Source organism: Niallia oryzisoli, from assembly GCF_036670025.1.
Lineage (GTDB): Bacteria > Bacillota > Bacilli > Bacillales > Cytobacillaceae > Bacillus_BD > Bacillus_BD oryzisoli.
The window spans coordinates 5445344-5503014 of sequence record NZ_CP137640.1; the positions used below are offsets into that span (position 1 = coordinate 5445344).

Here is a 57671-nt window from a genome sequence, read left to right on the forward strand (position 1 = left end):
TTATAATAGCCATTTGAGCGGAATCACGCGGATTGACTAGTATACAGGCAAACCCGAAAACCGCCATGCCAATATGGCCAATTTCTGCACGGTACGTTTCGAGGATAAATCGCTCAACATATTCTAAACTTAGTTCTTGTTTCAAATGATTCTTTTCAAAATTCCACACCTTCCCCCATTCAGGCAGCTTATCCTTCCATTTGGCAAGATAAATCAGGCGATAGAATCTTTTTTCAAACGAACGCTCCTTGAAAAACCAACCCATTTTTCCATATACCGAACTTGGCAGCAGCTTATGAACCACCCAAGCTGAGCCAAAGCAGCAAACTAACCAGAAGGTTGTATTAATTATGATCATCCATACCGTGAACCATGACATGCCATTCCCCCTGACCGGAAACCTATAATTCTTCTGTAACTTTTCTACGAATCTTCAAGTTTCCCCTTCCCATTCTATATGAATTCTTATGAATTCCTAGTTCAGCTTAGGATTAAGTAAGCACAGTACGGTTCAAAAAAAGATGCAGGGGAACCCCTGCTTATACGGGGAACCTCCTGCTTCAGCTTAGACCCCCATACTTTTGCTTAGTTTTTGTTTTACAAGCCAGGCTGCTCCGATGACTCCTGCTTGGTTACCGAGTGTGGCAGGGACGATTTCTACTCCTTGGGCCACTCTTGGGAAGGCAAATGGTGTAAAGGCTGCTTTTAAAGGCTCTAACAAAGTGTCTCCTGCTTTTGATACACCGCCGCCGATGACGATTTTTTCGGGATTTAGGCCATTTGCTAAATTGGCTAAGGCCAATCCTAAGTGGAAAACGACCTGTTCAATAACCCGTTTAGCTAGCTCATCACCCTCCTTAGCCGCATCAAAAACTAGTTTAGCCGTGATCTCCTTATTATCTCTTAATCTGCTGTTATTTATTGAATTGGAGAGCTCTTCCAGTGCTAGACGGACAATGCCGGTCGCAGATGCTATCGTTTCTAAGCATCCCTTTTTCCCGCAATTACAAGGTGCACCGCCAACCGGAACCGATGTAATATGGCCAATTTCTCCGCCGGCTCCATTTGTTCCATGCACGATCTCCCCATTAACAATGATCCCGCCGCCGACACCTGTTCCTAATGTGACACATAGCAGGTTCTTTGCTCCAGCTCCGGCACCTTTCCACATTTCACCGAGGGCAGCCACATTTGCGTCATTTTCTACAACAACCGGCAAGGAGGTTTCACGCTTGAGAATTTCCTGTAACGGGAAGTTTTCCCACCCTAAATTGACAGCCACCTCAAGAGAACCGTCTTCACCATTTACCGGCCCCGGGGCACCGATTCCAATCCCCAGTAACCGATTTTTTGTTTGCTTACATTCTAATAGTTGTTGCTCTATTGATCTCGCGATGGATGCAGGAATATGCCGTCCTTTTTCTCTTTTATCCGTGGCAATTTCCCAGCTGTGAAGAATGTCGCCATCCTTGCTGATAAAAGCCATTTTAATTGTGGTTCCACCTAAATCAACACCAACCAGCCATTTTTCTTCCATGATCTATTCCTCTTTTTCATATGTATTCTCTATTTACTTTCTTTTAAACAAGGTACCTGTCCCCGCGACCCTCTCTTTTTGCATAATGAAAGCCGCCATTTACAGGGGCGGCAATTGTTTTTTTATATTTTTTTACATGAACTCCGCTCTGTCATGCGATAGGGTACAATGATTCTTTTTGCAGGTTCATCCGGGTTATTAATGATTTCGATTAAGCTTTTCGCTGCGTGAAAGCCCAAATCAAAGATATTAATATCGACAGTCGTTAATGGAGGCTGTGAAATTTCAGATAATAATAGATTATTAAAGCTGACGATGGAAATATCGTCTGGGACGCGAAGCCCCATTTTTTCTAATGTATGGATAATTCCGAAGGCCATCAGATCGTCCGCCACCACTAAGGCTGTTGGCGTTTCTTTCCGTAACAATAATTCTGAAATCGCCTGTTTCCCGCCTTCGATTAAAAAATCCTCGTGCACGATATAATCCTGGCAGATGGGAATCCCGGCCTCCTTTAGCGCTGTCTCATATCCCCGCTCCCGGTCCAATGTCACCATTAAGGAGTTGCTTCCGCCGACAAAAGCAATTCTTTTATGACCAAGCTGCAGCAGATAATCCGTTACTTCCTTTGCGGCACTATAATTATCATTGTCCACATGAGAAATTTTTTCCACGTCATAAGAGGGTTTTCCGATCATCGTATAAGGAAAGTTTTTTTCCTCTAAGAAGGCCATGACTTTATCATTGATGCGGGAGTAGAGCAAAATCACACCATCCACCCGGCCGCTTTGAACCATCCGGACAACCCCGTCATAAATCTCATCTTCCATTTCGCCCGTTGAGAACTGGATCGCATATTCCTTCATATGTGCCATTTTACTAATCCCGCGGATGACTTCAGGAAAAAATGGATTTTGAAACACTTTATCGGTTGAGTTCGGCATCACAAGCCCGATCGTTTGTGTCATACGGCTTGCCAAATTGCGCGCCTTATAATTGGGCTGGTAACCAAGCTCCTCCATCACCTGACGGACCTTCTTTTTCGTTTTATTACTGATTCTTGGATTATCTGCAATAACCCTTGATACCGTGGATGGCGTGACATTGGCTGCCTTCGCCACATCCTTAATCGTAATCGCCAACCTCTTCACCCCCTTTATGGAACAAGGGGACAGGCACCTTGACCCAATTATCATAAAAAGGGACGAGGTGCCTGTCCCTCTGACCCAGATTGTTATAACTGGGACGAGGTGCCTGTCCCCCCGTCCCAGTTATGCTTTTGTTATTTCCATTATAATATCTTTACCGCCCGTCGTGGACTGGTGAGTGTGTTTATTTTCAAGCTTGAATTGCTCTCCATTTAAAAGAATGATCGGAGTAATCACTTCTTTGCCAAGACTTGAAACTTTTTCAAAATCAAATTCTGCAATTGGATCACCCTTTGAAACCTTGGTACCATCTTGAACCAAAATGTTAAACCCTTCACCCTTTAATTCAACGGTTTCTAACCCCATATGGATCAGGAGCTCTGCCCCTGCTTTCGTACGCAGACTGATCGCGTGTTTCGTCGGGAATACATTGACAACTTCACCATCAACCGGTGAATAGACCTGCTTGTCACTAGGAATAATGGCGACTCCGTCTCCCATCATTTTTTGCGAAAAAACAGGATCCGGCACTTCTTCCAGTGCAACTACTTTTCCTGTTAATGGAGCCTGAACTTGTTCCGGTTCCATTTTTTTCTTAAATAATGATTTAAACATACCGTATAACCCCATTTCTTATTTAATCGTCAGCTCTACACCGAAATGATCGGAGATAACCGGTTTATTTTTTTCGTTAAAAATAACTGAAGACTCCTGAACTTCAAGCGGAACACTTGAAAAAATATAATCAATTCGTAAATCCTGTTTATTTTCATCCCAGCCGGCAATCTGTCCTGCCACCGTTATCCCGTCATCCTTCACTTTTGCTAATAGATGCGTATCATAGAGTCCTTTGCTCAGTATATAATCATATCCTTCACTTCTCAAATGAGCGGCATTATTAAAATCCCCCATTAGGAAGAACTTTTCATCTTTGCTAACGAAGCGGCATAACCGGTCGAATTGATCTTTAAACGGCTCCTCTGCATCCTCCCACCAACCAAGATGGCAGGAATAAAAGGAAATCATCTCTTTATGATATCGAATCGTGATGCCTCCGACTTTTCTTGTTTTCCAATTAGCTATGTCCTCGGATTGGGAAACGAAAAAAGACCTCTTTGCTTCAATTGGATGCTTCGTTAAAAGAGCAACTCCCTCTTCATACTCGCCATAACTAATATGGGAGAAATCCCATGCTAATTGATAATCCGTGACCCCCAGCTTTTTTAATTCCTCCAGGAGAACCAAAGCAAAGTTATCCTTTTTGATCAGTCCATCGATCGTTTCCGCATTGATGGACTGGTTCACCTCCTGCAGGGCGACCACGTCATAGGACTTTTCCTGAATCGTTTCCGCTAAAATCTTCATTTTTTCCATTTGATTTTCTTCAATCCAAGAATGGCAGTTTAATGACAATAATCTCATTTCCTACGCCCCAATACGGTCTTGAATATCAGATTTTAATACATCGGCTTTTGGACCATAGATGGCTTGTACACCTTTTCCTTTAATGATTAAGCCCAATGCGCCATGCTGTTTCCATTCCTGCTCAGATGCAACCGCATCCACATCTTTGATCGTGACACGAAGGCGGGTCATACAAGCATCCACTTCTTCGATATTGTCTTTGCCGCCTAGTAAACCGATAATCGCTGTAGCAAGGGAGCCATCCTGGTCGTTTGAAGCAGCTTTTTCAGTTTGGCCGGCCTCATCTTCAACGTAGTTTCCTAATCGTCCTGGTGTCGCATATTTTAATTTTTTAATGATAAAATTAGCGACTGTGAAGTTAAGTACAAAGAACACTAAGCAAGCAAAAACGAAATATACAAGGTCTAACCATAGGCCTGCTTTTATAATCATTGGTGTTCTCGTTAAAAGTTCGATAAAACCGAAGGAGTGAATTCGGATATGAACAAGATCCACAACCGCAAAGGCAAGCCCTGTCATAATCGCATATACAACATATAGTGCTGGTGCGACAAACATAAACATAAATTCAATTGGCTCTGTTACACCTGTTAAGAAAACGGCTAATCCTGCAGAAAAGAACATTGACTTATATTTCGCACGCTTATCTTTATCAACATTTCGGTACATCGCAATCGCAATCCCGATTAAGGACGCACATGAAAGAATCATTTGTCCCACTTTGAAACGAGCTGGCGTTACATCATGCAATAAGGCGTTATAGCCTGCTGTATCACCTGCAGCCAGTAAATTATTTAAGTCAGCAATCCACGCAAGCCATAGCGGATCCTGTCCAGCAACCGTTGTTCCGGCACTTGAACCGGTTAAAATCGTATACGTGCCGCCTAACTCTGTATAGTTCATCGGAACTGTCAGCATATGATGCAAACCAAATGGAAGCAATAAACGCTCTAATGCACCAAAAATAAATGGTGCAACAACCGGAGCAGTGTCACGTGATGAAGCAATCCAGCGGCCAAAATCATTTAACAGTCCTTGAATAAACGGCCAAACTAACGAAAGAATAAGAGCAGTTACAACAGATCCTGCAATCACCACAAACGGAACAAATCTTTTTCCGTTAAAAAAGGCAAGGGATTGCGGAAGTTTATCAAAATTATAGTATTTATTAAATAGATTGGCTCCTAAGAAACCGGAAATGATTCCGACAAACACACCCATATTCAGTGCGGGTGCACCAAGGATCGATACAAAGTAATCGTTAACAACTAACTCGCTGCCAAATAAGGAAGAAACAGTTGCCTCAGGGTCTCCCAGCATAGCACCATTCACGCCAAAAATCGCACCGGTGATTCGGTTAATAAGGATAAAAGCGATTAAGGCTGCAAACGCTCCGCCGGCACGCTCTTTCGCCCACGAACCGCCGATCGCTACAGCGAACAGGACATGGAGATTTCCAATAATACCCCAGCCGATTTCTTCCATTACTAAGGCAATCGTTTTGATGAAAGCAATGTCTACGCCTAACATTCCGACTAGTTTACCAAGGGAAATCATAATTCCCGCTGCCGGCATAACCGCTACGACAACAAGCAATGCCTTCCCAAACTTTTGCCAAAAATCAAAGGATTTCAGTTTCATTTTCTCCAGTCCCTTCTAATTTTAGAACTATTTTAGTGCAATCGTTTGCATTATCTGTTAAAAAAAATTATTGGATTCGATACACTCTTGCTTCAAATGGTTTTAAGCTGCTGTTATGAAAATCTACCTTTGAATCTATAGGATAATTGCTCATCATCAGTTCCGCGTTTTTATCTTTCCATTCCGCTAGTGGAAGCTGATAGTCTGTTTCTTTTGCAAACAGATTGGTGATAATTAGATAGGTTTCATCTTCTAATGTTCTTGTATAGGCAAAAATTTGCTCATGTTCTTTTAAAACAAGCTCAAACTGTCCGTATACGAAAGTTAGATGATTTTTACGTAATTCGATCAATTTCCGGTAGTAATGATAAATGGAATCCGGTTCCTGCAGTGCTTTTTCAACATTAATGTCTGTGTAGTTTGGATTTACCTTCAGCCATGGCTGGCCTGTCGTAAAGCCTGCATTCTCAGCATCTGCCCACTGCATCGGAGTTCTCGAGTTATCACGACCATTTTTCCAAATGATCTCCATCAATTCCTCATGTGTCTGTCCTTCTTTGAGGCCATTATGGTACAGGTTTTTAATCGCTACATCATTATAATCATCAATGGATGGAAACTGCACATTTGTCATGCCGATTTCCTGTCCTTGGTAAATAAATGGTGTACCCTGCATAAGAAAATACATGGTTGCAAGGCATTTCGCAGATGTTTCCCAAAAGTTTTCTACGTCACCCCACGTTGAAACCGAACGAGGCTGATCATGATTTTCTAGGAACAATGCGTTCCAACCGATTCCATCCAGTTCTGTCTGCCAGTTGTGGAATGTTTCTTTTAAAGCGGGAAGATCAATGCCGCCTGTAACACTTTTACCCCAAAGGTCTAAATGCTCGAATTGGAAAATCATATTAAAGACGCCGTTTTCCTCACCGACCCATTCCTCTGCCTGATCAGCTTTGACACCATTCGCTTCACCGACTGTCATGATATCATATTTAGCAAAGGTTTCACGTTTTAGCTCCTGAAGAAAAACCTCAATTCCCTCACGATTCATATGTCCTTCAAAAGACGGGACATACTTCAGGTTGTTTGGATTCGGCAAATCAGGGAATCCAGGAACTTTTTTAATATGAGAAATCGCATCAACGCGGAAACCGTCAATTCCCTTATCGACCCACCAATTTACCATTTCATATAAATCTTTCCGAACGTTTGGATTTTCCCAGTTTAAATCCGGCTGTTTGCGGGAAAATACATGCATGTAGTATTCCTTTGTCTGCGGGTCATATTCCCAAACCGAGCCCCCAAAGATCGATTCCCAGTTATTCGGTTCTTTCCCGTCACGGCCAGGGTGCCAGATATAGTAATCCCTATAGAGGTTATCTTTTGACGAACGAGATTCAATAAACCAAGCATGCTCATCAGAAGTGTGGTTAATAACTAAGTCCATAATGAGTTTCATGCCGCGATTATGTACCTCTTCTAAAAGCTGGTCAAAATCGTCCATTGTACCGAAGTCTTTCATAATTCCTTTATAATCACTAATGTCGTAACCGTTATCATCATTCGGCGAAGAATAAATCGGAGAAATCCAAATGACATCAATTCCTAAGTCCTGTAAATAATCGAGCTTAGAAATGACTCCTTGAATATCGCCAATTCCGTCACCATTTGAATCCATAAAGCTCCGCGGATAAATCTGATATGCAACCGCTTCCTTCCACCATACTCTCTTCATGATGTCGTCCTCCTCTTTACTATGACAATACTATAACAAAATGAAAAATTTTGTGCAATCGTTTGCATAAAATTTTTTCGAAGCAGGGGGACGGTTCTTCTGCTTCCTTTTTTAACATGCCCATGAATGAACAAAAAAAGATAAGCTGAAACTTAAAAGTAAAAAACCTCACCTTACGACTAAAGATGAGGTTTTTAATACCATAAACTATGATACCAGCTTTCTCAATAACGGCACCTTACTCAAAACAAACGACACACATCCGCTTAGAAGAACAAAAATAATTACATTAAATGGAATCGAAAGGACAGGATGGAATAACTCATTTATTACAATGATGATTTGATTCGAAAGAATCGTCATGATTAAGATGTGGACTAAATAGATACCGTAGCTTAAACGGCTTATCTGGTTAAAGACAAAGCCCAATTTTTGTTGGGCAAAAACAATTTTACATAACAGAAATATGCCGACTGTGGAGAAAAATACATTTGGTGCATGATTTTCATACCAAAATTCCTGCAGCGTACCTCCTGCTGCTTTCGTGTCATAGTATGTCAGGACAAAAGTGGCAATGATACCGATACCGCCAAGCGCAATCGCCGCTTTCTCCCATATGCGCTTTAATGGGAAATGGTGCAAGTAATAGCCTAGCACGAAGTAGCCGATGTAATTTGTAACCATATATAACTCAATAGAAAAACTGTAGCCAAATGCAAACTTCATCCATTTTACTAAAACAGATGCATAGATCCAGAGAATCAGAAAATATTCAATATCTCTTCTATTGGCGTGCCGGATAAAAATATTTATGATCGGGACCGTTAAATAGATTCCTATAATCATATACATAAACCAAAAATGGCCACTAACCCCATTTGTAAGAAAAAGAATGATAAACTGTTTAAGCGAAAAAAAGGGATACCAATCAGCGAACACTTGATAGCTATAATAAATAACGCTCCATCCAATTAAAGGAATGAGTAGTTTACTTATTCGTTTCAAGAAAAATGGTTTATACTGATGCTCCCGATGATCACCAAGCAAAACAGCACCGCTAATCATGACAAAAAGAGAAACTGCACTCCTTGAGATCGATTCATAGAAGTTGGCCGCTAACCAATTCGTTGGTCCATCATAATAATTTGTTTGTACGACTCCACCCGAGATATGGATCGTAACGACCATGGTAATTGCAATTACCCGTAACCAATCTAGATAAACTAAACGTTCTTTCATTTGTGTGCTCTCTCCATATCTTGTTGCAGTATATATCATGGTCTCCTAGAATAGTGCTAGAAAAGTAAATTATACCATGATATAAGTCCCAAGTTATACTAGATTTATAATAATATAGTCCTTTTACATGCTTATTGTAGTTTCTATTCTTTTTAAAACTTTTTCTTGCTATGAAACGCGTTTCATATATTAAACTGTATCTATAAATGATTTAATATGAATATTGTAAAAATGCAATTGGCGTTACGTATAAGGCGGCGTAACAATTGTGTTTTGAGGGTGCTCCATTATCTTTGGACACCCTTTTTTATTGCCTTTTTATCTCTTTCGAGGAAGCAAAAGAACCGTCCCTCCGCTTCCAAAAATACTACCTTTTTTTCTATTTTCTCCCCCAAAATGCACTTTTCCTGTACTAAAATGATCATTTTCCTGCTGCAAAATAGCATTTTCTACACACAATCTGTGTTTTTCAAAACTCGAACACTTTCATGTTTCGCGGTATTTTAATGGTACCCGGGAATCCAAGGAATGGTGCACGTTCCGAAAGGCGTCCAACGATGGAGTTTGAATTTGAACAGCTTGCCGCAGAGTATTCGAACATGATTTATTCCATTATCTATTCATTGCAGATCTATAAAAATCAGGATGATTTCTACCAAATTGGCTTAATTGCACTCTGGGATGCAAGCAAAAACTTCGATGAGCAAAAAGGTAAGTTTTCCACCTATGCATACAGTTTTATTAAAGGGAGGATCCAATGCGCTTTAAAAAAAGAGAAAAAGTACGATGATCATTGCATCTATCCAAGCGAAGAATACTGGAAAAGGTTACAAAGCGACACAAACCTGCTGGAAATAGAAACGCTCTTAAGCTACTTCCGTCATCTAACCGACCGTGAAAAGAAATGGGTCATCCAACGCTTCTATAAAGGCCTAAGCAACAGAGAAATAGCTGCCATGGAAAATATGAACCTAGCTACCGTTCGCTCCTGCGAAAGACGAGCAATGGAAAAGGTGCGGAGGGACGGTTCTCTTGCTTCTTTTTAGGGCTTTACGGTTTTGAAGCGGAAGGACGGTTCTCCCGCTTCCGCTTAAGGCCTCTAGGGAATAAGACCATTTCGCAAACGAAACATTGGAAGCAGAAGAACCGTCCCCCTGCTTCCAAAATTCATGGGACACTTTTTGCCTCTTTCTCTATATAAAGAGCATGAAAGGAGAGGATGATGAAGATGGCACAGACATTGATAAAGTCGATGAAGCTGCGTTTGACTTATGAGACAGGGATTGATGAAGGTGGTAAACCAATTTTTAAGACGAAGACGTATAGCGGTGTGGTGGAATCGGCTACGGCTGATCAACTTTACCAGATTGGGCAGGCACTGGCTTCCCTTTCGATCCATCCGCTTGCCACAGTTGAAAAGAATGGCATGTATGAAGTAATGGCCTAAGAAAGAACAACTTTATTAGGAGAGGATGAGGAATATGGCAAAAACACTCGAATTGCACTTTACAACTGGTTTGGGTAAAACTTCAAAGCTGACGATCGATTACCCAAAGGAACCGGTCGATAAGGCAGCTGTGAAGCAGGTAATGGATTTGATTATTGCAGCCAACATTTTCGGGGGTGGCAATCAAAGTTTTGTCAGCGTGAAAGAAGCACGTCTTGTCGAGCATAACGTAACAGATTACGAGATTGTGTAAAGTAGTTTCGATTCACAATTTTTGAAAATAAAGGGCTGCTTTCCTTCAGGAGGCAGCCTTTTCCTATACTTACGCAGAAACGAGGTGTCTTTCGTGGAACAGTTCATTCCCCTCATTAGTGAGGTCGGCTTTCCGATTGCCGTTACCCTGTTCTTGCTTTATCGAATTGAAGCAAAACTCGATAGCGTTGTTCAATCGATTCAAAGTCTTCCGGAACGATTAAGTGGAAAATAAAATTCCGAGGATTTCTCTTTTGTTCAATAGTTGCTCACTTAATCGAAAATGGAAGCAGAAGAACCGTCCCTCTGCTTCACCTAAACCAAACGAGGAAGCAGATGAACTCTTCTGCTTCCTCGTTTGGGAAAGCTGATCTATATTTTAATAGATTCAGCTAATTCGGTTCTTTGCTTTTCATAGTCTTCGATTGTGATGATGTCCAGGTCGCTTTTTGGTGTCATGCAGCAGGCCAGGGCGTAGCGGTTGTTTAGTTCTTCATCGGAAAGGTATTCATGGGAACGAATCAATTCATGATTATACTCACCATCCAATACTTTTACCTTACACATCCCGCATCCTCCGCGCTGACATCCGGTTGGAAATGGAATGAAGTGGTCCCGGGCCGCACGTAAAGGAGTTTCTTCCGGGGCACACTGATACTCAAATTGTTGATTTCTAGCTTTCAATGATACTTTATACATGGCTTCTCCCCTCTAATCCTTTTATTACCAATTACCCAACAACTCTATTAAGTTAATGCCTTCATAAAGGATTCAGACAGTTCTCTGCGGTGATAGAAAATACCTTGTCCAATTTTATCTTCTGTCCACGTAATGGTCGGCATATCCGGATAGGAAATATAACCGCCGGCGAATGCCTCATTACGGTTCCCTGATGGATCAAAGAAGTAAATCGTTTGTCCACGTGTTATTCCATGACGGGTTGGTGTTACGTCAAATGGTACTTCATACATAGACAAAAGGTCTGCTGCTTTAAAAACATCATGAAGGGAATCAACGGCAAAAGCAGCATGGTGAAGCTTCGCATCAGGCCCTTTAACAAACGCTAGATCATGCGCTTTATTCGTTGAGAACAAGAAGCTGCCTAATAACTCCTCCCCATCTACTGTTGTAATTCTTTCACTTTGCCTAAAATTAAGAACCTCAATAAAAAATCTCGTAACCGTTTTCAAATCGTCACCAGTAAGTAAACAGTGGTCAAGACGATGCGGTGCAATTCCTTTTGCTTCTAATGGCCATGGATGAGGGTTCAGCGCTCCAACGGATGTTCCTAAGAAACCGACTTCATGATAAAGCTCACAATGATGACCCGTTGGCAAAATAAAATGGACGGCTTCCCCTTCTGCTAATCTAGTGTTGCTGGAAATACGCGTTGTCGTGCAGCCAAATTCCTCTATTTTTCTTTCATAATAAGCAAGATCATCAAGAGTCTCTACCTTAAACGCTAAGTGAGCTATACCCGCTCTATTTGTTTTTGTTAAAATTAAACTATGATGATCAAATTCATCCCATGCTTTTAAGTAAACGCTATTTCCCATACGTCCAGTTTCTTCTAACCCAATAACCTTTGTATAGTATTCTACTGATTTTTCTAAATCCAATACATTTAATTCCACTCGGCCTAAACGCATAATTCTTGCCATATTTTATCCCCCTTATATATGTAGCTATTTGAGATGTGGCATCTTAAATACTGCCTTAAGACTTTTGAAAATACTGACCCGCCTTATTTTACTCTTTCTACTAATTGCAGCAGCTCCCGGCTCGGTCCGTAAAAAATGATCATGCGTCCGCCTTCCAGAGTTGGCTTCACTTCATCCGAAGTAAACGTGATCTCTTTTTCTTTTAAAAACTGAATCGTTTCATCAATGTTTTCAACTGTAAAAGCAAGATGGTTTACAATTCCCGTTTCACTGTACTCCTCAGCTGCTGTTTTCTCATGGATAAGCTCAATCTCCATATCCGGCTGTGTTTCTAAAAATAAGAAGGCCATTTCCCGATCCGGTTTGCTGCCGCGAAGACGGACATTGAAGCCAAAAAGCTCTGAATAAAACCGAATCGACTGATCCATATCTCGTACCATGATGGCCACATGCTCCATTTTGCGTATCATATTGTTCTCCTCTAATTCTTTGGATAGTTTGAGGAAGCAGAAGAACCGTCCCCCTGCTTCCAAATTTTGTGGAAGCAAGAGAACCGTCCCTCCGCTTCTGAAAGAATGAGGAGGCTCAAATGCCTCCTAAGCTTCCTATTGCTGAACGTAATTTACATTGTCTTTTAAGGCTTTTACCCATTGCACTGATTTTTCGTAGCAGTCGCCAATTTGAAGCACTCGTTGATCGGTGAATGGTTTTCCAATCAACTGAAGCCCTACTGGTAGGTTTTCTGAGGTAAAACCGCAGGCTACAGATAAAGCAGGAAAACCTAGGATGTTTGCCAATGGAGTTTTTCCAAGGGTGAACATATTGCTGATGGCCATGGATGGAACCATTGTGCCGATTTCAAACGGCGGCTGGACATTTGTTGGACCGACTAAAGCGTCAATCCCATTCATTTGTTTAATGGTTTTTCTGACAAATTGATCTCTTCTTCGCTGAGCTCGGATGTAAGCAGTGGCAGAAATATCACTGCCAAATTCAAAGCGGTATTTCAAATCATCACCGTATAGATGTCCGTATTTTTTCAATAACGGCTCGTGAACAGAGACAACCTCTGATTGAGCTATTGTCTTTAAAGCGTTGAGAGCTTCATCAATTCCCGGTAAATCAATCGGAACAATCTCTGCTCCAAGGAATTCCAGTTGACGGAAGGCTTCTTCAATCACCCGCTTCACATCAGCATCAATACCGGCATACATATATGGCTCATAGAAGCCTAGCTTTACTCCCTTTAAGTCGACTAACGCCCCATCAGATAAGACTGGAACATTTCGTTTTACAGATCCCGGATCCTTTTGATCATGCCCTTTCATAACCTCAAGCATGATGGCCGCATCTTGTACGGTTCTTGTCATTGGACCTGCATGATCCAGTGACCAGCTGAATGGAAGACAGCCCCGTCTGCTGACGATACCATAGGTGGGTTTAAATCCAACTGTACCGCACATCGCAGCAGGCAGCCGGATGGAACCTGCTGTATCAGAGCCAACAGCACCAAAGGCCATCCCTGTTGCCGTTGCCACTGCAGAGCCCCCGCTTGAACCGCCTGGAATTCTAGTGACATTCCAAGGGTTCCTCGAGCTTCCATAGTGAGGGTTTTCTGTTGTCGCACCCATGGCAAATTCATGCAGATTGGCTTTTCCAATAATAATTGCTCCGGCCTCTCTTAGCTTTTGAACGGCTGCTGCATCTTCATTAGGAATCCAGCTATCAAATATCTTCGAGCCGCCTGTGGTTTTAACACCCTTTGTTTGAAAAATGTCCTTCACCGCAATCGGAATTCCGTGCAGCGGTCCTCTTACCTCATCGTTCACTAGCTCTGCTTCCAATTGCTTCGCTTGTGCCAATGCCTCTTCTTCCATTACTGTAATAAACGCATGGACTCTTGGCTCATGCTCACGAATTTGATCTAACGTCATCTGCGTGAGTTCAACCGGTGAAATCTTTTTATCTCGAATTGCCTTTCCCGCAGTTTCAATTGTTTCAAAGAGAAGTTCATTCATGGCCTGTCTCCTCATAATCCTCTAAATTAAAAGTGAAGGCTGGCTCCAGCGTTGCCAATTCGATTTCCTCATCATCTAAGATGGTGCGCAGATATTCTTCTAATGTCATGTGATTCCCTGCCTTCGCAATGAAATTCTTACTCTATTAAAAGCCTGCGGGGCGATTTACTTTTCAGATAAGCAGTACTGTACTCCGTGAAAGACTGCTCTCGAAAGGATTATCCCCCGCTTCATCTATAATTAATTTTGATTATTTAAGACTTTACTTCCTGCCAGTCACCTTTAAACTGATTTTGCATCGGGAAGGCTTCCTGCCATGATTTTTCGTTGCTGTCATAAAGTCCCGCACTGTACAGGTTTTTCAGCGAATCATTCTGTAGTGCAAATGGCTTCTTTCCTTCTTGGAATGCTTTTACCTGCTGAAGCAGTAAGCGTCGCATATGAATGATTGGCAGATCACTTGTTCCAAGATGCTCTTTCGAACGGTCGACAATCGGTCCCATTGTTTCAGTTGCAGCATGATCCTGGTTCGCAATTCCGCGGATACCAGTGAAGTTACCTGTTTTTTGTAATTCACGATCTTGAGCATACTCATTTTCCAGACTGATCTGTTTTTTGAAATGCTCATCCAATTTCAAGCCGCGGCGGTCATGATTGGCCTGTACATCAATCGGGCGGTTATGAGAAAATTGAACATCCCATGACCAAGTGCTGTAATCATCTCGTGGAATGAACGCATGCCACATTCCATCCTCGCCTTCAAATCGCGGCGGGTACGTATAGAATGGGAAGATATAGTGAATTTCCATAAAGGCATTATCTGTTTCATTTCCTATTCCTACTGCGACACAGCGTTTGCCGTAATTTGCATCCTCTACATCCTGCTTAACCGGAGGATTCTTCACAAGCGGGTGGTTCGGATCAATTCCTAAATCAGTACTTAAGATTCCTTCTCCTGTCACCTGTGTCCCATGTGCTTTATGAAGAAATGCCGCATGTACATAATCAAGGTCATTTTCCATTACTTGTGCATAGTTACATTCCTGCCAAACCCGTTCTGACATCATATTCTCATCTGGCAGTCCCATCCAGTAGAACTCTGGGAATTCCGGCTGTTCTTCTTCCGGTCCCATGTATGTCCAAACCATCCCTTTTACTTCCTTAACCGGATAATTTTTGATTTTGATTTTCTTTCTAAACTTTGGATCTCCTTCTTCTGATGGAATTTCCGTACAATCACCGTTTGTATCGAACTTCCAGCCATGATACATACAGCGAAGGCCACATCCGTCATTGATACCATAGTAAAGAGACGTTCCGCGGTGTGGGCAAGCTTCCTCCATCAAGCCAACTTTTCCTTCAGTATCTCGAAAAGCGATTAATTCCTCCCCAAGCAGCTTCACACGCTGCGGTTTCCCATCACTTTGCAACTCATCTGACTTCAGAGCAGGAATCCAATAGCGGCGGAATAGTTCACCCATTGGTGTACCTGGTCCCGTACGTGTTAATAAATGATTATCTTGCTTTGTTAACATATGTCATAACCTCCTAATTTATCGAGAAATTATTTTCTGAAAATTTTAAATTATAACTATATATTAGTGAAATAAATGATTGGATTCAATGTATGAATAGGTTAGAAATTCTATCATTTATTCAACCGAAACATACAGTGTTTCCTCTCTACTCTAGTTTAGAGGACATTTTTGCCTCGGACTTGTCATAACGAGGCTGACTTTTCTGACAGATTATCAACTCTTTTTACCTTACTCTTGTCAAATTGCGAATCTTGTTCACTAATAATCTTCTAAACACAAAAAAGAACACTTCCGCCAGCCAAACGGAAATGTTCCACTTTTTTTAATAATAAAGCATGGAGACGGTTCTATCTTTTCATTATTGAAGCAATATGAAAGTCCCCTTACGCTTGCTTTAATCTAAAATATCCTCTAATACCCTCAACGCATTACCACCAATAATCTTTTGAATATCTTGAAATTTATAGTCATGTTTAATCATCCATTTGATCATATTCTTCGTTGCTTCAGCTGGATTTTCTAACCCTTTTACATAGGAGGACTCTTTAAAATCTTCCCCATGTGATTCACTAAGAGATAACATGTCATCAAATGCATGCTGTAATCCGACATGGTCTCCAAAAAATGTATCTAATCCGAGTCCTACATGATCAATTCCAACAAGATCAATTAAATACTCCAAATGCTCCATAACGGATTCAATCGTATGCTCGTTTGGATTTTTGGATGAAAGAGTGGTATTCGGTGCTGCACAAACCCCAATTATGCCGCCTTTTGCTGCACAAGCCTTTAATACCTCATCCGATTTCATTCTTGGTGAGTTCCAGATTGCACGTGCCCCTGCATGTGTAATAAAAACGGGAACTTCACTTGCCTCAATGACATCTAAACTGGTCTGGTCACCACAATGTGAGATGTCAACAACCATCCCCAGCAGATTCATTCTTTCAACGACTTTGTGGCCGAATTTCGTTAATCCACTGTCCCTTTTTTCTATCAGACCAGATCCTAATGTATTGGCTTCATTATAGGTAATACCCATGCACCGAACCCCTAGACCATATAAAACATCTACACGATCGACTTCATTCTCTAATATACTTGCTGCTTCTAATGAAGGTAAAATAGCCATTCGATTGGTCCGTTTTGCATCTAATAAATCTTGATAAGTTTTAGCGATAAAAACAGTATTTTGTTTCGCCATATCACAATAACGTATACCTAATGTTAAAATTACATCATCCCATTTTAGACCCTTCGAAGAAGTTAAAATAGATATACCATCCATGAAATTTTCAAATAGGATATCTACTCCAGATAAGGCCAGTCCTTCATAGTTAAATGCCGTGTGGAGCTGGCGGCAATAAGGTATAATGTCCTCTTGTTTCTTCGGCACCACAAACCCATGATCCCTAAGAGATACAATAGGGTAGTATTTTATAAAGGTTTCAAAAACTCTTTCCTGATCTTCTTCAAGCTTAATTTCAACTGTCTGCCGATATTTTTCTGACTGCGGCAGCTGAAATGGCTTATAATGCTTTCCCGGAGTTAGGTATTGAAAGGATTGATATCCATCATAATTCTTTACGAACCTACTTTTCACTTCACCTTTTTGCGGCGTCATAACCATTTTTCTACCTCCTAAAAATTTTAAAATAGTCACAAAAGAAAATAGCCGATTGATATGCCAATGGCTCCGAAAAGTAAAGAAAAAGGCAAATTATTCAACGTAATCCTGTATGGGTTTTGCTGGGTTGCCGCAGAAGTCATGGTTACTGTAACCCCATAAGCTCCGACTGTTGCGGTAGCCAATGCACTTGTAATCACCACGATAGCAATACTAAGTGGATTTATCATCCCGTATAAAGGCTGGATTACCTCAAATAAAACACCGATTGTGGCAATGGCATGTACACCAATTAATCCTCCAAGTAAAAAAACAACCTGAATAAATATTAAAATCATAATGGGATTATCACTAAAAGCAAGAAACGGCTGCTTTATAACATCATGAAATGAAGTCTTGCTTAAACTACTGGAAAAGAGCGAAAGAGAAAGAAACAGAACAACAAAATTTTGCAATTTATTGGTACGTTCCTTCCAATTCCTCCAACCTATTACCTTAAAACTTTTCCATCTTTTCAATGATATTGCCCAGCACAGTGAAAATACAGGAATCACAAGTGATACTGATAAAATAAAACTTAGTTGTAGCATGCTCCCGGTCAGCACAACAACGAATAAAAAAATGGCTAAGGCCATTACTAATTTGATAATTTGAATGATCATTTTCTTGACATTTATCTTCTGATTCATACTTTCATCTTGTTCAACGGTTATTGAACGAAAACTTCTTTTCCCGATGATCCAATCAAGAGAGATGACAATAAAGGAACAGAGCAATAGCCATGGCAGTAAGGATAAATAACCGATGCCTGTCGAATCCACTGTTATGGCCACAATAATTTCCGTCGGGCTCCAGATTAAGGCTACAGCTAATGCTCTAAGTGTCGTTTTGCTAATAAAGATTTTCCTTATTTTTTGCGGGATATTTTGTAGACTTGATTGTAATACTTCCTGCGATAACGTTAAGGCAGATATATTAATAAATCCTGTTAATAGATAGGTTGTAATCGAACTCCTGACATATAAATTGCCTAAATCCCCCACTTTTCCTTTCATTAATTCATTGAGTCTTCGGTCAAATCTGCCGGCATGGACAACACTTGTCATCAAAGGAAGAACCGTTAACAAAGAAAGCAGTGACATGTTTGAAAACATATAAAACGGAAGTTGAATAATAGGTAGTCCCGTATACGTATAAAATAGGAGTCCTGAAAAACTAAAAATGAGACATAAAACTTTAAATAGGTTACTTGCTCCCTTAAACGAGATCAGGATGAGCAGAATAGCCATAACGCCGATCAAATACTGGATGTTTTCATTCGGTACAAAAATAGTAAATATGTAAATGGTAAAGGTAAGGGAATACAGAATATACAAATTCCGTTTCACGAAATTAATAACTGAACCCATGAAGTTACACCCCTTTATTTTTCAAACATCAAACATAAACAAAAACTCCCTTTTAACAGTAAAAGAGTTGACTGACCCATCAACTCTTTTACTGAATAGCATTCCAATATTAGTTAGAAAGATTAGAAGTTTTTAGATTGATTGAGTATTCTTCATTATGTTCCCCTAATAATGGCGGTCTTTTGCTAATATCCCAAGGAGTTTCATGGAATTTATACGGTGCTCCTGGATAAGTAAACGATTCATTTAGCTCAGGGTGATGAACGGATGCAAAAACATTTCGGTCCTCACTTAAATGTTTATCATGAATCATATCTTCTGGTGCGCGGACCGGTGCCCATGGAAGGCCGATACTTTGTGCGGTATGATAAATATATTCTGAGTCAAAATGAATGCAGAAACGTTCCAATACATCTGTTACATGTTCCATGCGTTGTGCACGGTACTTATCATCCACATATCTTTCGTCCGCCAAGTCCTCCTCAAGCTGATAGGAGGACAACCATGAAACCAAACTCTTCCAACGCTTTGTGTCTAAATAAGTATTTAAAACGAGAATATACTTGTCGTCCTTACATTTCAGATTCCACCGTACCGAACGGTTTGGCAAAGCATGCCGGCCTGTTTGGCGGATAACATGTTCCCTCTGATAAATCCAATATGGCAGAGACATTTCAGTAGAAACCGTCACACAATCATGTACAGATATATCAATAAATTGTCCTTGATTTTTCAAATCACGATACAACAAGGCACTCACAATTCCCATTGCAGCAAAATATCCTGCTAGATGATAGGATTGTCCGCCAGTCGGGGCAATAGGGGGAGCATCAGGAATATCATCATACCCAGTGACAGCCATTATGCCGCCGAGAGCTAATTGAGCAATGTCAGATGATTGGTATTGACTCCATGGTCCTTCCTGGCCGAAAGGAGTAATAGAACAATAGACGAGTGTTGGAAACTTCTTCGACAAGCTGTCATAATCCAACCCCCATTCCTTCATTAGACCTGGTTTATTTCCCTCAAGAATAACATCAGCATCATTAAGCAGCTGGATGATGTTCTCTTGTCCCTCTTTTGTCTCTATCTGTAAGGTGATTGATTTCTTGGATGTATTGTAATTCCAAAAATATAAGCTTCCATTTTTGTCAGGTGTATCCTTGTAAAATGGGCCTATGCTTCTCGATGGTAGACCTTCCTTCGGTTCCACCTTGATCACTTCGGCACCCATATCTGCCAGCAATTTCCCGGCAAATTGGGTCAATTGATCTCCGATCTCCAATATCTTTATTCCTTTTAAAGCTGCCTTTTCCACCATCCTTCACTCCTTCCCTTTTACCATAATGGCCTGACGGCTTTAAACGACTCTTTTGGCATATCCAATGGCCAGAAAACACCCTGTGTATCTAATAATTCAATTTCTTCATCCGAATAGCCCAGGATTTCTTTTAACACAAAATCATTATCCTCACCCATAAGTGGAGCAGATTTGCGAATTGATGGGGATGATTGAGACATTTTAATCGGAACACCTTCTACTAATCTTTCACCTAATAGCGGATGTTGAACCGTCTCAAACAAACCTCTGAAACTTAATTGAGGGTCAAATTCCACAATATCCTCATTTTGTTGAACTGCTGCGGCCACTAGGTCATATTTCTGCAATGTTTCCATTACTTCATATTTAGTCAACTTGCTTGTAAACTCTTCAATATGCCAATCTAACTCATCCTGATGTTGAATGCGCCCCTGAAGATCAGAAAATTTCGAATCCCTCGCCCACTCCGGCTGGCCGATCGCCTCTTTAAATCTTTCCCATTCATCATCATTGTAAATAGCAATGACACAATAATCATTCGGTCCATCACCCGCACAACGATAGGTATTTTGCGGGCAAGCAATCGCGCCTCTAAAATCTGATATGTTTCCATTTGTTGAAAGGGTCGAACGATTCCCTGTTGGAAAATCCGGCCTATTGGAGGAACGGCCATTAACAAAGAAATCCAATAGATTGGTACCGACCAAAGGCAATGCGGTTTCTACCTGTGAAATATCAATATATTGGCCTTCTCCCGTCCGATTTTTATGGAATAATGCCGTTAACACGGAATAGGCACCAGTATATCCAGCAACAATATCTAAGATGGAATAACCCCAGCCGCTAGGATGCGTTTCCGGTAAGCCGGAAATATAGGTCATGCCGGATAAAGCGGCCGCTGTAGGTCCCCATGTCCCGTAATTTTTTTGTCTTCCTGTATGACCTAATCCGGAAATACTCATATAGATAATTCCTTCATTTATTTCTTTCAAAGATTCATAATCCAATCCCCATTTTTCAAAAACACCGGCACTGAAATTTTCTGTAATAATATCTGACTTTCGGATCAGCTCTTTTATAATATTCATGCCCTCAGCAGATTTAATATTTACGGTAAAGCTTCTTTTTCCAACATTTAAGCTGTTAAAAAAAGCACCATTATCCAAGCCCGGTTCATCATCTTTTGCATACATAGAAAACCGCATCATATCAGGTGTCTTTGGCCATTCCACTTTAATTACCTCTGCCCCCATGGAAGCCAATATTCTTGTTGTCGTTGAACCTGAAACACTCCAGGTAAAATCAAGAACCCGAATTCCTGTTAAGAGGTCATGTTGGATGTTCATATTAATTCCCTCCATTCACAGGCTTCCATTGAACCAATGTCACTTCATCATCGACCTTTTCAAACACCGCTTCCATTTCCATACCTATCTTTACTTTTGTTGGGTCCATTCCAACGGTATTTCCGAGAAATCTTACGCCATCTCCCACATCAACGACAACAAGTGCATATGGGACTTGATCATTAAAATAAGGATAAAAGGATCGATGGACAATATTAAATGTGTAAATTACGCCTCTTGTCCCTACCTCAACCCACTTTACTTCAGAGCCGGGTTCATACGGGGATAAAAATCTTGGCGGCCATATTTTCTTTCCGGTAGCGGTACACTCCTGGACAAATAACTTTCCTTCTCTTGTTCCTTCCCAAAATGGTTTATACAAATTCCAATCACGTGACCAATCAGAATCTCTATTTGGTAAAGGCCGAATCGGCTGCATTTCTACTTGATTCATTTTAACAACCCCTCTTTCAATAAGTTCATCGATTTAATTGTGTAAAATGGCAATGGATCCATCACCCATATCGCCATATCCAGTCACTAATCCTATTTTTGCATCCTCTACCTGTGCAGCTCCTGCCTCGCCTCGTAACTGATGGACCGCTTCTACTACATGATTAATTCCGACAATATGTGCCTGTGATAATAAGCCGCCATGCGTATTAATCGGCAATTGTCCGCCATACGTAATTCGGCCATTTTTGACAAACTCAGGTGCTTCTCCTCTTTCACAAAAGCCCATTTCTTCAATCTGTCGTAAGACGATAAACGTAAAGCAATCATAGATTTCTGCAAAATCAATCTCATCTCTTGAGATGCCGGCCATTTCAAAGGCTCTTGGTGCCGCATATTTAATTCCCATGTCTAAAATGTCCGGACGGGTTGGCATATCATCAGGCTGATTCGCGTGCCCTTCCGCTATGCCGGCAATATAGATCGGCTTTTTGAAACGGTGGGCGTTTCGTTTAGATGTAACAATCACAGCACCGGCTCCATCTACCTCTAACGAGCAATCGAATAATCGAAATGGATTAACCAGCATCGGGGAGTTTTGATAGTCTTCCTCTGTCATCACCCTCCCCTTCATATAGGCTTTACTATTATTGTGAGCATGCTCACGGCACGTCATGGCCACAATTTGCATGCCAATTGGGTCTGGATTATATTCGTAAAACCAGCGGTTCGCATGTAGAGAGAAATACTGCATAGGAACCATTAGCCCATAAGGATATTCCATATTATCGCGATACTCTGGATTTGGCATAATCGTATTATTAAAATCTAATATTCTTGGATCTGTTCCTCCTAATCTCGGCCCTGAAAAACCCTTTTGACCAGTAGTGACAACCACATATTCTGCTACACCATGTTCAACAGCAAGAGCAGCCTGCTGAATCGCTGCAATGGCACTTGCTCCTCCCATTTCGCTTCTGCCGCTGAACTTAAGTTCTTTTATTCCTAAACCAGCCACCAAATCTTCACAGCGGACATTATATCTCCATGGATTAATGACACCATCTATTTCAGAAGGATGAATCCCGGCATCTTGACAAGCGTTCACCGCTGCTTCCGTTAATAATTGTGTTAATGACTTATCAGTACCTCTGACAAAGTCTGTTTCACCTACTCCTACGATGCACACTTGATCACTTAATGAACGTCTCATCTTTCATTCCCCTTTACGTTTAAATGAAAATTTCAATTATTATTGTTGTTATCTAAATCTAGCTACTATTCAGAAAATTAAATCTATATTTATATCTTAGTTATTTAAGGAATCTCAAACAATTTACGATTAGGTAGGAAAATTTCATTTTTACAGCCTAATCGTACAGTTATTAAAGCTAAAATTTGCAGAAAATTCAATCTAGTTGTGATATTATAGTAATCTATCATCTATTCGTTTTGGAGGGTGCAAAATGGCGATAAAAGCAAATACAATTACCTTGAGCGATTTATTGAAAATGAACCCTGAGAATGGCAACTTTCTTCAGTCTCATCGAATGTTTTTATCAAGTGCGGATGCATGGGGAGCGTTAATCAAAGATTTAGTTCTAGCTCTAGGAATTGAAAGAGCCAAACGCTTTCTATTACGCTATGGATATCAATGCGGACGGCATGAAGCCTTGATGCTGAAGGACAAGTTTAATTGGGAGAATAAAAAGGAATGGATTATGGGAGGAGTCACAATGCATGGCCTTTCCGGACGAACAACCTCTGTTCCGATTAAGGTTGATATTGATACTAAAAACCAGAAATTGGACGTGGAAGGATTTTGGAATGATTCTTATGAGGCCCAGCAATATTTGCAGCAATTCTCTATTCATTCTGAACCTGTCTGCTATTTTCTTGAAGGATATGCAAGCGGCTACTGCAGCACCTCATTGGGCAAAAAAGTGGTGTTTAAAGAAGTCGAGTGTATCGGGAAAGGGGATCCACATTGTCATTTCGTCGGAAAAACATTGGATCTTTGGGGAGATGAAATTTCACCTGAATTGGTTGATTATGAACGAGAAGATATTAGGGATGAACTAGATCAAGCACATAAACGAATTGAAAGACAGAGTGAAATTTTAAAAAGAGGGAATTTGTTAAGTAATCAACTAACAGAAATTGTCTTACAGGGGAAAGGGCTCGACTCTATTGCCCAGACACTTGGACGCAGCTTGAAATGTGGCATTGTTATTTCCAATAAGGATTTTGAAACCCTGTCAGAATATGGAGATATACTGGATTATTCCTTAAAAAACATCATCGAGAACAAGGAAAATCTTGACTCATTAGACCAAGCTAAAGTCAATGAAATGTTAAAACAGCAAACCACTACTATACAACTAAATTTTTTAAAGGAACAAGGCTTTTCCCATTATCCGTTAATTACACCGATCATCGTACAAAACCGTGTGTATGGTTACATTTCGATCATTAAAAACTCAAAAGAAATGGAAGAACTAGAGTCTTCTTTTGCCGAACGAGCAGCCAATATTTGTGCACTTCATATTCTAAATGAAAAAACCGCCATTGATACAGAGCAGCGAATGAAAGGAGAGCTATTAGACGAGGTCCTTCAGAAGCCAAATTTAGATTCTAACATCACGAAAAAACTATCTTTTCTAGGTTATAAGATTAACAAACCACATTATGTGTTTATTTTTAACTTACAAAATCAATCCTTTGATTTTCAAAAAGATGAATTTGTAAATGATGAAAAGGAATTGATTATGAACATCCTTCGAAAATATTCCTCCTCTATTGCAGGAGAAAATATATTAATCTCACACTCTTTTGGACAGATTCAAGCACTTATTTCCGTGGATTTATTAAAGGCTTGCAATAAGAGCGAAGAAAAATTCGGAATATCGATATTAAAAGAAGTGAAGAGGAAATTGCCTTCAGCACAGCTGCTCATTGGGATAAGTAATATATGTCCAAGTATTCATCGAACTCACGAAGGTTACAAACAAGCTAAAAAAGCATTAGAAATCGCTCAAATCAATAAGCTGCAACAGCAAGTGTTCTTATTCTCTGCGATTGGACATATCTCTATTTTATTAGATGCCAGAAATCCACAAGAATTAGAGAACTATGCCGATAACATTTTAGGTTCTATCTATGACTATGATATTCAGAAATCCTCAGAACTGTTGAAAACTCTTTATTTTTATTTAAATAATGAATGTAATTTGCATAAAACCGCCCGCATCCTTAATCTATCAATTGGCGGAATGCGATACCGCCTTGCCAATTTAAAAGAACGATTTAACATCGATATGATGGATTCTACTACACGGCGTGAGGTACAAATGGCCTTAGATATATATGTTGCTTTTGGAAAACTGCCTGACATCCTATTGGAACAAGGAGAAGATACAATGGACCATTGAGGTTATTTATAAAAAATGTCCTTCATCGATTGGATGAAGGACATTTTTTAAATAATTCATTTAAGGTCATTTTTATTACTTGAACAACTTTTATGCTTTTACATCTTCCGGAGTCTTTAAAATCATACTGCTTTCGTTACCTGCGCTTAAAGTACTTTCCTGTTCACTTAGATTCTTCAATTTGCTTGTACCGATAAGGCCCAGAACAGACACAATAGCGATATAAATTCCAATTGACCAAATTGTTCCTGTAGCCTGGATTAAATACGTACAAACCATTGGGGCAATACCGCCTGCAAAAATAGCAGGGATTTGCGTCCCTAGTGAAGCACCGCTATAGCGTAAGCGTGCTGGGAACGCTTGTGAAGCTAAAGCAGGAAGAGCGCCCGTTTGCATACAAAACGGAATCATTGAAATCAGCATAGCAGTTACGATAAGAGCATGTACACCTGTACTAACTAAACCTACAAACACAAATCCCCAAACCAGTGTTGCAGCGATACCCATCCTAGATAGACGTTTAATTCCTACTTTATCAGAAAGGTAACCAAATAATGGGATGAAAATACAGAGCATGAAACTTGCTGCGGTGTTAGTATTAACCATATAAGACGAACTGACATTGTAATTATTGATACTGTAATTAATCAAAAATGTAGTATAGATAGCAAACGGAGTATGTTCAGCTAACTTAACTAATGCTGAATAAAGAATCTGCTTTGGATGTTTTTTCATAACATCTAGTACTGGCAATTTTGAAACGGCTTCTCCATCTTGAACCTTGCGGAATGAAGGCGTTTCATCAATTTTTGAACGGATGATAAGTCCTGCGACTAATAGCAATAAACTGGCTAAAAACGGAATTCTCCATCCCCATGTGTAGAAACTATCCCCACCAAGAGTGATACATAATCCTATCACCGCAGAAGATAGTAACATCCCCGCTCCTACTCCTGCATTTGGGATACTTGCCATAAATCCTTGCTGCTTCTTCTTTCCCCATTCCATTGATAAGAGGATGGAGCCTGCCCATTCTCCTCCAACTCCAATTCCTTGTATTAATCTCAATAACACAAGCAGAATTGGGGCCCATATACCAATAGAGTCATAGCTTGGAATTAAGCCCATCGCAGCACTGCTCAAACCCATCATCCATAAGGTAACAATTAATGCGTTTTTCCTTCCAATTCGGTCACCGAAATGTCCGAAAATGATCGCGCCTACCGGCCTTGCTAAGAAACCAGTTGCAAAAGTTGCGAATGACAGGATGGTTGCAATAAACGGGTCTGTATTAGGAAAAAACAGTTTGGGAAAAATTACAGCAGATGCCGTAGCATAAAGTGAAAAATCATACCATTCAATAATCGCTCCAGAGGTTGACCCTACCAGAGCCCTTCTGGCCATTTTCTTGTCTGAAATTTCATTTGTGTTCACGCTAGACATAACATGCACCTCCGTTAGATTCATACATTTGCAGACAAGGCTGCCATTGTTTAACTCCTTTTTCATGACTTTTCGTTTCTATTAAAATCTCCTGTTAATCTTTATGCTCTCTCCCCTTTCTACTATTGCTATGTTGTAAAGTAATTATACAGAAAATTTAGTATATTTGTATCCAACAGATTCTGCAGGAAAATATAAATTATTCTGTATTATTAGGTTAGAATGGGACGAATCCACTATTACATTTATAGATGATAAGCAGAAAACGCTATATTTCCACACAGGACGATCGATGTTTTACTTTTTATTAACTTCCTTTTGTAAGGTCTATCCTTTCAGTAGTCTTTGATTTGTCATTGTATGAATCATATGAAAGAAATGAAAAATTTTAAACCTATTCAGCCCTTTTTTCCTAAAAACCCTTTAACTATAATACATAGGACGAAACGAAATTTCCGAAAATTCTGAACAAAAATATGAATATCCTTATATTTTTTACTTAAATAAAAGGTTTGAAAGATTCTATTCAGTAGATTTTCAGAAATAACGATTCGAAAGATTTTCATATTGAAGGGAGAAGAAATAAATTGCTCAAAAAAAGCCTAACACTATTTTTAACCTTAATTCTGTTACTAGCCTCCATTACCCCTGCACTTGCAGACTCACAGAAAAAAGGTTCTGCCAAGATTGTTCGCGACAATTATGGCGTCCCGCATATTTATGCTAATAATGTCGAGGATTTGTATTTTACCTATGGATATGTGATGGCCCAGGACCGGTTGTTTCAGCTGGAAACGTTCCGTCGGGGGAATAACGGGAGCGTAGCGGAAGTATTCGGGGAGAAGTTTTTAGCAAGAGATCAACAAATGAGAAGAGATGGCTACACGGATAAAGAAGTCGAAGCGATGATTAAGAAAATGGATGGATTTTCAAAAAAGGTCATCCAGAATTTCGCAGATGGTATCTCTTTGTATGTAGAGGAAGCTCTCAAAAATCCAGATGAGAAGCTGTCAAAGGAATTCCACGATTATAAAGTAACACCTAAGGCATGGACGGAAGTCGATGTATTGCGTTTGTTCATGTCCTCCATGGGGGTATTTATGGATTCTGAGCAGGAAATCCAAAATGCAAAGATTTTAGCACAATTAGAAAAACAATATGGTCCTGAAACAGCAAAGAAAATGTTTGATGATATTTTTTGGGAGAAAGACCCTGCTTCGCCTAATACACTTCCAGAAGAAGGAGCTGTCAATCCTGTTAAAAAGGATACAAAAGAGGCAGCCAATCAGCAGTTTCCTGGGATCGAAGGAGTATCTGATACAATATCGGAAAAGCGCAATGACTTCGTTGAAACCTCTGAGAAGTTAGGACTTCCACTTAAAATTGGAAGCAATGCGGTTATCATTGGTCCTGAAAAATCAGCTACCGGCAATGCTTTACTGATGGGAGGACCGCAATACAATTTCTCCGCTCCTGGTTCTGTATATGAAGTAGGCCTGCATGCACCAGGAATTGATATTGAAGGTTCCGGGCTGATCGGGATGCCGATTATTATGTTTGGTACAAAAGAAAACTACGCTTTTACCTCTACTTACGGGGTTGGGAATTTAGTTGATATTTTCGTAGAAACATTGAATCCAGAGAATCCACATCAATACTTATATAAAGGTAAGTGGATGGAGATGGAAAAGAAGGTAGAAACCTTTACGTATCGGAATGATAAAGGGGAACTGAAAGAGGAAACAAAAGAATTTTACAGTACGGTACACGGACCTGTAACGTACATGGATGAAGAAAATAACACTGCCTATAGTAAGGCATGGTCCTTCCGCGGAACGGAAGCACAAAGCTGGTCTGCTTATTTAGAGTCCAATTGGGCCAATAATATGAAAGAATTTCAAAAAGAAGCACAAAAAATGGCAATGAGCATCAACTGGTATTATGCGGACAAGGAAGGAAATATTGGGCACTTCTATACGGGTAAATATCCAATCCGTGATGAACGAGTGGATTTAAGACTTCCAACTCCAGGTACAGGTGAATATGAGTGGAAAGGGTTCATCAATCCGAAAGATCATCCATATGCAATTAATCCAGATACAGGCTACATTGTGAACTGGAATAATAGGCCTGCTTCAAACTGGGGCAATGGCGAATTAAGCTTTATGTGGGGTGAAGATCACCGCGTTCAGCAATTTATTGATTTAGTCAACGCGAAGGAAAAATTAACATTAGAAGATATTGATGACATTAACTATCATGCAAGCTATGTTAACTTAAGAACGAAGTGGTTTAAACCGATGTTGATGGAAGCTTTAAAAGAAACAAATGATCCAAAATATCAGGAAGTCTATGCAGCCCTTCAGGACTGGAACAATTTAAATGAAGATAACAATAAAGACGGCAGCTATGACAGCCCAGGCGTAACGATTTTTGAAGCATGGTGGCCGCTTGTTGTGGAAAACCTATATAAATCACAGCTTGGCGATGCCTATGCACCACTCAAAGGGATCATTGATCATCGTTATGGTTCAAGTCTTACGTTAAGGGTCTTGGGAGGAAGCAACGGCCCGCTGGAAACACAGTATCAATGGTTTAATGGGGACCCTGATCAATTTATGCTTCATTCACTTGATCAAGCACTTGCTCAGTTAGAAAATCAGTATAAATCAGAGGATATAAGCACATGGTTGAAACCGGCACGAATGATTGTATTCACCAATACTTCATTAGTCGGTCTTCCGCAATACGGATCGAAAATAGAATTCCTGGAAGCCAATCGCGGCAGTGAAAATCATTATATTGAACTAACCAAAAATGGCCCTAAGGGATACAATGTAAATCCTCCAGGTCAAATCGGTTTTATATCAAAGGATGGTACATTGCATAAACATTATGAGGATCAAGTTGAGTTGTTTGCCAACTGGAAGTATAAGCCGGTCCTATTTACAGAACAAGATTTAGCAACATACGCTGTGAGTACTGAGGTTTTAGACATTAAAAAGTAATAGTAAATGAAAAACACAGGATCAGATCCTGTGTTTTTTCATTTTGGCCAATCAGCCTTCCTTATTTATTGGATGAATCGATAGCTGATTATCGTATAATCTATTAATGAGACTTTCCATAATAGGGTAAAAAAAGGCGACGATTGGTCCCAGGGAAACAACCATAATCAAGGTACCAACCCCAATTGGCCCGCTGAAGAAAAAGGCAAGCGTGACAACGGTCGCAGAAAACAGTGTCCTTGATGTTTGACGCTTAAGATGCCAAACCTCCTCAAGAAGCAGAATCATCCCGTCCGGTGGCGCAGGTGAAAATTTTGCTTGCAAATAAAGGGATACACCTAGGCCAATGAAGATTAACCCGAAACAAAGGAACATGATTTTACCGGGTAATTGATTGGGAATATAGACTTGTTTTGTTACATAAAGCCACATATCAATTCCCAAGCCTGTAAGAAAGGATGATAAAAAAGCAAGGACATCAGGACGGCTTCGCCGAACGATAGACATAACAGTGATCAAGATAGCTCCAATAATAAACTCCCAGGTACCTACCGTCAATCCAACGGTTTGTTGTAAACCAACTTCAAAAGCTGGCATTGGGGCAGCTCCCAGCTGGGAATTAACAGAACAGCTAATACCAAAGGAAAGCAGGAGAATGCCGACCAAGTAGAAGCAACATCGAATTCGAATCGTTTTGTTCAATATCTAATCACTCTTTCTAACAAAGTTATTTCAAAAGGATCAAAAATAAAAAACTTCTATTTTACTTCAAGATAAAATAGAAGTTTTCAAGCAGGGTGAATTTTAGCCTTATTATAAATTCCAATATTAAGATTTCTTTCTTGGGGTATTTTCATTCTAATCCTATTATAAAAGGTTAAACACCATATAGGTTTGCAAAGAAAGTTGGATTTCAAATTTTGATGATGCCTTTGATAGATCTATATTCATTAATTCTTGGATGCGCTGGATTCGATATCTCATTCCACTGATCGAAACATTCATTTCTCTTGCTGTTTTATGAAGATTACATTCATTTTCAATATAATAATAAAGAGTTCTAACTAGCTCCGAAGAGTTCTTTTCATCGTATGCTTTTAAGTCATAGAGATACTCATGAGCGTATTCTAATAATTCCTCTGGTTTCCTAGCATCTAACAGAATCATGATATGCCCTAATTCATCTGCATGGACGGCCTCATGATGGGAATCATTCATTAACCGATTTTTAGCCTTTGCCACCTCGATTGCCTTTTTCGCCTCTTTAAATCTTTTACTATATTTACCCGCATCCGTACAAAGCTTACTTACTCCGATATAAACGGGAGAGTTTTCATGATTATTTTTTTGGGCTAGTTCATAACAATGCTGAGCAAATTGCTTAATGGTTGTCCTTTTCTTCTCAAGGTACTCAGTTGGAATTAAGATAGCTGCTTTATTAAGCTTTTCCAGCTTAACAAACGTTGTATTATAATGGGTTTCTTCACGATTAAAAAAGTCCATGACTGCCTTCGAATTAAGCTTATTCTTGGTATTTACGGTATTCTCAGTGTCCGTAAATAGACTTTTATTAGGGAACTCAATAATTAATACATATTGCGGCTGATTAATATTGTACCCAAAATAGGAGAATCGTTTCGTGATATTGGAAGGATCTGTATCACCTTTAAATAACTCTTCCAGCAAATCACCTTTCATTCTTTCTTCCGTTTGGATAGCTGTTCGTTCATTTAACATTTTTACGGCACAAATACTTGCAGCCCTTTCTAAAAAGTCCGTTTCAGCATCTCCGAATTTGGCACCTTTTCGATAAATGGATATATAACCATACACATCATTTTGAATAATAATGGGAGAGATTAATAGATTTTGATTCTCTTCCATTTCAAATTGCTCTGTTTGAGTTAATTTACGGTTCGTAAATTGTTTTTCAATAAATTCTTCTATTTTCTCCAAATCATATGGCTGTTCTTCACGATGCTCCGTTTCAGGATGGTAATGGGTCATATAGTCAAAATATTGATTTTGAATAGTAACCGGCAGTTTTAAATCCTCCGATAGTATTTTTGCAAACTCATCCATCCCTTTGCCTTGAAGCAGCGCAGCTGTTAAATGCTTAGTAATGGACGTACCGACATGCAGGATCTCACTTTGTTTTTCGACACGGCGGTAGACAATATCCAATTCATCAGCAATATCCTGTTCCTCGTAATTAATGAGCTCATCATCAATTTCCGAGCCCCATTCTTCTACTGTTTTCGCGACATAACGGCATTGTTTATCGCCTTTTCCAACACAATGTGTTTCCTTGAATATGACTTTTTTCCCGAGACACTCACTGTTGTAACCGCCTCCATATCCAATCAAAAAATAACAGATGGGTTCATGGTACAACGGATAATGCTGTAGATGCTGCATTGCCTCATATGAATCAATCCAATTTCCAGAAACATTAAATTCCCCTTTTTCCATATCAACATGAAATTCTTCAGGGTATGAAAGAACACGTCCGCCAATTTGATGCATTTGTGAACCGGCCACGAGCCAATCCAAATCACTGTCCCATTTCACCATGTCCTTTAACATTCTTGCTTCATTTTTCCCGCAATTCCACCCGTAGCGCAGGAGAAATCTTTTGGCGCGTTGAACACCTAAGGTGTCAATTAAATCTTTACGCAGGACTCCCCACGCATCCGTACTGGAAAGAATCATTCGTTTTTCTTGAAAATAATGGTCTCCCCCATGATTAAAAAAGGAAAAGATGTTTGTTAATGTGTTTTTTCCAGTAGAAGTCAATTCAACCTACCTCTTTCTCCTTCCGACTTTCTGTAAATATTTCCAAGTTATGTTTTACTCCGCCTTTGCCAAACTTATTAATCTTGTGTTTCTGCAGATAATCTAAAAAGTTAAGGATGGTATCCCGTCTTGATTCAATTTCTTGATGGCCATGATGATAGAACCAATGATCAATGACATTATATACGCCTCTATTAATCCCATATAGTTCATTACATAGGTCAAAGAAGGATTTATCAGGAAGTTTTAAAACTAAGGATTCTTTTACCACACTAATGGTTGTGCTCATATTTTTTTCCACCTCGCAATACTTTGAAAAGTATTTACTCTATAGACATTTTAAAATTTTTAGAAAATTACAACTACAGAACATTCGGTCTAAGAATCATTTAACTTTTAGTACTATTAGTATAGTGGTAATTTAATTAATTATTATTCTAATCTACTACCAGAATAATTACCATATTTTTTGAATATTTATAAAATTGATGTCAGGCACCTTTATACTTTTTCTTCTTCTTCATAAAATAATCCATATTGCCCTGATACTGCATCAAACGGAGTATGGATATACGTTTTCCTTTTTTTATTACCATACACATGATAATAAAAATCTAGTGCTACGATACTTAAAACAACGAAATACCCTATGATAATCGCCATCCCTATTCCTTCCTTTCTACTGGAGGGAAACTGCTCCCCCTATATTTTGAAGAACTTTTACTGTACCTATTAATCAAAAACATAATCCTACTGTAGGTTAAGGTGGGACAAAAAAACCTGCAAGCCTTTAGAAGAATTACAGGTTTTAAAATTATAAACTTAGATTCAGAATAGTCGCTTCGGTATTGATTGATAGAATTAGATGAAACCAGGCATCGGCTGCACACCCAGCATGACCGAACCGGCGCCGTCGTAAATGCTTTCGTTAAGGAACGCGTGCTGGGTCACGACCATCGCGTCACGCAAATGGCGCTGAAGCGGGTGCCCATCATAAATCGCCGAGGTCCCGGCCAGCAGGTAAGCAGCCTGTACGGCTTCCGCACCTGCGCGGGTAGCTTGCACAGCTGCCAAGCGAAGCATACTTGTTTGATCAGCAGAAACGCCATCACCCTTCATAATCGATTCCCAAGCGGCATCAGTGGTCTCGTAGAAGAAGGCACGTGCTGATCTTAGCGTGGCTTCTGCCTTTGCAATGGAGATTCGTACATAAGCGCGATCGGCCATTTTCGGTGCACCTGTGATGCTGGAACGTCCAGCCATCTTAGAAACTTCATCAAGAGCAGCGCGGGCTACACCAAGATTAACCACAGCAAGTACCTGTGCTGCATAAGCGATGGATGGATATTGACAGATTGGTTCTACAATAGAAGGTGCCCCACCGCGGACAAAGGTCCATTCATCAGGAACGAAGACGTTTGTTACCTTAAGGTCATGGCTGCCTGTTCCGCGCATTCCAATCACTTCCCAGTTCTCAATGATTTCCACATCCTCAGGCTTAAGTACTGCAGTGAGCGGCTTGCCGCCTTCTCCAGTGCCAATACCGACACCGAGAAGGTCAGCACCCATACAACCGCTTGCAAATTTCCAGAGACCGTTAACAATATAGCCGCCGTCAACCTTCTTAGCAGGTTGGACTGGGAACAATCCGCCCGCAAAGGCCACGTCAGGACCATTTGCGTAAACTTTTGCGAGCGTTTCGCTCGGTAATGCTGCCAGGTAGACTTGTGCAGAGCCAAAGCTTGCCACCCACCCGGCGGACCCGTCAGCCTCAGAGATGGCCTCTATCATCTTAAGAAACTCAGAAGGCGAAAGGCCGTCACCGCCAAAGCAACTCGGCACGTGAGCGCGATAGATGCCCAGTTCCTTTAGTTGCACAATCATGTCCCGCGGCACGTGGCGCTTTGCTTCAAATTCGTCTCGTCTGGCACGGATTTCACTCAATACACGATCGAACAAGTTTTGATTTAGGTTTTCCTTTTTCATTTCAACAGTCATGATTCATTCCCCCTCAATATCTTAAATAGTTTTAATCTTTATCTCATAAGCCTTCCGCCATTAATGTCGAACGTAGCTCCAGTTGTAAATCCGCCGGAATCAGAGGCTAAATAGGATACTAAGTCTGCAACCTCTTTCGGCTCTCCGACACGTTTTAGTGGAATGGTCTCTACCATTTGAGCTAATTTAACTGGATCCATTTTATCCATCTCTGGTGTACGAACAGAAGCTGGGGTAACAGCATTAACCGTAATGCCATATGATGCTAACGATCTAGCAAAAGTTTTGCTTAACGCAATTTGTCCTGCCTTGGAAGCTGAGTAGTGGGCACCTGATGTTAATGGACCTGCCTGCCCGCCAAATGAAGACATATTAATGATGCGTCCCCATCCTCTCTCTTTCATGGCAGGAACAACAGCTTGTGAGAAAAAGAATGTGCTTTTTAAATTAACATCAATCACTTGGTCCCATTCTTCCTCATTAATCTCTTCGATCGGGGTTTCATAACGAATTCCTGCATTATTTACTAGAATGTCGATTCTGCCCCACTCGTTTAACACTTGATCGACAGCACTTTTTATCCCTTTCGTATCAGATACATCCAATTGGATGAACATGACCTGGTTCTGTGCTGCTTCCTTTTGAAACCTCTGCTTTGTTTGTTCAAGATTCGCCTTGTTTCTAATCACGAAAACAACTTTTTTTCCTTCATTCACAAAATTCTCCGCTACAGCTAACCCAAGACCTTTATTTGCTCCAGTAACGATTGCGACTCTTTGATCATTTGTTTGCATCAAAATCCTCACCTTTCAGAAAATTAAAAATTCTATAGATTGTTAGAATCCTATTCATAACAGTTATCATAAAGACAATTTGGTATTCCAAATAATTTTTCTATAATAATAGTAAAATATTTTGAAAATTCCAACTACAGCATGATAGGTCTGAATACGAAAGAAAATTCAGTACGGTTCGTATGATATTGTTTAGTTAAAAAACACCAAAAAAAAAGTGCCTGGCTCCGCCGAAAAACCTTCTGTAACCAATGATGATGATTACCAAGTAGTTTTTAGCGGATCCCAGACACATTGTGTGAGTACCCCTTTGTTCTAATCAACCTTGTTTATTTTTTCATAATCCTACTTCTTTTGAAAAAATAACCCATACTCCCCTTTGTTTATACTTTCTTAATTTGATTGGTATAAATCGTTGTTGGTTTTTCCACCTTTTTCGGACGTATGCCCACCACCCCAAGTCCTCCAGCGATTAGCAAAATAAGGGCACAAAGCTGGAAGGCGTAATGAAATCCTGTTGCTGCACTTGAAGAGTTTTCTACAAGGTAACCTGTAACATATGGACCAACGATACCGCCTAATGATGTAAACGCCATAAACCATCCTTGAACTTTCCCTTGATGTTTCTTGGGAGCCAGTTCGATTAATGTGGCTGGTCCAAGAACCATTGTAATGACTCCAAAGGTTAAACCGAGGGATAATAGTACAATGGCCAACGAGCTAGAAGTTGCCATAGCTCCGAAAAAGTAACAGACCGCCCCGGCTAACAATACAGGGCAAAGGACAAATACACGACCTTTCACAACACTTTTCGTTTTATGAAAAAGACGGTCAGAAATGAATGAAAATGAAAGCAGCGATACCGTGATGAGAATCCATGGAAAAGCGACAACAATTTGCAATTTATCTGCACTTAATTGAAGTACATTCTCCAAATAGTTAGGAATCCAGTTTAACCCCATCGTAAACGCCCAATATGTAGCAAAGCCACATAAAGCAATGAGAATGAAATTTTTCGAAAGCAGGAAAGATAAGAATCCTGATTCAGGCTGGGCTTCCAATTGGTCGTAGTCCTCTTTTGCCAGATCCTCTTTTGCATCCACTTTCCCTTTTGAATCATCCTTCGCTTTTACAACCCATAACCATGCTGCAATCCAGATCACTCCAACAACCCCGGTAGCAACAAACGCTGAACGCCAACCATAATTGGTGATAAGATTCAATAATATAGGAGCTGAGATCGCTACTCCAAGTGGACTGCCAATAGAAACAATTGATAGACCTACTCCACGTTTTTCCTTAGGCAGCCATTTAGATGCTGCCGTCATCGCTAAAGAATAAGAAGGACCTTCTCCCATCCCTAAAAGGATTCGTGTAATAAGCAAAAAGGCAAAGCTTGATACAAATAGAGTAGAGAACTGAATAAGACACCAAAGCACAACCATACCAGCAATGACAATTCTTGTACCATATTTATCAGCGAGTACTCCACCAAAGACAGCTGAAAGCGAATACAATAGAAAGAATACGCTGCCTACCAAACCCCATTGCTCAGGAGTTAATCCTAATTCTTTCATGATTGGAACCGATGCAAATCCAATAACAGCCTTATCAATATTACTAATTGCTGTTAATAAGAACAATAGCGCAATGACAATCCATGTCCTTTTCGATAACTTTGATTCCTTTGTGTTCTTTTTCACCATAAAATAACCTCCATTATATTAGGTACTTTTCATTTTGCATTTTGAATATTCAAAATATTTTAGCCGTGGATTATGCTGGGAAAAAATTAATCAACTCATTTTATCACTCTCAAATATTTCCTATCCTAAGAACCAAATGATTACTCCCATTTAATAGGTTGAGAGTAATCATTATTACTACTACTATTTTTTAGTTTTCAAGTAAGAAAAACGGTCTTCCAAGTACAGCTTCTAAACGAAAATACTTATCCAAGCCTGTTGCCCGGAAGGCATGAGTCATATCGGCAATTGTTTGTAAATCAGGAATATTGTAAAGGAAACAAGCGTGATAGCCGGCACTTCCTGATGGGCCTGCTGTTAAAATATCTCGGTCAATGGTTCCTAGTAACTCAGACCCATTTTCTTTCCAAGAAGCAATGATTTCATTTAATGCAGGTAAAATATCATTTGTTTTTTCCTCGCCAGTTGTGTTAAACCAGCCGCTTGTAGATTCAAAATAAATCATCACGCGAAGTGGTGTTGGTACTTCTGGTGCTCCATGTTTAATTCCAGCCATTATAAATTTCCTCCCTTTTATCCTATCAAAATTTTTCTTCTATAAGATGCTCTCAAGAATTCGCAAAGCATTTTTGCCAATGATTTTCTCAATGTCTTGTACCTTATAATTCTTCTTAATCAGCCACTTGATCATATTACTCATGGCTTCTGTTGGATTTTCTAACCCTTTTACAAAAGGAAAGGCTTCGTACTCTTGATTCCCATGTGAGTCATGAAGCGACAGCATATCATCAAAAGCATTCTGCAGGGCAACGTGATCACCGAAAAACGTATCAGGCCCTAATCCAACATGGTCCATTCCGACTAAATCAATAAGATATTCAGTATGCTCCATCACCGATTCAATCGTATGTTCATTAGGATTTCTAGTAGACAATGTTGTATTTGGAGCGGCACAAACACCAATCACACCGCCTTTTTCAGCACATGCCAGCAGAACTTCATCCGGTTTCATCCGAGGAGAATCCCAAATCCTTCTTGCGCCGGCGTGGGTAATCATAACCGGTACCTCACTTGCCTCAATCACATCGAGGCTTGTCCGGTCACCGCAATGAGAGATATCGATTACCATACCAAGCTGATTCATTCTCTCCACTACTTTTCTGCCAAACTTCGTTAATCCTCCATCGAACGGTTCCGTTAAACCGGAGCCTAACGTATTGGCATCATTATAGGTAATCCCCATACAGCGAATGCCCAATCCATAGAGAACATCCACGCGGTCCACTTCATTTTCTAAAATACTGGCCGCTTCTAATGATGGTAAAATCGCAATTTGTTTCGATTGTTTCGCTTTCAATAAATCCTGATAGGTTCTTGCAATAAAAACGGTATCCTGCTTGGCGATGTCACAGTAGCGTATCCCTAAGGTTAAAATCACATCGTTCCACTTTAGCCCATTTTGTGATGTAATGATGGAGATTCCATCCATAAAGTTCTCAAACATCACATCAATACCTGAGCAGGCTAAGCCTTCATAATCAAACTCCGTATGAAGCTGACGGCAATAGGGAATAATATCATCCGGATTTTTCGGAACGACAAACCCGTGGTCTCTTAGTGAAACAATCGGGTAATATTTCTGTAGTGTGTCAAAAATACGTTCCTCCGATTCGGACAGCTTTAGTTGATAGGTATTTCGGTATCTCTCCGTTTCTGGGAGCTGATATGGTTTATAATGCTTGCCCGGTGTTAGATATTGAAACGAACGATAACCGACATATCGTTTTACAGGTGTATTTATCGGCCGTTTTACAGTCTGCCTTATGGACTGCTTTACAGTCATTATGATCACCTCCAAGTTTCATTTAGTTATCTGATAATAGATTCATATCTTACTATTTCAAATGACGACAGCCGTTTAATTGGAAAATGTCCTCTTTGCACCTTGTCGATATTCCATATTGTAGAATATTCTGAACATTCAAACCACAGCATAACCAGTCTAAATTTATTAAATGATTTAACACTATTAGTACGGTGTTAATGGTATATTTTTTTGAAAAGGAGGATATTCTCCATCTTCCTCTATTATTTCTTTTATATTAATAGAAAATCGAAGGAGTGGTGTCTAACTTATGAATTACGAGGGCCAAACTTCCAAATTTCCCCTTAAAGTCCATTGATTAACATATAGGAGATTTGGTAGAATTGAGCTTGTGAAATAGAATGCATAAAAGAATACATAGATTTGTAATCGTTTCCATCAGTTATTTTATTGTCAACTTTTAGAAAAATTTAAACTTAAGCAAACCATATCTTTAAATAAGAAGGGCCAAACATGTACAATAATTCCGTTTTGTTTTTACTACCAATTTCATATGAATGGAGCATGCTTGTATGAACACAAGGAAGAATTACATTATTAATCACAGAACTTCTGCTCTTATTTCACACTATGAACACACAAACGAATACACTAAAGTCATGCATGGCCATGAGTCATTTACTGTCCTACAGCCTCCTGATGAGATCGTCAGGCAATCGTTCCACTATTTTGGAAATAACCTCGAAGACGCCTTAAAATCTGCGCGGAAAATCCTAAATAAGCATGATCCTATACCGATAGCCTTATCCGCAGCACATAACCTGTTCCTCATCCGCTGTGATGCACCAAATCAGAACGGCGTCGTCTGGCTCATATGCTCTCAGATTGAAGAAATCCAACGATACAGGATTAACCAAACAACTGTGTTATTAGCGAATGGCCCTTCCATTCAGATTGATATAAAGAAAAGCAGCCTTCAAGACCAGCTAAAATCAGCTTCTTACTTAAGATCTTCCCTATTATTTAAACCAGTTCCGCACAAAACCAAGCATTACATTTATGATCAAAGGAAAGGGATTGCCCTCGTACTGGAGGATGGGCGGCTGAATTATATCGAGAGACGAAATAAAGAGGATGATGAGGATAAGGATTTGGTGTTGAAGTAAATAAAAATGAACCTATAAAAAACCAAAAAAGGCGAGGGGAAACCAGGATACTGGGTTCCCCTCGCTTCTTAATAATTTTAGTGCCCCTGCCAAGGAAGTTTATTTTATCATAGGTTTTTTGGGGACTCAATATGTGAGGCTGCTTTCGAGTTTACTGCTTTGCTTTAGCACCTCTGAATTTAGATCTAATCGGAATCAGGGTCATACTTCCCTTGTATAAATTCCCTTACTTCTTCTACAGTTAAACCAAGGTTTTTCGCTTCTAGGATTAGCTGGATCCATTCTTCATCTTCTGCTTTAGCTGACAATTTCTTTTCACCCTTTTCATGCATACCAGATGGCTATTATATTTCATTCGTTATATATAACTTTAAATCTTTAAAGTTTATGAATCACAAAAGTAGGATAGTAAAATATTACCATAAATTTTGTAGAAAATAAACATAATTGCCTGAATTATTTGCTGTTTTTAGAAAATTATATTTATTTTCTATTAGATGTCTGCTAAGCATTTAAAGTCTAGTATGAGTTGGAGAGGAACAGGTAGAAATTTTATCAGCTTTTTTTCATCATTATATCCATGCTAAAAATTAAGGAAAGGCCCGAAAAGCACGGCCTAAAGATTCTTTATAAATTCCTCCATATCCTACAGTTTCCGATGTTTTCTAAGCCCCCACCGTATCCTTCTTCATCTCACTCCCAATAAAGGAAGAGCTATGCAACTTCTGATACAATCCCTTTTGCCGAATCAATTCTTCATGTGTTCCTTCCTGGACGATTTTCCCCTTATCAAGGACGAAGATCCTATCAGCATGTTGAATCGTTGACAATCGATGAGCAATCACAAGCGTAGTTTTATTTTCCATCAATTTATCCAGAGCCGCCTTGACCAGGTATTCCGTTTCCCCGTCGAGCGCGGACGTTGCTTCATCCAGCAGTAAGATCGGCGCATCCTTCAAAATCGCACGGGCAATCGCCATGCGCTGCTTTTGTCCGCCTGAAAGCTTTACTCCCCGCTCCCCAATCTGCGTATCATAACCATCTGGCAGTGATAGGATAAAATCATGAATATAAGCCGACCGGCAGGCTTCGATCATCTCTTCCTCTGTAATCGAAGGCCGGGCAATGACTAAATTATCTCGAAAGGTCCCGCCAAATAAAAAGGTTTCCTGTGGGACATGAGCAATTGCACTTCGCAAATCAGAGAAAGAAAACTCCGCTGTTGGGATACCATTAATCAGAATACCGCCGCTTTTTGGCTGATAAAAGCCTTGCAGCAGGTTGAACAGTGTGCTTTTTCCTGCACCGCTCGGGCCGACAAATGCCGTGACTTTCCCAGCAGGAATTTGCAGGTTAAATTCTTCAAAAATAAGCTTATTCTCTTCATAAGCAAAGGTGAGATCCTTAAACTGAATGGAGTGTATCTCTTTTATTGCCGGAGAAAAAGAAGGCAATTCATCCGAGGCAACTGGTTTTTCTAGTAATTCTATCACTCTTTCAATTGCTGCTATCGCACGTTGGAATCCTGCCCACTGACTCGCCAATCCTGTCAACGGATTGACTAAATAACCAACCAGATTAATGAAGGTTAGTAGATTTCCAACTGTCATTGTTTTTTCCGAAATAAAATAAGCCCCAAGACACAGACTGAAGAGAAAGACAGCTGAATTTAGTAAATACCCAGCGGTGGAATACCAGCCCTGTAGTTTGGCGTTTTTCAATTCAAGATGATAATAGTCTTTATTTTTACGAGAAAAAGTTCGAAAAACGTTTTTCTCCAATGTAAATGAACGAATCACCTGAAGACCCTGAAACGTCTCATTCAATGTATGATTGATATCTGCGATCAGCTCATGTATTTCCCGCCCGCTTTTTTTCAAAATAAAACCAAAAAACGCTCCACCAATAACTGCTACTGGAGCAACTATTACTGTAATCAAGCAAAGCACCCAGTTTATTTGAATTAAATAGATAAGAACGGCAACATATGTAATAGGCAGACGAATCAAGTTGATTAAATTTGATCCACTTAATCCATCAACCCTATGAATATCATTAGTAAAATAAGATAAGAGATTGCCGGAACGCAAATTCGCTACTGTTCCCACAGGCAAACGTAAGATATGCTGAAATAAATAATTCTGCAATTCGCGTTTTAATCCATTGGATACGAGTGTATCAAAATAAATATATATATAATTGTTAACAACGCTAGTCAATGTAAATCCAATTCCAATAGGGACAAGCATTTTCAACCTATTCATATCACCTTTTATTGCAGTATCAGTCAAATTCCCAAAAAACCAGGCGAAGGCTATAGTTAAAAAGATATCAATAACCAATGAAACAAACATAAGTAAATAAATATTCCATTGTTTTACCAAAAAGGGCTTCAATAGTCGAAAGCATTTCTTCAGGTCTGTAGTATTAAAATAGGGTTTTAACATCTGGCGCAATTTTTGTTGTCTCTGTTTCAACATAAATGACACTCCAGTAAATGAATTGAATTATATAATTACTATTATTAAAAATCATGGAAGGTTGTTCTACGATTACCTTCCATGATTCTAAAACATTTTATTAAGATTTAATAAAAGTAAGTAAGTAAAAGCATTCCAAGTATTAATTTCCAATTTTTTTATATTACATATTAAAATCTAGTCAAACTAACACTGGAAATAAATAGAACTTCCTAAGAATCGAATGGGTCTGGAATTTTGTTACCCCCATTATGTCCATATGCATTTCCATTTCCAGGACCCATTCCAGGACCGGCATCATAACCATGTCCCGGAGCATCTCCATTACCGTTATTACCGTTATTATTTCCGTTATTATGGCCCAGTCCGTTACTCATTGTTTGACTAACAGCAAGAACCTCTAACTCCGGCTTTTTCCATTCCTTTTTCATCATCTTCTCACCTCCTTCCCATACTCACCCAAAATAATAGACTATTACCACATTACAAATTAGCGGTTGTTAAAATTTGTTCTAATAATTCATTTGAGGTAAAACGAGATACCGGTCTGCTTAGTTGATAAAACTTTATTTTATTTACAATTTGGGCACAGATGTGAAAGTGCCAATGCATTAATCCCATTTCTTCTATATAAAAATTTCGATAGGTATGTCGGTACAAGGTGTGGAAACGTTCCATTTTTTGAATGGAATGAATTTTGATTATGACTTCTTCTGTTTTAACTAGTTCAAAAATGCCAGCAAGAGGTAAATTCTCAGTAGAAAATTGGGTATCAGCAACAGGAACTGAGAACTTGTCTTCCCGATCAACAAGCGGCTCATAGTTGTTTGTATTCATTCCGAACTGATTAAGACTCTCCTTCCACAACTTTTGTTGAGGATAAGCAGGTGTGACTAAAGGATTAGAGTCAGATGAAATTGTTACCGGAATAACATCATCACTTAGAAGTTGATATCCCTTATTTATAAAGGAAGCAGCTAGAGTAGACTTTCCAGCACCAGAATCTCCTACAATTGCATAAGCCTTCCCGTTAATAGCAATTGCACTTCCATGTAAGGGCAGGATTCTTCTTTGCATTAAAATAGCACCCATACAAGATCCTAGGAGATAAAGTCTTACTTGATTTTCCTTAGCATCTTCCATGGGAGAGACGGTAATCCTATGTCCTCCTTCGATTAGATATATAGCTACACCCGGAACCTCAAACATGCAAAGGGTTTCACTTATATGGAAATAGCTGTTTTCTTCGTTCATTTCGACCCATTTTGTGGTAAGATCAGCTTTTGCAATAACTACATCTATCTCCTGACTCCCCTCCATAATTAATGGTAATTCAGGTAGATTAAATTCGCTATGAATATATAGTCCAAAAGCCCTGTACATGTCTTTCTTTAGGGTTAGTTTCATAGTATTTCTCTCTCCGTTATACGTCTATAAAAGATTGCAAGATCTTATTAATTTTATCAATTTGTTTTATTTAGGAAATTACACATGATGAAAGGGCTCTTCGATACTATCTTTCTGATACTTTAAAAAACATTTTGTTCTCTATAATGAACAATGTAATAGTATCTTACTAGTTTTTTTTACCCGAGTCAATTAACACTATAACTGATATTTAAATATTCAAACTTTTATTTTTCGACATGTATTATCTTGTCCTATTAAAAAGAAAGTCAGCAAATAGCCCTCAAGATACGAGAGCTATTACAATCCTTTTAGTTTCAATAAGGAATATTCTCGGTATTCTTTTTTGATATTCTTTCAATTTCACTCAAAAACATCCCAAGCCTGGAATCCTTGTCCCTAAAATAACTCTTATGTATAAAATACGCAGCTACAAAAACCCCAATACTGTCTTTAAAAAGGTCAGTAAAAGAAAAAGAGCGAAATGGTACGAACATTTGATGCATTTCATCAATCATTCCATATGTCAATGATACGATCAATAATATGGTCTCTATCTTATTATTAAGCTTACCGAAACTTAGGTAAGCCACAACAAGAAGGAAATAAAGAATTCCAAATTGGAATAGGTGAAATAACTCGAAGCCGACACCAAATATATAAAGTATTCCCTTATTAACTTCGGAGGATAATGTGTAGATGGATTCTGGATCGAAGTGGCTGGATTGGAGCCAAATTATGATCATATAGGCTATAGGAAGAAGTCTTACTACAAGCCTAAAAATTCCCTTATCCAATTTAATACCTGCCTTTACTTATGAATTTTCGAATGCTGTAAAAAGTTAAATATTTAAAAGTTAATCCCTCTGTTTAACGAAAATGGACTTTTGCGACGATGGATTAATGACTAGATTACTATTTCTATCAAAAACCGGCGATTCATAATCATCCTGGTTAAAGTCACCTAGCGGCTCATACTTAGAAGCAACCTTAGTGTCAACAACCGAATATTGTGTAAAATGTACAACCATTAATCCCTGTGGATTGACCAGATGATCTAATTCAACAATCTGCTGCTCAAACTTTTCAAAAGGGTAGATTTTTTTTAGACTAGTAACGCCTTTTGCTTTAATATAATGCGGTTTTCTCTGCAAAACTGCCATGCAGAAAATTGCGTCAAAGGGCCCATACTTTTCAATTTCTTGCGATGTAGAATGTATAAATTTAATTTTTTCATCAACCTTAAGATTTCTACATATCGCAAGGCTATTTTTGTTTATCTCCGCACCTACTATTTGCGCATTAGGGAAGTATTGACGAAGGGTTAAAACCTCTTCACCTGTTGAACAACCATAGGAAAGTATTTTGATATCCTGTTTATCACCAAAATAATCCCGGCATGCTGAAAAAATCTCAGGATAACGATTCATAAAAGTAAGTGGTGTTGTTTGATGTACGTTTTTTGAGTTTAGTAACTGCAAAAGAAGGATAGAGCGGAATTCTTTATCAACACAAACACGTCTTAATGTTTGGACTGTATTCCATAATTGATAGAAACCTGATATTCCCGATCTAATAATTATATTTTTTGAGGATTGGTGCCGTTTAACTGTTTGTTTCGCAGTTCCAATGATCAGCATACCTACTTTGGTTAACATATTATAATAATCCCCTCATATTTTCTATATACACCAAAGAACAAATCGTTCATTAAAAAGAACCTAATTTCATTATACATTTATTTGTTTTATTCATCAATTAGAGGATTTTTAATAAAACTATAGGTGCTTTTTACATTTAAACTTGTAAAGAATTTATGAATAAAGTTACTTCCATTATAAAATTAAATATTATATTCATTTTTTCACATTTAAGTAAATAGGATGGTTAAGTATGGAAAATTTCAACTTAGAATAAAAGGCTGGTGGATATATGATCTTAATTATTAAAGATTATTTCGAAGGCAGCTCAGGGGTTACAAAAACCTATCAAGAAGACATGATGGGCTTTCATATTACAAATGACCATAATACATCATCCCTAACCTTTACGATTCACAACTTATCCATTTCAGTTAAACCGCTGGAAGCCTTTAAGGGTAAGTTTGCCCCTTTTAGATCCGTTACCGTTAACTCCACTATTCCTTATCGTGCTACCGTTTTGGCACCCTTTGATGAAACTGCCCCTCCTCCCGAACCAGATATCACAGCACCTACTGAAGTAACTAATTTATCAGCAAATAATGTGACGGCAACATCATTTACCTTATCATGGACTGCTTCTGACTCCGAAGACGCTATAGGATATGATATATACAAAGATGGGGAATTCCTTGCATCTGTATCAAATACAAATGTTGAAGTTACAGGGTTGTCTCCATCAACTGAATATACATTTAGTGTAATGGCAAAAGACGCAGCCGGAAATATTTCGAGTGGAACCAGCATAACCATTTCTACCCTAGGAGTGGACACATCACCTCCTGTATTAACGATCACTCAAGGAGGGACTTTTACCGATACACAATCAGTTACGATGTCTACAAATGAAGATGCGACGATTTATTATACATTGGATGGGTCTGAACCAACTACATCTAGTTCCCTCTACACAGGACCGTTAACTTTAACGGATACAACTACTGTTAAAGCTTTTGCTAGGGATACTGCTGGGAATGAAAGTGCGGTTCAAACAGCGACCTATACAAAGGATGTAGCTGAATCAGACCCTGGAATCGTTACGGATGGGCTTGTTTTGCATTATGATTTTACTAATAGGACTGGAACTACCTCTAACACTATAACTGACACTGTTAATAACGTGCCTGCTACTCTTGTTGGGGTTACCCATGACGGTTCCACTGACGGATATGTGGATAACAAGGGACTATTGTTACAAGTACAGGATTATGTTCAAATCCCTACGAATACAAGTCCCTTAAGTCAATTAATCAATTTAAATAGTGGTAATGGATTAACGATTCAAATGATTAGCTATGATACCAATGGTACACATTGGACAACAGACGGAAATGAATTAACTAGCACTAATTCCGGTGGAAGTGTTTTATATCGAAAAAATGATGGGAGCACTGGAAGAATGGGTGCTGGTACTTATTGGGTTATCGATAGCTCAGGATACAAGCAATCCTATAATGATGCTGTTAATCCAATTGGTTCAGAAGCAACAAACACATTTACATTTAGACTAAATTCTAACAACACTTTAAATGTATTTATAAACGACTCAATTGGTGAAACTCAAAATCCAGTTCCTAATGACTTTAAAGAGTTTATTAACACATTGGCAAAGTCTCCACTTTATTTAAGAAAAAATGTATTACAAAATTCTCACCCTGAAAAACTAGTTGCATTTATGATCTACAATCGAGAACTTACTGATGAGGAAATCAGAAACACTTATCGTTATTTCCGAAATAAAGATCCACTCGAAGGGATATCTGTGAATCCTTCCAACGTACAATTAAATCGTGGTGAAAAACAAAGACTTTCTGTAAGAGGGTTACCAAATCTATATACAGAACTATTGGATATCAGTTACCAAAGTGGTAATGAGGGATATGTAACTGTAGATAAAAGTGGAATACTAACAGGAGTGAATGATGGAGAAACAACAGTCTCAGTAACAGCTACCTTAGGAGACCAAACTTTTATGGATTATATAAATGTAAAGATAGGGGGACTGATTACTGCCCCTCCTTCTTCTACAAGAGTCATTAATGGAATGTCAATTAATCGAAAAATGGATTCTATTAAGGTAGGAGAAAACTTCGTTGTCATGGCTACTGCCCTATCTAGCGACCTGCCGTATGATATTTATAACGATAATATTGTTATATGGGAAAGTTCAAATCCAGATGTAGCCAGAGTACAATATGGGGTTTTAGAAGGTGTATCGTCAGGAACAGCAACACTTACCGCTTATGATGCAACCAAAACATATTCCTCAAGTTTTGATATTAATGTTGTTAATCATATGGAAACACAATTAAAAGATGCAGACATTTATTATGTTAATGTTAGTATTTACTCCATTAAAATAAATAATACAGATTCCACTAATACTACAAACGGCATTCAAAATGCTTTAAATTATGCCTCCACTAATGGTTATAAGAAAATTGTCTTTCCTTATGGCACATACTTAATAAGCCCTGCTGTTAGAACGATTTTTCCACCCTCTGATATGATTATCGATTTCAGCAATTCCATTATCAATATTGAACCTAGTCCATTAACATCAACAGGCTATAAAATGTTCTATTTTACAAATGTAAAAAATACAAAATTGATGAGAGCACATGTATATGGTGAACGAGATTCAACAACAATTCAAAACTCTGTAGAAAATTGTTTAAGCGTTTTGATTGATGATTGCCTAAACTCCGGCTTTGAATCCTGCACTTTTAGCAAATCACCAGGATTTAATGTAATTACTGGAACCCTTAGAAATAAGAATATGGGAAAAAATACTCAAAGTATATCTGTCAGTAGATTTAATTTTGAATTAGGCAATATTGATGAAAATGGGCAGAATGATAACAGAATTACTAAAAACTACTACAGATACAACCAATATATGAATGTATCTGGGTTAGGAGAATATTATTTACTGGGATATACTCAAGGGTATCATGGATATCCACATTTAAGATCAAGATTATATTCGATCCATTTTTATGATCAGAACTATAATCATATTGAATCACAAATGTATAACTTGCAGTATTATAATTATCCGAAACCTCCCAATGCCAAGTATGCAAAAATTGTGATTTACCAGGAAGCTCCTCCATCATCAGGAGATACTGACTTTAATGGTGCCGTTGCTTTTATCAGGACAATAGGTATGCCGAGAAACTGTTATATTAAAAATTGTACGTTGGAAGATAACTTTAGTACAGGTCTTGCTATGTGCGGTGGCCAAGGCTGGACGATAGAAGGGAATATGTTCTCCAATAATAGAGGAAGAATGCCTGGATGTGACATCGATTGGGAAGATGGATGGGAGCATATGGTTGGAGATGTTTTAAAGAAAAATACCTTTAACTCAAGATTAGGGGTCATTTTTAGCGCTGGTGGCAGCTTGGCTGCTTTTGATAATACATTTAATCAGTCAACTATGACGGTATGGAGCAGAACACAAAATTTCAGGATATTTAATAACGAATTTAATAGTAAAGGGGGGTTTACAAATGACTTTAAAACACAAGGTGATTCAGTTTTAGCCAGAAACATTTTTACAGATGGTGCTAACTATTCTACAGGTATTAACCATACCGGTGCTAATTATAAAGTCCATAATATTTATAATACTGTTGTTTAATATATAATTATAAGAGTGATAATAATACTAAACTGACTTCCAAATAGAAACTTTAGTAACTACACTCCCATAGCTAATTTTACTCTTCCTTAACCTCTGCTATGGTCAAGCAGAGGTTCACTTTATATTTTTTCACTTTTGTTTCTTATCATTTCTGGATAGAAAAATTCTTACTACTCATAACATTTCTGTCGTTACTAATACCTCTTCCTACTTGTCCAACAATATATTTCCCAATTTTAAATTGATTAAATATTAAAGTAGTTATCATTGACAATCCAATCCCTACTACAAATAAAATAATTGTAAATGAAGTTATATTAATCTCCGGAGTATAAAGATTTAACACTTGTTCTGTTATTTTCTGAAAGAAAGGATGTAACAAATAGATTCCAAATGAGTATTGACTAATGATTTCTATTACTTTTGGAGTTTTTCTAATTTTAGTAGCTAAATAAAATAAACATAAAATTACACTAAAAGTATAAAAGAAAACATCAATTCTTTTAGATGACATTACTTCTAATAATTTTACATGATATAAAAATTGTAAAGTCGAAAGTGATAGAATAAAGAAAAGAGCTATATACTTTTTAGAAAAACACTTAACAAAAGATAGAAACTCTAAATATCTAGAACCACAATAATAAGCCACAGTAAAATAGCCAACCCAAGCAAAAAAAGGCAAAATGTTCAACTTTCCTAAATAAAAGTCACTTATAAAATTATTTAAAAATGGTTTTATTTCAGGTACAATAAAATTGAAAAATCCAAGATATAGTATATTTACAATTATAGAAGTAATTATAACAATGTTAGGATTAAATTTGTTTACAATCTTCTTTATAAAGAACATATGAAGTAAATAAAATTGAAAAATGACTAAAATAAAATAGCCATGAAAACTACCTAATACTATCTTTAAAAAAACTTCAACTAAAAATCCTTTAAAATTTATGTCATAACTCATTGTATCTAACCATGTATACAAAATTCCTATGCATACGTAAGGGATAAAAATGTATCGCATTCTTTTTAATATAAATCCTTTTGGTGTATTTCGCGGGTAAGAATAGGCTATAACAAATTCTGAAATAAAAATAAAAGCTGGGGTGCCAAACATTAGTGACAATCGTATAAAGTCAGCAAAAAATTCGAATAAATTACTGGTATTATCAAAAAACATCAGTGATGAACTTAATGCATGCATTAATACTATCCCCACACAAGCTATATACATCTTAAAAGAAATATCTCTTTGACTTGCACCTTCATAATCTATACCCCTTCTTAAACTTCTAATTTATTTTTTCTGTATTTTTTCATACTCATTATCCTTGGAAGAAAATTGTTAATAACTCCTAGTAAATGTTTAAATTCTTCTGTCCGATGGAAAATAGAAATATAAATGAGGTTCGGTACAATCATGCAGATAACTCCCCTTAATACTAAAGAAATAAATCCATCAGCTAGAAATTCATTACATATAAAACTTGTTATAACACAGGATCCTATTCCAATTAGTAAAAAATAAGCATATTTAAGAAAATAACTTTTTACAGTTATCTTAAATACATTTTTATAAACCAAGTAAGGTGCAATCCAAAATGGAACTGTGAGAGTACTGATTAGTGTCCCAACAAATACACCCACTATACCAAAATACTGCACGAGTATCATGGAAGCTATTAAATTTACTGCTGCCTCAATAAAAGGTGCGTACCTATCTTCGTGAAAAATTCCCGAAGTTGTTTTAATTGTAGATATAGACCGTCTCATCCCAGAAACATAGAAGTTAATCATTAAGATAATGATTAAACCTTTACTCATAATAAAATCTGAGCCAAGCCATAATTTAATAAAAGGTTCAATAATGATATATAAAAAGGTGGTAAAAAACGAGTATATCCAAAAGTTAAAAAACATGGTTACTTTAAAAATATTATAGATTTTCTCATTACTTTCTGTTGCAACTAGGTTTCCAATACTATGAATAATATTGTTAAAAACTTGATTAATAAAAGTTCTACAAATATTAATTAACATATAATAATTTGAATACAATCCTACAGCAGTAACACTGACAAATGAAGCGATAATCAAATTATCCGTTCCAAAAACAGCATATCCTCCTATATTATGCAATACTAAAGCTTTTACATTCTTAACGATATTACTTTTAGTTTCCCTATCCAGACTACTTGACACCTTATCCTTTATAAAAGGATACATTTTATTTACTAATATAGATAATATAATAGAAGTCATTATAGTAATTAAAATATCTATGATTAAATATAAAATATAATTACTCGTAAAATACAATATTGCAATTTTAATAAACGTAGCAATAACAGTTGATATAGTATATACACCTGTCACAATATAACTTTTCTGACAAACATTTAGAAAAGAGATTTTATGTGAAAATAAATAAGAAGCTGCTGTATTTAATAAAAAAAGCAAATAAATTAAATTAACATTTTCTACGTTGGTATCATGTGTAAAATGTTCTAAAAACGGTAATATTGAAAGTCCTAGCAGAAAAATAACAATAGCTATAACTTTATATGCTTTCTTGTAGAAATTCATTAACATATTTATTTTCTCGATATTATTTTCTGCCACTGGTTTATATAAATTATATATAATAGCAGAACCAATACCTGCTTCAGCTAAAGAAAGCATACCAAGTACATTGGTAAATAAACCATTTATACCAAGATACTCTATTCCTAAATAGGAAATAAATACTGTTCTTGAAAGAAAACTGAGTAGTGTGATAATAATTTGGCTACCTAAACCAGTAGATATATTGATAATTGAGTTCTTTACTCGCATTTCTTCTCCTGCTTTTCTAATTATTTATTAAAAAAATAAATTATTTCTAACCACTGTAAGTAAATATATACACACACACTTATACTAACATCGCTTTTTTAATTTTTTCATAATATGAAATGCTGAAGCCATTATCATATTTACATGGTTTCAAGCCTTTAAGTTCCTTAACCAATTCTGGTACTTCGTCAATAGAATCTGTATATTTAATATATTTTAAATGCTTAATCCAATCATATGTACCTTTTACTTTATAATTATAATTACTTAACGCAATACAAGGTGTACCAGTTATTGCAGCAAATACCATGCCGTGCAATCTATCTGTTATTACGATCTCTGCTTGCCTAAATTCCTTAAATTTTGCTTCCACACTTTCAAAATTACTCTCCCCAATAGTATCTGTAATTGATACTTTAGAAAATTCACCCTCTAATATATCTAAAATCTCTAATTTCTCAGCTTTTGATAGTAATCCTTCAATATCATTTCTACAACAAAATAAAGCTCCCTTTCTAACCTCATTTGTTAGGGATTTATTCAAAGTTAAAACTATATCAGGCGTTAAGATAGTTTGATTATTATTAAAATTACTCCTCATTAAATCATACGATTTTCTTTCTCTTGCAATTAAAGTTAATTTTTTATGATTACCATAAATCTCTTTAGATTTAATTAACTCCCTGCTGCCTTCCTCATTCGGAGTAAAGTACATGGTCTGAGGAAATAAAATAATGTTGTTATTAGGAAATAATTGAATTATGGTTCTACGTGTATTTTCAGCTCTTTTATATTCATTTCCTAAGTTACCGCCACCATGCAACACAAATATATCATTTAAACGCGCATGTTTCTTAACGATATTGATATAATTATTAAACTTACCTAGGCCTAAACTAACAATTTTATACTCTTTAAAGTTATCCTTTAGAAACTGAAGTTCTGCCATTAAAATAGCTTGATCTCCCAAATTTCTATGGTCACAAGCATCTAATATAAATATCTTTTTTACTGCACTTATTTCATCAAGATATTTTGTTAATTGATTACGATCTTTTGAGTCCATTATTTGCTGTTTTATGTTTTCTATATATCTTTCTACCTTTAAGTATCTCTTTATTTTTATAGGAATTAGTTTTTTTATCAAATTCATCTCTTCACCTCTTTGCTTCATTAAATTATTTGATCTATAATTTGCTTTTCATATTCGGTATCAAAAAAAGGTTTATCATCTTGAACTCTATTGTTTGCTTCAATTACATATTTATTTTCAATTTTTGTTCTTACATTTGTCTTTTTCAAGAACCATTCAAACTCTACATCTAAATGGCCGATATCAATTGTCTGGTAACCTGATATATGCAGATCATAAGATAAAATAGTTGCTGTAGGTCCTAGTGCAATAAGAACAAGTTTTTCTTTATCGTGCTTTTTGGCTTTTTGAAGAATTAAATCATATTTTTCAAACGCATTTTCACTAGGTGCCAGTATTCTCTGGATTGAATTAGCATTGTCAAATAAATTATTTCCTAGTCCTAATCTAGAAAATTTACCTTCGATTATTAATAAGTCTCTATTTTCCCAAATTTTTTTCACGTTATCGAAATAATTTTTTAAGTTTGTTTTATCTTCTATCGCTATATAATTCCTAGTAAAAGTTGAATTATAATAGGTTTTGTTACGATCTAAGTGCTTATACCATAATAAACGATAGTTTGCTACATGGTCCTTCCAAAACTTTTTAGACTCATTTGTTCTCATAGATAAATCGGATTTTGAAAAAACCTTCGGAATACACACAATTAAATCATCATCATTACTAACTAATATTTCTTTTAATCTTCTGCTTAACTCATCAGATCTTTTTTGAAATTTTAAATCCTTCGATTGAATTAAAAGGTGAAATTCACCATCTCCATATCTACTTACTGAACATTTATCATTTATAATCTTATCTATTGTTTCTTCACTAGATAATACATAAGGCTTTTGTGTTAAAATTGAAATCATTTTGTCTTTCCCAAAAAAGTAAAGTAAATCTATCTGTTCCTTCATATTAACCAATAATTTTTTAATCATTTAATCACCTAAATTCTCGCTTATAAACTTCTGTTATTAATGGATACACTCTATACTTCAAGGCAAGATAATATACATATTCCTTAATACTAGTACACTTATATAATAAGCCAATTTCTTTTAGGCTATCTGTAAACATTTCATAGTTAATAATTCTACGTAATTCAACGTTTATATTAACATTTGGACTATTTTTTAAATTACTTATTATTTTTCTATAAATATTATTAATATAATAAGTTGCTAAATCCTTCTTATAATGTTTATAATTTAACAAGCCAAATTTTTGTGAAAGATGTTTTCTTTTTCTATACTGCAAGATTAAACTACTTTCCAACTTTGGTTTATATGACACTCGCATTAAACTATCTGGATTATTTACAGTGTAAAAATAAAGACAATCTGATGTTGCATATACTCTTTGAGATTCTAATAAAAACTCTAAATTAAAAATAACATCCTCCCCAATAAACACATGTTCATCGAATCTAATATTTTTATTTTTAATAATGCTAAGTCTATAAATATACCTCCAGACAAAACATAAATCATTATTTGAATGAATACTAGGGGAACTTAATACAAAATCTTTTCCTTCCATTACTTTGTTTAAATGGTATCCTGGAGTGATAATATTATTAGTTGGTACTGTCTTGTATCCACTAACAACAGCATCACAACTATTTTCTTCAGCTATTGCAAATAATGACTTAAAATAATTTTCGGTAATCTGATCATCTGGATCAATAAACACTATATATTTCCCAGTTGCCATTTCTATCCCCGCGTTTCTTGCACTGCTCAAACCTCCATTTTCTTTGTGTATCACCTTAATTCTCTTATCTTTTTGAGCATACTGTTCACTTATTGCCCCACAGTTATCTGTTGAACCATCATTGACTAAAATTATTTCAATATTATTAAATTTTTGATTTATAATCATTTCTAAACACTTTGACAACCACTTTTCTACATTATATATTGGAACGACTACACTAATTAGAGTGTTCATAGAATCTCACCTCTGTTTTAGTAGTAAAACCTATTTCTTAATTAATTAACTTTCTACTTTACTTACTACTAAACCCATTTAATATTTATGACTACATACGCTATAATTATTTTAAGATAATGACATTTTATGTTATATACTCATACAATAAATCCAATTCTATCATGTAGTTCCTCATACATTTTTTCTTTATTTTGTTCTGAAATATTACCCGTAATTGTAAAGTCTTTATCATATATAGCAGTTGAATTTAACATACTATTTGTCTTTTCTCTATAATTATCAATAGTTGAAATTACTTTAGCGAGATTTCCTGCTACAATACTATTTTCAGGTATCGATTTAGTAACAACGCTTCCCGCAGCAACGATAGAATTCTTTCCAATAGTTACTCCTGGCATTATTATGGCTCTTACTCCTATAAAAACATTATCCTCAATTGTAATGCTCCCAATTTTAGTATAATGAAAATCTTTTAATTTTTTTGTACTAGCATCATGAGCCAATAGATAAGATTGGTGAGAAATTGAAACATTATTACCAATCCTAATTAACCAACAATGAGAATAATCAATTGTAACATCTGCTCTAATCCTACAATTTTCACCGACTTTCATCCCCATTTTTATATAATCATCTAACCATTTCTCTTCTAAAATTATTTTTCTAAATCTAGCCCTAAAAAAATTAAGAAACTTCTTTATCATAATCATTCACTACCTTAAAAATATAATGTAAATTCGTCATTCTGATGCAAAACCCCTGAGTAAAAGGTAATACGTTAAACAACATCGAGTATACTCCAATATCTTTCGTATCACCTTGTGAGAAATCAACTACACCATTCCTTCTTGTTACTTTCATTAAATAAGCTATAGCTTTATCTGAACTTGCTAGGCATTCTTTAAAAATTCCATCTATTTTTGCTGCATTTAACATAAAATATCCTAATGTAGCTGTAGTTGATGAATCTGGTCTTGTTTCATTCCTTGTTACAGTCCAATTCCATGCTCCATTATCTTGTTGAAACTTTAAAGACGCTGTAGCAAATTCCTTAACGCTTTGTTCTAATAAATTCTTATATTTATTATTCTGAGGCAGTTCATTCCAAGCATCGATTAGTCCTATTGCATACCATCCAAGTCCACGTCCCCAACCATATAGACCAAGTGGGACTTTTGTTTCAATATTATAAGCATGGGCGGGTAAATTATGTTTTTCTAACATACCATATTGTTCATATTCCTGAATTTGCTTCACTGCCAAATCTATGCAATCATTATTACCATATTTAATCCCATAGGAAACTAAAAAAGGACATATGAAACCTATCGTATCTACATATCTGTAGTTTTGCATAGATTTCCTATATCCTACTGTTCCATCTTCACCTAAATTGTCTTTAATTAATTCCCATATATAATCTAGCGCAGGCCTATATAGATCTGGATTGATAAAATTCAATTTCAAAATAGAATAGGCAAGTATAGCTGCATCAATATGTTCTGGTTTTTGAATCCATTGACCATTCTGATCAAATTTTCTTCTTAAAAATTTCTTAATCTCTTTTTCTATTTTTTCATCTTTCCTCTTACAGTTCAGTTGCTCCCCTAACCCCAATAATAAAGCTGCTTCCTGCCAATATTGTATCGCATTTTTAGTATAATTCCCTTTTAACATATCAATTGCAACTAATCTGGTATTATCAGTTACTTTTATTTTCGGTGTTTTATTTAGCCATTCCACACCAATATTAGTAATTGATTGATTCCACATTTCTTTATCATTATATCTCCCAATACGAATTCTACCAACCCAATCTTTTATGATAGGAATGATATCAATTAGGAGAACTAAAATGACTAACCCGATAAAGATTAGGCCTATAATCTCAAGCATACATTTATCCTTTCTATACCGCTTCAATTAATGAATAAAGTTTCTTAATCTCATTCTCAGTCCCAAGATTTTCTTTTGACAATTGGTCTACTAATTTACTTCTCAGTTTTTGATCCTTTATTAACCGTTGAATTCCTATTGATATTGACTTTGCATCCATTGCTACAACCAATCCATTTACTTGATCATTAATTTGATCTTTTGCCGTACTAAAGTTAGTTACAACAATTGGTTTTTGTAGAATTTTTGCCTCATCTATAGCAATAGACTTTCCTTCAAATCGTGAAGGTTGAACATAAATATCTGCCGCTTTTATATAAGGATATGGATTTTCTTTCATTCCTAAAAGAATAAAGTGATTTTCAAGTTGGTGCTCTTTAATCATTTGTTCCAACTTGGTTCTTTCTTCTCCTTCTCCTATTATTAACCACTTTACTTGATATCCGCTTGTAATTAAATCTTTGCAAGCCTCTATAGCCGTATCAAAACCTTTCTGACTATTAAGTCTTCCTACTGATACAAGATTAGTGCCCTTCTGATTAAAATTAATTTTCTCCATTGATAACTTATTGATAATTGCTGGTGAAACAATATTATACATAACGCAAACTTTATCTTTATACATAGGAAATTGCTGTTT

The 57671-nt window shown here is 37.5% G+C and carries 51 protein-coding genes (2 of these 51 running past the window's edge); 8 read left to right on the forward strand and 43 right to left on the reverse strand.

Features of this window, described 5'->3' with window-relative positions; genetic code table 11:
• From R4Z09_RS27160 to R4Z09_RS27195, 8 genes are all read right to left on the reverse strand, one after another.
• Positions 1–379: the 5' portion of a hypothetical protein gene (locus R4Z09_RS27160; RefSeq protein ID WP_338449784.1), read on the reverse strand. 128 nt of this gene lie to the left of the window's left edge; the window shows 379 of its 507 coding nt (coding positions 1–379); the start codon lies at positions 377–379; the stop codon falls past the left edge of the window.
• A gap of 186 nt (positions 380–565) precedes the next feature.
• Positions 566–1537, reverse strand: coding sequence for an ROK family glucokinase (locus tag R4Z09_RS27165; protein WP_338449785.1), 972 nt, complete (start codon positions 1535–1537; stop codon positions 566–568).
• Positions 1538–1659: 122 nt separating this feature from the next.
• Positions 1660–2679 (reverse strand): LacI family DNA-binding transcriptional regulator, encoded by a 1020-nt coding sequence (locus R4Z09_RS27170; RefSeq protein ID WP_338449786.1) that lies wholly within the window; start codon positions 2677–2679, stop codon positions 1660–1662.
• A gap of 129 nt (positions 2680–2808) precedes the next feature.
• Entirely contained in the window at positions 2809–3300 is a 492-nt protein-coding gene (locus R4Z09_RS27175) for a PTS glucose transporter subunit IIA (RefSeq protein ID WP_338449787.1), read from the reverse strand.
• An 18-nt stretch (positions 3301–3318) separates the two neighbouring features.
• Entirely contained in the window at positions 3319–4107 is a 789-nt protein-coding gene (locus R4Z09_RS27180) for an endonuclease/exonuclease/phosphatase family protein (RefSeq protein ID WP_338449788.1), read from the reverse strand.
• A gap of 3 nt (positions 4108–4110) precedes the next feature.
• On the reverse strand, positions 4111–5751 hold the full coding sequence (locus tag R4Z09_RS27185; protein ID WP_338449789.1) for a PTS transporter subunit IIBC: 1641 nt from the start codon (positions 5749–5751) through the stop codon (positions 4111–4113).
• Positions 5752–5818: 67 nt separating this feature from the next.
• Complete coding sequence (locus tag R4Z09_RS27190; RefSeq protein WP_338449790.1) at positions 5819–7489, reverse strand: alpha-glucosidase; 1671 nt, start codon at positions 7487–7489, stop codon at positions 5819–5821.
• A gap of 207 nt (positions 7490–7696) precedes the next feature.
• The gene (locus R4Z09_RS27195) at positions 7697–8728 is read right to left on the reverse strand and encodes an acyltransferase (RefSeq protein ID WP_338449791.1); all 1032 of its coding nucleotides are present in this window, start codon (positions 8726–8728) and stop codon (positions 7697–7699) included.
• A 557-nt stretch (positions 8729–9285) separates the two neighbouring features.
• Here R4Z09_RS27195 and R4Z09_RS27200 point away from each other — a divergent pair.
• From R4Z09_RS27200 to R4Z09_RS27215, 4 genes are all read left to right on the forward strand, one after another.
• Positions 9286–9774, forward strand: coding sequence for a sigma-70 family RNA polymerase sigma factor (locus R4Z09_RS27200; protein WP_338449792.1), 489 nt, complete (start codon positions 9286–9288; stop codon positions 9772–9774).
• Positions 9775–9956: 182 nt separating this feature from the next.
• Positions 9957–10175 carry a DUF1659 domain-containing protein gene (locus tag R4Z09_RS27205; RefSeq protein WP_338449793.1) on the forward strand — a complete coding sequence of 73 codons (219 nt, stop codon included), beginning with the start codon at positions 9957–9959 and terminating at the stop codon, positions 10173–10175.
• Between the two features lie 34 nt (positions 10176–10209).
• Complete coding sequence (locus tag R4Z09_RS27210; RefSeq protein ID WP_338449794.1) at positions 10210–10428, forward strand: DUF2922 domain-containing protein; 219 nt, start codon at positions 10210–10212, stop codon at positions 10426–10428.
• Positions 10429–10521: 93 nt separating this feature from the next.
• Positions 10522–10662 (forward strand): YvrJ family protein, encoded by a 141-nt coding sequence (locus R4Z09_RS27215; RefSeq protein ID WP_338448374.1) that lies wholly within the window; start codon positions 10522–10524, stop codon positions 10660–10662.
• 137 nt (positions 10663–10799) lie between these two features.
• Here the strand turns inward: R4Z09_RS27215 and R4Z09_RS27220 are convergent, their stop codons facing one another.
• From R4Z09_RS27220 to R4Z09_RS27270, 11 genes are all read right to left on the reverse strand, one after another.
• Complete coding sequence (locus R4Z09_RS27220; protein WP_338449795.1) at positions 10800–11126, reverse strand: 2Fe-2S iron-sulfur cluster binding domain-containing protein; 327 nt, start codon at positions 11124–11126, stop codon at positions 10800–10802.
• A gap of 47 nt (positions 11127–11173) precedes the next feature.
• Entirely contained in the window at positions 11174–12088 is a 915-nt protein-coding gene (locus R4Z09_RS27225; RefSeq protein ID WP_338449796.1) for a catechol 2,3-dioxygenase, read from the reverse strand.
• Positions 12089–12171: 83 nt separating this feature from the next.
• On the reverse strand, positions 12172–12558 hold the full coding sequence (locus R4Z09_RS27230) for a VOC family protein (RefSeq protein ID WP_338449797.1): 387 nt from the start codon (positions 12556–12558) through the stop codon (positions 12172–12174).
• Positions 12559–12693: 135 nt separating this feature from the next.
• Positions 12694–14106: an amidase gene (locus R4Z09_RS27235; protein ID WP_338449798.1), complete on the reverse strand. Its 1413-nt coding sequence runs from the start codon at positions 14104–14106 to the stop codon at positions 12694–12696.
• Between the two features lie 254 nt (positions 14107–14360).
• On the reverse strand, positions 14361–15641 hold the full coding sequence (locus R4Z09_RS27240; RefSeq protein ID WP_338449799.1) for a Rieske 2Fe-2S domain-containing protein: 1281 nt from the start codon (positions 15639–15641) through the stop codon (positions 14361–14363).
• Between the two features lie 397 nt (positions 15642–16038).
• Positions 16039–17274, reverse strand: coding sequence for a dipeptidase (locus tag R4Z09_RS27245; RefSeq protein ID WP_338449800.1), 1236 nt, complete (start codon positions 17272–17274; stop codon positions 16039–16041).
• A gap of 29 nt (positions 17275–17303) precedes the next feature.
• A complete protein-coding gene (locus R4Z09_RS27250) occupies positions 17304–18680 on the reverse strand; it encodes a hypothetical protein (RefSeq protein ID WP_338449801.1) in 1377 nt (458 codons plus the stop codon).
• A 109-nt stretch (positions 18681–18789) separates the two neighbouring features.
• The gene (locus R4Z09_RS27255) at positions 18790–20001 is read right to left on the reverse strand and encodes a CoA transferase (protein WP_338449802.1); all 1212 of its coding nucleotides are present in this window, start codon (positions 19999–20001) and stop codon (positions 18790–18792) included.
• A 17-nt stretch (positions 20002–20018) separates the two neighbouring features.
• Positions 20019–21347, reverse strand: a complete 1329-nt coding sequence (locus R4Z09_RS27260) for a CoA transferase (RefSeq protein ID WP_338449803.1) — start codon at positions 21345–21347, stop codon at positions 20019–20021.
• Between the two features lies 1 nt (position 21348).
• A complete protein-coding gene (locus tag R4Z09_RS27265) occupies positions 21349–21801 on the reverse strand; it encodes a Zn-ribbon domain-containing OB-fold protein (RefSeq protein WP_338449804.1) in 453 nt (150 codons plus the stop codon).
• A 33-nt stretch (positions 21802–21834) separates the two neighbouring features.
• Positions 21835–23013 (reverse strand): thiolase family protein, encoded by a 1179-nt coding sequence (locus R4Z09_RS27270; RefSeq protein ID WP_338449805.1) that lies wholly within the window; start codon positions 23011–23013, stop codon positions 21835–21837.
• Between the two features lie 253 nt (positions 23014–23266).
• On the opposite strand from R4Z09_RS27270, the gene R4Z09_RS27275 reads away from it, so the two are divergent.
• On the forward strand, positions 23267–25231 hold the full coding sequence (locus tag R4Z09_RS27275; protein ID WP_338449806.1) for a XylR N-terminal domain-containing protein: 1965 nt from the start codon (positions 23267–23269) through the stop codon (positions 25229–25231).
• A 90-nt stretch (positions 25232–25321) separates the two neighbouring features.
• Here R4Z09_RS27275 and R4Z09_RS27280 read toward each other — a convergent pair whose 3' ends face one another.
• Positions 25322–26674 (reverse strand): MFS transporter, encoded by a 1353-nt coding sequence (locus R4Z09_RS27280; protein WP_338449807.1) that lies wholly within the window; start codon positions 26672–26674, stop codon positions 25322–25324.
• Between the two features lie 587 nt (positions 26675–27261).
• Here R4Z09_RS27280 and R4Z09_RS27285 point away from each other — a divergent pair.
• Positions 27262–29682 carry a penicillin acylase family protein gene (locus R4Z09_RS27285; protein ID WP_338449808.1) on the forward strand — a complete coding sequence of 807 codons (2421 nt, stop codon included), beginning with the start codon at positions 27262–27264 and terminating at the stop codon, positions 29680–29682.
• 51 nt (positions 29683–29733) lie between these two features.
• Here the strand turns inward: R4Z09_RS27285 and R4Z09_RS27290 are convergent, their stop codons facing one another.
• From R4Z09_RS27290 to R4Z09_RS27330, 9 genes are all read right to left on the reverse strand, one after another.
• Positions 29734–30279, reverse strand: a complete 546-nt coding sequence (locus tag R4Z09_RS27290) for a YitT family protein (RefSeq protein WP_338449809.1) — start codon at positions 30277–30279, stop codon at positions 29734–29736.
• A gap of 270 nt (positions 30280–30549) precedes the next feature.
• The gene (locus R4Z09_RS27295; protein WP_338449810.1) at positions 30550–32478 is read right to left on the reverse strand and encodes a XylR N-terminal domain-containing protein; all 1929 of its coding nucleotides are present in this window, start codon (positions 32476–32478) and stop codon (positions 30550–30552) included.
• A 1-nt stretch (position 32479) separates the two neighbouring features.
• Positions 32480–32767 carry a hypothetical protein gene (locus tag R4Z09_RS27300; protein ID WP_338449811.1) on the reverse strand — a complete coding sequence of 96 codons (288 nt, stop codon included), beginning with the start codon at positions 32765–32767 and terminating at the stop codon, positions 32480–32482.
• 212 nt (positions 32768–32979) lie between these two features.
• Complete coding sequence (locus tag R4Z09_RS27305; RefSeq protein ID WP_338449812.1) at positions 32980–33141, reverse strand: hypothetical protein; 162 nt, start codon at positions 33139–33141, stop codon at positions 32980–32982.
• A gap of 198 nt (positions 33142–33339) precedes the next feature.
• The gene (locus R4Z09_RS27310; protein ID WP_338449813.1) at positions 33340–34476 is read right to left on the reverse strand and encodes an acyl-CoA dehydrogenase family protein; all 1137 of its coding nucleotides are present in this window, start codon (positions 34474–34476) and stop codon (positions 33340–33342) included.
• 38 nt (positions 34477–34514) lie between these two features.
• On the reverse strand, positions 34515–35270 hold the full coding sequence (locus R4Z09_RS27315) for an SDR family NAD(P)-dependent oxidoreductase (protein ID WP_338449814.1): 756 nt from the start codon (positions 35268–35270) through the stop codon (positions 34515–34517).
• A 383-nt stretch (positions 35271–35653) separates the two neighbouring features.
• Positions 35654–36976 (reverse strand): MFS transporter, encoded by a 1323-nt coding sequence (locus R4Z09_RS27320; RefSeq protein WP_338449815.1) that lies wholly within the window; start codon positions 36974–36976, stop codon positions 35654–35656.
• A 190-nt stretch (positions 36977–37166) separates the two neighbouring features.
• The gene (locus R4Z09_RS27325) at positions 37167–37532 is read right to left on the reverse strand and encodes a hypothetical protein (RefSeq protein WP_338449816.1); all 366 of its coding nucleotides are present in this window, start codon (positions 37530–37532) and stop codon (positions 37167–37169) included.
• Between the two features lie 39 nt (positions 37533–37571).
• On the reverse strand, positions 37572–38819 hold the full coding sequence (locus R4Z09_RS27330) for a dipeptidase (RefSeq protein WP_338449817.1): 1248 nt from the start codon (positions 38817–38819) through the stop codon (positions 37572–37574).
• A 554-nt stretch (positions 38820–39373) separates the two neighbouring features.
• Here R4Z09_RS27330 and R4Z09_RS27335 point away from each other — a divergent pair.
• Positions 39374–39967, forward strand: coding sequence for a competence protein ComK (locus tag R4Z09_RS27335; RefSeq protein ID WP_338449818.1), 594 nt, complete (start codon positions 39374–39376; stop codon positions 39965–39967).
• Positions 39968–40152: 185 nt separating this feature from the next.
• Here the strand turns inward: R4Z09_RS27335 and R4Z09_RS27340 are convergent, their stop codons facing one another.
• The 6 genes from R4Z09_RS27340 to R4Z09_RS27365 all read right to left on the reverse strand — a co-directional run bounded on the left by R4Z09_RS27340 (position 40153) and on the right by R4Z09_RS27365 (position 45512).
• A complete protein-coding gene (locus R4Z09_RS27340) occupies positions 40153–40275 on the reverse strand; it encodes an anti-repressor SinI family protein (protein WP_338449819.1) in 123 nt (40 codons plus the stop codon).
• Positions 40276–40632: 357 nt separating this feature from the next.
• Positions 40633–42447, reverse strand: a complete 1815-nt coding sequence (locus R4Z09_RS27345) for an ABC transporter ATP-binding protein (RefSeq protein ID WP_338449820.1) — start codon at positions 42445–42447, stop codon at positions 40633–40635.
• Positions 42448–42659: 212 nt separating this feature from the next.
• A complete protein-coding gene (locus R4Z09_RS27350; RefSeq protein ID WP_338449821.1) occupies positions 42660–42881 on the reverse strand; it encodes a paeninodin family lasso peptide in 222 nt (73 codons plus the stop codon).
• Positions 42882–42930: 49 nt separating this feature from the next.
• Positions 42931–43854, reverse strand: coding sequence for an aldolase (locus R4Z09_RS27355; RefSeq protein ID WP_338449822.1), 924 nt, complete (start codon positions 43852–43854; stop codon positions 42931–42933).
• A gap of 317 nt (positions 43855–44171) precedes the next feature.
• Positions 44172–44600, reverse strand: coding sequence for a VanZ family protein (locus R4Z09_RS27360; protein WP_338453368.1), 429 nt, complete (start codon positions 44598–44600; stop codon positions 44172–44174).
• A 111-nt stretch (positions 44601–44711) separates the two neighbouring features.
• The gene (locus R4Z09_RS27365) at positions 44712–45512 is read right to left on the reverse strand and encodes a methyltransferase domain-containing protein (RefSeq protein ID WP_338449823.1); all 801 of its coding nucleotides are present in this window, start codon (positions 45510–45512) and stop codon (positions 44712–44714) included.
• 274 nt (positions 45513–45786) lie between these two features.
• Between R4Z09_RS27365 and R4Z09_RS27370 the strand changes: the two genes are divergently transcribed.
• Positions 45787–49200 carry a chitobiase/beta-hexosaminidase C-terminal domain-containing protein gene (locus tag R4Z09_RS27370; protein ID WP_338449824.1) on the forward strand — a complete coding sequence of 1138 codons (3414 nt, stop codon included), beginning with the start codon at positions 45787–45789 and terminating at the stop codon, positions 49198–49200.
• 148 nt (positions 49201–49348) lie between these two features.
• On the opposite strand, the gene R4Z09_RS27375 is transcribed toward R4Z09_RS27370, so the two are convergent.
• The 8 genes from R4Z09_RS27375 to R4Z09_RS27410 all read right to left on the reverse strand — a co-directional run.
• Positions 49349–50440, reverse strand: coding sequence for an acyltransferase family protein (locus tag R4Z09_RS27375; protein ID WP_338449825.1), 1092 nt, complete (start codon positions 50438–50440; stop codon positions 49349–49351).
• 50 nt (positions 50441–50490) lie between these two features.
• On the reverse strand, positions 50491–52041 hold the full coding sequence (locus R4Z09_RS27380) for a lipopolysaccharide biosynthesis protein (protein ID WP_338449826.1): 1551 nt from the start codon (positions 52039–52041) through the stop codon (positions 50491–50493).
• A 79-nt stretch (positions 52042–52120) separates the two neighbouring features.
• On the reverse strand, positions 52121–53194 hold the full coding sequence (locus R4Z09_RS27385; protein WP_338449827.1) for a polysaccharide pyruvyl transferase family protein: 1074 nt from the start codon (positions 53192–53194) through the stop codon (positions 52121–52123).
• 20 nt (positions 53195–53214) lie between these two features.
• Positions 53215–54120: an SP_1767 family glycosyltransferase gene (locus R4Z09_RS27390; protein ID WP_338449828.1), complete on the reverse strand. Its 906-nt coding sequence runs from the start codon at positions 54118–54120 to the stop codon at positions 53215–53217.
• A 4-nt stretch (positions 54121–54124) separates the two neighbouring features.
• Positions 54125–55132 (reverse strand): glycosyltransferase, encoded by a 1008-nt coding sequence (locus R4Z09_RS27395; RefSeq protein WP_338449829.1) that lies wholly within the window; start codon positions 55130–55132, stop codon positions 54125–54127.
• Between the two features lie 140 nt (positions 55133–55272).
• The gene (locus R4Z09_RS27400; protein ID WP_338449830.1) at positions 55273–55839 is read right to left on the reverse strand and encodes an acyltransferase; all 567 of its coding nucleotides are present in this window, start codon (positions 55837–55839) and stop codon (positions 55273–55275) included.
• Entirely contained in the window at positions 55820–57031 is a 1212-nt protein-coding gene (locus R4Z09_RS27405) for a glycoside hydrolase family 88 protein (protein WP_338449831.1), read from the reverse strand. Before R4Z09_RS27405 ends, R4Z09_RS27400 begins: the two co-directional genes overlap by 20 nt.
• Positions 57032–57044: 13 nt before the next feature.
• Positions 57045–57671 carry the 3' portion of a glycosyltransferase gene (locus R4Z09_RS27410; RefSeq protein ID WP_338449832.1) on the reverse strand. The gene runs 561 nt beyond the window's last position, so only the last 627 of its 1188 coding nucleotides appear in the window; the start codon falls outside the window, past its right edge; its stop codon occupies positions 57045–57047.

What these genes read in the sequence shown, in the direction of transcription:
- R4Z09_RS27345 (WP_338449820.1), bottom strand. Translation starts at nt 42,447, where the DNA reads ATGTTGAAACAGAGACAACAAAAATTGCGCCAGATGTTAAAACCCTAT.
- R4Z09_RS27355 (WP_338449822.1), bottom strand. Translation starts at nt 43,854, where the DNA reads ATGAAACTAACCCTAAAGAAAGACATGTACAGGGCTTTTGGACTATAT.
- R4Z09_RS27350 (WP_338449821.1), bottom strand. Translation starts at nt 42,881, where the DNA reads ATGATGAAAAAGGAATGGAAAAAGCCGGAGTTAGAGGTTCTTGCTGTT.
- R4Z09_RS27385 (WP_338449827.1), bottom strand. Translation starts at nt 53,194, where the DNA reads ATGAATTTGATAAAAAAACTAATTCCTATAAAAATAAAGAGATACTTA.
- R4Z09_RS27225 (WP_338449796.1), bottom strand. Translation starts at nt 12,088, where the DNA reads ATGGCAAGAATTATGCGTTTAGGCCGAGTGGAATTAAATGTATTGGAT.
- R4Z09_RS27315 (WP_338449814.1), bottom strand. Translation starts at nt 35,270, where the DNA reads ATGCAAACAAATGATCAAAGAGTCGCAATCGTTACTGGAGCAAATAAA.
- R4Z09_RS27255 (WP_338449802.1), bottom strand. Translation starts at nt 20,001, where the DNA reads ATGGTGGAAAAGGCAGCTTTAAAAGGAATAAAGATATTGGAGATCGGA.
- R4Z09_RS27180 (WP_338449788.1), bottom strand. Translation starts at nt 4,107, where the DNA reads ATGAGATTATTGTCATTAAACTGCCATTCTTGGATTGAAGAAAATCAA.
- R4Z09_RS27405 (WP_338449831.1), bottom strand. Translation starts at nt 57,031, where the DNA reads ATGCTTGAGATTATAGGCCTAATCTTTATCGGGTTAGTCATTTTAGTT.
- R4Z09_RS27210 (WP_338449794.1), top strand. Translation starts at nt 10,210, where the DNA reads ATGGCAAAAACACTCGAATTGCACTTTACAACTGGTTTGGGTAAAACT.
- R4Z09_RS27245 (WP_338449800.1), bottom strand. Translation starts at nt 17,274, where the DNA reads ATGGTTATGACGCCGCAAAAAGGTGAAGTGAAAAGTAGGTTCGTAAAG.
- R4Z09_RS27390 (WP_338449828.1), bottom strand. Translation starts at nt 54,120, where the DNA reads ATGATTAAAAAATTATTGGTTAATATGAAGGAACAGATAGATTTACTT.
- R4Z09_RS27330 (WP_338449817.1), bottom strand. Translation starts at nt 38,819, where the DNA reads ATGACTGTAAAGCAGTCCATAAGGCAGACTGTAAAACGGCCGATAAAT.
- R4Z09_RS27325 (WP_338449816.1), bottom strand. Translation starts at nt 37,532, where the DNA reads ATGGCTGGAATTAAACATGGAGCACCAGAAGTACCAACACCACTTCGC.
- R4Z09_RS27220 (WP_338449795.1), bottom strand. Translation starts at nt 11,126, where the DNA reads ATGTATAAAGTATCATTGAAAGCTAGAAATCAACAATTTGAGTATCAG.
- R4Z09_RS27380 (WP_338449826.1), bottom strand. Translation starts at nt 52,041, where the DNA reads ATGCGAGTAAAGAACTCAATTATCAATATATCTACTGGTTTAGGTAGC.
- R4Z09_RS27235 (WP_338449798.1), bottom strand. Translation starts at nt 14,106, where the DNA reads ATGAATGAACTTCTCTTTGAAACAATTGAAACTGCGGGAAAGGCAATT.
- R4Z09_RS27290 (WP_338449809.1), bottom strand. Translation starts at nt 30,279, where the DNA reads ATGCCAGCTTTTGAAGTTGGTTTACAACAAACCGTTGGATTGACGGTA.
- R4Z09_RS27270 (WP_338449805.1), bottom strand. Translation starts at nt 23,013, where the DNA reads ATGAGACGTTCATTAAGTGATCAAGTGTGCATCGTAGGAGTAGGTGAA.
- R4Z09_RS27230 (WP_338449797.1), bottom strand. Translation starts at nt 12,558, where the DNA reads ATGATACGCAAAATGGAGCATGTGGCCATCATGGTACGAGATATGGAT.
- R4Z09_RS27305 (WP_338449812.1), bottom strand. Translation starts at nt 33,141, where the DNA reads ATGGCGATTATCATAGGGTATTTCGTTGTTTTAAGTATCGTAGCACTA.
- R4Z09_RS27370 (WP_338449824.1), top strand. Translation starts at nt 45,787, where the DNA reads ATGATCTTAATTATTAAAGATTATTTCGAAGGCAGCTCAGGGGTTACA.
- R4Z09_RS27400 (WP_338449830.1), bottom strand. Translation starts at nt 55,839, where the DNA reads ATGATAAAGAAGTTTCTTAATTTTTTTAGGGCTAGATTTAGAAAAATA.
- R4Z09_RS27260 (WP_338449803.1), bottom strand. Translation starts at nt 21,347, where the DNA reads ATGAACATCCAACATGACCTCTTAACAGGAATTCGGGTTCTTGATTTT.
- R4Z09_RS27200 (WP_338449792.1), top strand. Translation starts at nt 9,286, where the DNA reads ATGGAGTTTGAATTTGAACAGCTTGCCGCAGAGTATTCGAACATGATT.
- R4Z09_RS27190 (WP_338449790.1), bottom strand. Translation starts at nt 7,489, where the DNA reads ATGAAGAGAGTATGGTGGAAGGAAGCGGTTGCATATCAGATTTATCCG.
- R4Z09_RS27360 (WP_338453368.1), bottom strand. Translation starts at nt 44,600, where the DNA reads ATGATCATAATTTGGCTCCAATCCAGCCACTTCGATCCAGAATCCATC.
- R4Z09_RS27250 (WP_338449801.1), bottom strand. Translation starts at nt 18,680, where the DNA reads ATGGGTTCAGTTATTAATTTCGTGAAACGGAATTTGTATATTCTGTAT.
- R4Z09_RS27240 (WP_338449799.1), bottom strand. Translation starts at nt 15,641, where the DNA reads ATGTTAACAAAGCAAGATAATCATTTATTAACACGTACGGGACCAGGT.
- R4Z09_RS27175 (WP_338449787.1), bottom strand. Translation starts at nt 3,300, where the DNA reads ATGTTTAAATCATTATTTAAGAAAAAAATGGAACCGGAACAAGTTCAG.
- R4Z09_RS27300 (WP_338449811.1), bottom strand. Translation starts at nt 32,767, where the DNA reads ATGAGCACAACCATTAGTGTGGTAAAAGAATCCTTAGTTTTAAAACTT.
- R4Z09_RS27265 (WP_338449804.1), bottom strand. Translation starts at nt 21,801, where the DNA reads ATGAATCAAGTAGAAATGCAGCCGATTCGGCCTTTACCAAATAGAGAT.
- R4Z09_RS27275 (WP_338449806.1), top strand. Translation starts at nt 23,267, where the DNA reads ATGGCGATAAAAGCAAATACAATTACCTTGAGCGATTTATTGAAAATG.
- R4Z09_RS27185 (WP_338449789.1), bottom strand. Translation starts at nt 5,751, where the DNA reads ATGAAACTGAAATCCTTTGATTTTTGGCAAAAGTTTGGGAAGGCATTG.
- R4Z09_RS27320 (WP_338449815.1), bottom strand. Translation starts at nt 36,976, where the DNA reads ATGGTGAAAAAGAACACAAAGGAATCAAAGTTATCGAAAAGGACATGG.
- R4Z09_RS27335 (WP_338449818.1), top strand. Translation starts at nt 39,374, where the DNA reads ATGAACACAAGGAAGAATTACATTATTAATCACAGAACTTCTGCTCTT.
- R4Z09_RS27205 (WP_338449793.1), top strand. Translation starts at nt 9,957, where the DNA reads ATGGCACAGACATTGATAAAGTCGATGAAGCTGCGTTTGACTTATGAG.
- R4Z09_RS27310 (WP_338449813.1), bottom strand. Translation starts at nt 34,476, where the DNA reads ATGACTGTTGAAATGAAAAAGGAAAACCTAAATCAAAACTTGTTCGAT.
- R4Z09_RS27280 (WP_338449807.1), bottom strand. Translation starts at nt 26,674, where the DNA reads ATGTCTAGCGTGAACACAAATGAAATTTCAGACAAGAAAATGGCCAGA.
- R4Z09_RS27395 (WP_338449829.1), bottom strand. Translation starts at nt 55,132, where the DNA reads ATGAACACTCTAATTAGTGTAGTCGTTCCAATATATAATGTAGAAAAG.
- R4Z09_RS27375 (WP_338449825.1), bottom strand. Translation starts at nt 50,440, where the DNA reads ATGTATATAGCTTGTGTGGGGATAGTATTAATGCATGCATTAAGTTCA.
- R4Z09_RS27165 (WP_338449785.1), bottom strand. Translation starts at nt 1,537, where the DNA reads ATGGAAGAAAAATGGCTGGTTGGTGTTGATTTAGGTGGAACCACAATT.
- R4Z09_RS27195 (WP_338449791.1), bottom strand. Translation starts at nt 8,728, where the DNA reads ATGAAAGAACGTTTAGTTTATCTAGATTGGTTACGGGTAATTGCAATT.
- R4Z09_RS27365 (WP_338449823.1), bottom strand. Translation starts at nt 45,512, where the DNA reads ATGTTAACCAAAGTAGGTATGCTGATCATTGGAACTGCGAAACAAACA.